At 31.3% G+C, this 57,671-nt stretch carries 53 protein-coding genes and 3 tRNA genes (1 of these 56 running past the window's edge); 27 read left to right on the top strand and 29 right to left on the bottom strand.

The window, feature by feature from the left end:
• A protein-coding gene (locus tag ACQY1Q_RS08255) for a M20/M25/M40 family metallo-hydrolase (RefSeq protein WP_431004827.1) crosses the window boundary here: on the top strand, nt 1-592 show its 3' portion. The gene continues 1,709 nt to the left of window position 1, outside the view; only the last 592 of its 2,301 coding nucleotides appear in the window; its start codon lies beyond the left edge, outside the window; its stop codon occupies nt 590-592.
• A gap of 92 nt (nt 593-684) precedes the next feature.
• Here ACQY1Q_RS08255 and pyk read toward each other — a convergent pair whose 3' ends face one another.
• The 5 genes from pyk to ACQY1Q_RS08230 form a co-directional block, all read right to left on the bottom strand.
• Nucleotides 685-2,112, bottom strand: a complete 1,428-nt coding sequence (gene pyk, locus ACQY1Q_RS08250) for a pyruvate kinase (protein ID WP_431004826.1) — start codon at nt 2,110-2,112, stop codon at nt 685-687.
• A gap of 3 nt (nt 2,113-2,115) precedes the next feature.
• Nucleotides 2,116-2,583: an IPExxxVDY family protein gene (locus ACQY1Q_RS08245; protein ID WP_431004825.1), complete on the bottom strand. Its 468-nt coding sequence runs from the start codon at nt 2,581-2,583 to the stop codon at nt 2,116-2,118.
• Nucleotides 2,584-2,668: 85 nt separating this feature from the next.
• Complete coding sequence (gene rnc, locus ACQY1Q_RS08240; RefSeq protein WP_431004824.1) at nt 2,669-3,406, bottom strand: ribonuclease III; 738 nt, start codon at nt 3,404-3,406, stop codon at nt 2,669-2,671.
• Between the two features lie 6 nt (nt 3,407-3,412).
• Nucleotides 3,413-4,663: a beta-ketoacyl-ACP synthase II gene (gene fabF / locus ACQY1Q_RS08235; protein ID WP_431004823.1), complete on the bottom strand. Its 1,251-nt coding sequence runs from the start codon at nt 4,661-4,663 to the stop codon at nt 3,413-3,415.
• A gap of 7 nt (nt 4,664-4,670) precedes the next feature.
• Nucleotides 4,671-4,907: an acyl carrier protein gene (locus ACQY1Q_RS08230; protein WP_028891431.1), complete on the bottom strand. Its 237-nt coding sequence runs from the start codon at nt 4,905-4,907 to the stop codon at nt 4,671-4,673.
• Nucleotides 4,908-5,087: 180 nt separating this feature from the next.
• On the opposite strand from ACQY1Q_RS08230, the gene ACQY1Q_RS08225 reads away from it, so the two are divergent.
• Nucleotides 5,088-5,657, top strand: coding sequence for a phosphoribosylglycinamide formyltransferase (locus tag ACQY1Q_RS08225; protein WP_431004822.1), 570 nt, complete (start codon nt 5,088-5,090; stop codon nt 5,655-5,657).
• Nucleotides 5,650-6,288 carry a viroplasmin family protein gene (locus ACQY1Q_RS08220; RefSeq protein WP_431004821.1) on the top strand — a complete coding sequence of 213 codons (639 nt, stop codon included), beginning with the start codon at nt 5,650-5,652 and terminating at the stop codon, nt 6,286-6,288. Before ACQY1Q_RS08225 ends, ACQY1Q_RS08220 begins: the two co-directional genes overlap by 8 nt.
• 53 nt (nt 6,289-6,341) lie before the next feature.
• Here the strand turns inward: ACQY1Q_RS08220 and ACQY1Q_RS08215 are convergent, their stop codons facing one another.
• Nucleotides 6,342-6,686 (bottom strand): toxin-antitoxin system YwqK family antitoxin, encoded by a 345-nt coding sequence (locus ACQY1Q_RS08215; RefSeq protein WP_431004820.1) that lies wholly within the window; start codon nt 6,684-6,686, stop codon nt 6,342-6,344.
• Between the two features lie 162 nt (nt 6,687-6,848).
• Here ACQY1Q_RS08215 and ACQY1Q_RS08210 point away from each other — a divergent pair, with 162 nt between their 5' ends.
• The 3 genes from ACQY1Q_RS08210 to ACQY1Q_RS08200 all read left to right on the top strand — a co-directional run bounded on the left by ACQY1Q_RS08210 (nt 6,849) and on the right by ACQY1Q_RS08200 (nt 8,352).
• Complete coding sequence (locus ACQY1Q_RS08210) at nt 6,849-7,049, top strand: dodecin family protein (protein ID WP_431004819.1); 201 nt, start codon at nt 6,849-6,851, stop codon at nt 7,047-7,049.
• Nucleotides 7,050-7,127: 78 nt separating this feature from the next.
• The gene (locus tag ACQY1Q_RS08205) at nt 7,128-7,481 is read left to right on the top strand and encodes a DUF1304 domain-containing protein (RefSeq protein ID WP_431004818.1); all 354 of its coding nucleotides are present in this window, start codon (nt 7,128-7,130) and stop codon (nt 7,479-7,481) included.
• A 64-nt stretch (nt 7,482-7,545) separates the two neighbouring features.
• On the top strand, nt 7,546-8,352 hold the full coding sequence (locus ACQY1Q_RS08200) for a mechanosensitive ion channel family protein (RefSeq protein ID WP_431004817.1): 807 nt from the start codon (nt 7,546-7,548) through the stop codon (nt 8,350-8,352).
• Here the strand turns inward: ACQY1Q_RS08200 and tsaB are convergent.
• The 10 genes from tsaB to cyoE all read right to left on the bottom strand — a co-directional run bounded on the left by tsaB (nt 8,349) and on the right by cyoE (nt 15,673).
• Nucleotides 8,349-9,023, bottom strand: coding sequence for a tRNA (adenosine(37)-N6)-threonylcarbamoyltransferase complex dimerization subunit type 1 TsaB (gene tsaB, locus ACQY1Q_RS08195; protein ID WP_431004816.1), 675 nt, complete (start codon nt 9,021-9,023; stop codon nt 8,349-8,351). The genes ACQY1Q_RS08200 and tsaB overlap by 4 nt on opposite strands.
• Before the next feature lie 110 nt (nt 9,024-9,133).
• Nucleotides 9,134-10,459 carry a TolC family protein gene (locus ACQY1Q_RS08190; protein ID WP_431004815.1) on the bottom strand — a complete coding sequence of 442 codons (1,326 nt, stop codon included), beginning with the start codon at nt 10,457-10,459 and terminating at the stop codon, nt 9,134-9,136.
• 215 nt (nt 10,460-10,674) lie between these two features.
• Complete coding sequence (locus tag ACQY1Q_RS08185) at nt 10,675-10,899, bottom strand: hypothetical protein (RefSeq protein ID WP_431004814.1); 225 nt, start codon at nt 10,897-10,899, stop codon at nt 10,675-10,677.
• Complete coding sequence (locus ACQY1Q_RS08180) at nt 10,892-11,422, bottom strand: DUF420 domain-containing protein (protein ID WP_431004813.1); 531 nt, start codon at nt 11,420-11,422, stop codon at nt 10,892-10,894. The genes ACQY1Q_RS08185 and ACQY1Q_RS08180 overlap by 8 nt, the downstream gene beginning before the upstream one ends.
• A complete protein-coding gene (locus ACQY1Q_RS08175) occupies nt 11,415-12,062 on the bottom strand; it encodes an SCO family protein (RefSeq protein ID WP_431004812.1) in 648 nt (215 codons plus the stop codon). The genes ACQY1Q_RS08180 and ACQY1Q_RS08175 overlap by 8 nt, the downstream gene beginning before the upstream one ends.
• Before the next feature lie 8 nt (nt 12,063-12,070).
• Nucleotides 12,071-12,718, bottom strand: a complete 648-nt coding sequence (locus tag ACQY1Q_RS08170) for a hypothetical protein (RefSeq protein WP_431004811.1) — start codon at nt 12,716-12,718, stop codon at nt 12,071-12,073.
• 61 nt (nt 12,719-12,779) lie between these two features.
• The gene (locus tag ACQY1Q_RS08165; RefSeq protein ID WP_431004810.1) at nt 12,780-13,124 is read right to left on the bottom strand and encodes a cytochrome C oxidase subunit IV family protein; all 345 of its coding nucleotides are present in this window, start codon (nt 13,122-13,124) and stop codon (nt 12,780-12,782) included.
• A gap of 19 nt (nt 13,125-13,143) precedes the next feature.
• Nucleotides 13,144-14,124 carry a cytochrome c oxidase subunit 3 gene (locus ACQY1Q_RS08160; protein WP_431004809.1) on the bottom strand — a complete coding sequence of 327 codons (981 nt, stop codon included), beginning with the start codon at nt 14,122-14,124 and terminating at the stop codon, nt 13,144-13,146.
• 56 nt (nt 14,125-14,180) lie between these two features.
• Nucleotides 14,181-14,771: a cytochrome c oxidase subunit 3 gene (locus tag ACQY1Q_RS08155; RefSeq protein WP_431004808.1), complete on the bottom strand. Its 591-nt coding sequence runs from the start codon at nt 14,769-14,771 to the stop codon at nt 14,181-14,183.
• Entirely contained in the window at nt 14,771-15,673 is a 903-nt protein-coding gene (gene cyoE / locus ACQY1Q_RS08150) for a heme o synthase (protein WP_431004807.1), read from the bottom strand. Before cyoE ends, ACQY1Q_RS08155 begins: the two co-directional genes overlap by 1 nt.
• Nucleotides 15,674-15,841: 168 nt before the next feature.
• Here cyoE and ACQY1Q_RS08145 point away from each other — a divergent pair.
• The 7 genes from ACQY1Q_RS08145 (at nt 15,842) to ACQY1Q_RS08115 (ending at nt 19,065) form a co-directional block, all read left to right on the top strand.
• Nucleotides 15,842-15,913 (top strand) — tRNA-Gly (locus ACQY1Q_RS08145).
• Between the two features lie 24 nt (nt 15,914-15,937).
• Nucleotides 15,938-16,023, top strand: a tRNA-Leu gene (locus tag ACQY1Q_RS08140).
• 55 nt (nt 16,024-16,078) lie between these two features.
• Nucleotides 16,079-16,164, top strand: a tRNA-Leu gene (locus ACQY1Q_RS08135).
• A gap of 106 nt (nt 16,165-16,270) precedes the next feature.
• A complete protein-coding gene (locus ACQY1Q_RS08130; protein ID WP_431004806.1) occupies nt 16,271-16,978 on the top strand; it encodes a DUF547 domain-containing protein in 708 nt (235 codons plus the stop codon).
• Nucleotides 16,979-17,010: 32 nt separating this feature from the next.
• Nucleotides 17,011-17,346, top strand: a complete 336-nt coding sequence (locus tag ACQY1Q_RS08125) for an arsenosugar biosynthesis-associated peroxidase-like protein (protein ID WP_431004805.1) — start codon at nt 17,011-17,013, stop codon at nt 17,344-17,346.
• A gap of 143 nt (nt 17,347-17,489) precedes the next feature.
• Nucleotides 17,490-18,542: an arsenosugar biosynthesis radical SAM (seleno)protein ArsS gene (arsS, locus tag ACQY1Q_RS08120; RefSeq protein WP_431004804.1), complete on the top strand. Its 1,053-nt coding sequence runs from the start codon at nt 17,490-17,492 to the stop codon at nt 18,540-18,542.
• 31 nt (nt 18,543-18,573) lie between these two features.
• Nucleotides 18,574-19,065 (top strand): rhodanese-like domain-containing protein, encoded by a 492-nt coding sequence (locus ACQY1Q_RS08115; protein WP_431004803.1) that lies wholly within the window; start codon nt 18,574-18,576, stop codon nt 19,063-19,065.
• Here the strand turns inward: ACQY1Q_RS08115 and ACQY1Q_RS08110 are convergent.
• Genes ACQY1Q_RS08110 through ACQY1Q_RS08100 form a run of 3 tightly spaced genes read right to left on the bottom strand, consistent with a single transcriptional unit; the run spans nt 19,062 to nt 22,262 of the window.
• A complete protein-coding gene (locus ACQY1Q_RS08110; protein WP_431004802.1) occupies nt 19,062-20,312 on the bottom strand; it encodes a POTRA domain-containing protein in 1,251 nt (416 codons plus the stop codon). The genes ACQY1Q_RS08115 and ACQY1Q_RS08110 overlap by 4 nt on opposite strands.
• A 52-nt stretch (nt 20,313-20,364) precedes the next feature.
• Nucleotides 20,365-21,366 carry a glycoside hydrolase family 113 gene (locus tag ACQY1Q_RS08105; RefSeq protein ID WP_431004801.1) on the bottom strand — a complete coding sequence of 334 codons (1,002 nt, stop codon included), beginning with the start codon at nt 21,364-21,366 and terminating at the stop codon, nt 20,365-20,367.
• 23 nt (nt 21,367-21,389) lie between these two features.
• The gene (locus ACQY1Q_RS08100) at nt 21,390-22,262 is read right to left on the bottom strand and encodes a hypothetical protein (RefSeq protein WP_431004800.1); all 873 of its coding nucleotides are present in this window, start codon (nt 22,260-22,262) and stop codon (nt 21,390-21,392) included.
• 142 nt (nt 22,263-22,404) lie between these two features.
• Between ACQY1Q_RS08100 and ACQY1Q_RS08095 the strand changes: the two genes are divergently transcribed.
• The 7 genes from ACQY1Q_RS08095 to ACQY1Q_RS08065 all read left to right on the top strand — a co-directional run bounded on the left by ACQY1Q_RS08095 (nt 22,405) and on the right by ACQY1Q_RS08065 (nt 30,497).
• Complete coding sequence (locus ACQY1Q_RS08095) at nt 22,405-23,745, top strand: NAD(P)/FAD-dependent oxidoreductase (protein ID WP_431004799.1); 1,341 nt, start codon at nt 22,405-22,407, stop codon at nt 23,743-23,745.
• Between the two features lie 6 nt (nt 23,746-23,751).
• Nucleotides 23,752-25,335, top strand: a complete 1,584-nt coding sequence (locus ACQY1Q_RS08090; RefSeq protein ID WP_431004798.1) for a 4Fe-4S binding protein — start codon at nt 23,752-23,754, stop codon at nt 25,333-25,335.
• A gap of 67 nt (nt 25,336-25,402) precedes the next feature.
• On the top strand, nt 25,403-25,852 hold the full coding sequence (locus tag ACQY1Q_RS08085) for a toxin-antitoxin system YwqK family antitoxin (protein WP_431004797.1): 450 nt from the start codon (nt 25,403-25,405) through the stop codon (nt 25,850-25,852).
• Between the two features lie 3 nt (nt 25,853-25,855).
• Nucleotides 25,856-26,548, top strand: a complete 693-nt coding sequence (locus ACQY1Q_RS08080; RefSeq protein WP_431004796.1) for a glycosyltransferase family 2 protein — start codon at nt 25,856-25,858, stop codon at nt 26,546-26,548.
• Entirely contained in the window at nt 26,548-28,038 is a 1,491-nt protein-coding gene (locus ACQY1Q_RS08075; protein ID WP_431004795.1) for a cellulose synthase family protein, read from the top strand. Before ACQY1Q_RS08080 ends, ACQY1Q_RS08075 begins: the two co-directional genes overlap by 1 nt.
• Before the next feature lie 180 nt (nt 28,039-28,218).
• Nucleotides 28,219-29,391 (top strand): mannosyltransferase, encoded by a 1,173-nt coding sequence (locus ACQY1Q_RS08070; protein ID WP_431004865.1) that lies wholly within the window; start codon nt 28,219-28,221, stop codon nt 29,389-29,391.
• Nucleotides 29,392-29,462: 71 nt separating this feature from the next.
• Nucleotides 29,463-30,497 carry a LacI family DNA-binding transcriptional regulator gene (locus ACQY1Q_RS08065; RefSeq protein WP_431004794.1) on the top strand — a complete coding sequence of 345 codons (1,035 nt, stop codon included), beginning with the start codon at nt 29,463-29,465 and terminating at the stop codon, nt 30,495-30,497.
• 181 nt (nt 30,498-30,678) lie between these two features.
• On the opposite strand, the gene ACQY1Q_RS08060 is transcribed toward ACQY1Q_RS08065, so the two are convergent.
• From ACQY1Q_RS08060 to ACQY1Q_RS08030, 7 genes are all read right to left on the bottom strand, one after another.
• On the bottom strand, nt 30,679-31,254 hold the full coding sequence (locus ACQY1Q_RS08060) for an acyltransferase (RefSeq protein ID WP_431004793.1): 576 nt from the start codon (nt 31,252-31,254) through the stop codon (nt 30,679-30,681).
• A 57-nt stretch (nt 31,255-31,311) separates the two neighbouring features.
• On the bottom strand, nt 31,312-32,067 hold the full coding sequence (locus ACQY1Q_RS08055; protein ID WP_431004792.1) for an energy transducer TonB: 756 nt from the start codon (nt 32,065-32,067) through the stop codon (nt 31,312-31,314).
• 106 nt (nt 32,068-32,173) lie between these two features.
• On the bottom strand, nt 32,174-32,896 hold the full coding sequence (locus ACQY1Q_RS08050; protein ID WP_431004791.1) for an energy transducer TonB: 723 nt from the start codon (nt 32,894-32,896) through the stop codon (nt 32,174-32,176).
• Nucleotides 32,897-33,308: 412 nt separating this feature from the next.
• Complete coding sequence (gcvH, locus tag ACQY1Q_RS08045) at nt 33,309-33,689, bottom strand: glycine cleavage system protein GcvH (protein ID WP_431004790.1); 381 nt, start codon at nt 33,687-33,689, stop codon at nt 33,309-33,311.
• Between the two features lie 34 nt (nt 33,690-33,723).
• Nucleotides 33,724-40,917, bottom strand: coding sequence for a cell surface protein SprA (gene sprA / locus ACQY1Q_RS08040; RefSeq protein WP_431004789.1), 7,194 nt, complete (start codon nt 40,915-40,917; stop codon nt 33,724-33,726).
• A 5-nt stretch (nt 40,918-40,922) separates the two neighbouring features.
• Nucleotides 40,923-41,504, bottom strand: coding sequence for a Holliday junction branch migration protein RuvA (gene ruvA / locus ACQY1Q_RS08035; protein WP_431004788.1), 582 nt, complete (start codon nt 41,502-41,504; stop codon nt 40,923-40,925).
• An 82-nt stretch (nt 41,505-41,586) separates the two neighbouring features.
• Nucleotides 41,587-43,869 carry an NADP-dependent malic enzyme gene (locus tag ACQY1Q_RS08030; protein WP_431004787.1) on the bottom strand — a complete coding sequence of 761 codons (2,283 nt, stop codon included), beginning with the start codon at nt 43,867-43,869 and terminating at the stop codon, nt 41,587-41,589.
• A 139-nt stretch (nt 43,870-44,008) separates the two neighbouring features.
• On the opposite strand from ACQY1Q_RS08030, the gene ACQY1Q_RS08025 reads away from it, so the two are divergent.
• Both ACQY1Q_RS08025 and ACQY1Q_RS08020 read left to right on the top strand, forming a co-directional pair.
• On the top strand, nt 44,009-44,626 hold the full coding sequence (locus ACQY1Q_RS08025) for a PAS domain-containing protein (protein WP_431004786.1): 618 nt from the start codon (nt 44,009-44,011) through the stop codon (nt 44,624-44,626).
• Nucleotides 44,627-44,749: 123 nt separating this feature from the next.
• On the top strand, nt 44,750-45,379 hold the full coding sequence (locus ACQY1Q_RS08020) for a PAS domain-containing protein (RefSeq protein ID WP_431004785.1): 630 nt from the start codon (nt 44,750-44,752) through the stop codon (nt 45,377-45,379).
• A 55-nt stretch (nt 45,380-45,434) separates the two neighbouring features.
• Here ACQY1Q_RS08020 and queG read toward each other — a convergent pair whose 3' ends face one another.
• Nucleotides 45,435-46,364 carry a tRNA epoxyqueuosine(34) reductase QueG gene (gene queG / locus ACQY1Q_RS08015; protein ID WP_431004784.1) on the bottom strand — a complete coding sequence of 310 codons (930 nt, stop codon included), beginning with the start codon at nt 46,362-46,364 and terminating at the stop codon, nt 45,435-45,437.
• Nucleotides 46,365-46,487: 123 nt separating this feature from the next.
• On the opposite strand from queG, the gene ACQY1Q_RS08010 reads away from it, so the two are divergent.
• The gene (locus tag ACQY1Q_RS08010; protein WP_431004783.1) at nt 46,488-49,085 is read left to right on the top strand and encodes an AsmA-like C-terminal region-containing protein; all 2,598 of its coding nucleotides are present in this window, start codon (nt 46,488-46,490) and stop codon (nt 49,083-49,085) included.
• Between the two features lie 133 nt (nt 49,086-49,218).
• Entirely contained in the window at nt 49,219-51,684 is a 2,466-nt protein-coding gene (locus ACQY1Q_RS08005; RefSeq protein WP_431004782.1) for a DUF5686 and carboxypeptidase regulatory-like domain-containing protein, read from the top strand.
• A gap of 82 nt (nt 51,685-51,766) precedes the next feature.
• Here the strand turns inward: ACQY1Q_RS08005 and ACQY1Q_RS08000 are convergent, their stop codons facing one another.
• Both ACQY1Q_RS08000 and ACQY1Q_RS07995 read right to left on the bottom strand, forming a co-directional pair.
• Entirely contained in the window at nt 51,767-52,843 is a 1,077-nt protein-coding gene (locus tag ACQY1Q_RS08000) for a CNNM domain-containing protein (RefSeq protein WP_431004781.1), read from the bottom strand.
• Nucleotides 52,844-52,923: 80 nt separating this feature from the next.
• The gene (locus ACQY1Q_RS07995; protein ID WP_431004780.1) at nt 52,924-53,307 is read right to left on the bottom strand and encodes an ankyrin repeat domain-containing protein; all 384 of its coding nucleotides are present in this window, start codon (nt 53,305-53,307) and stop codon (nt 52,924-52,926) included.
• Between the two features lie 181 nt (nt 53,308-53,488).
• Between ACQY1Q_RS07995 and ACQY1Q_RS07990 the strand changes: the two genes are divergently transcribed.
• The 3 genes from ACQY1Q_RS07990 to ACQY1Q_RS07980 all read left to right on the top strand — a co-directional run bounded on the left by ACQY1Q_RS07990 (nt 53,489) and on the right by ACQY1Q_RS07980 (nt 57,547).
• Nucleotides 53,489-54,418, top strand: coding sequence for an OmpA family protein (locus tag ACQY1Q_RS07990; protein WP_431004779.1), 930 nt, complete (start codon nt 53,489-53,491; stop codon nt 54,416-54,418).
• A 23-nt stretch (nt 54,419-54,441) separates the two neighbouring features.
• Nucleotides 54,442-55,038, top strand: coding sequence for a hypothetical protein (locus ACQY1Q_RS07985; protein WP_431004778.1), 597 nt, complete (start codon nt 54,442-54,444; stop codon nt 55,036-55,038).
• A 187-nt stretch (nt 55,039-55,225) separates the two neighbouring features.
• Complete coding sequence (locus tag ACQY1Q_RS07980) at nt 55,226-57,547, top strand: GH92 family glycosyl hydrolase (RefSeq protein WP_431004777.1); 2,322 nt, start codon at nt 55,226-55,228, stop codon at nt 57,545-57,547.
• Nucleotides 57,548-57,671: the final 124 nt, after the last annotated feature.

The following is a 57,671-nucleotide window of genomic DNA, read 5'->3' as shown; positions in this document are numbered from 1 at the left end:
TTTAGTTTTTATCCAAAACTCAGACACCAATACTTCTTACTGGGCTACTTACAACACTACTCTTGATAGCTATACACAACAAATTTTTAGTGCTAATTATACTGAAGGAAATATTCCTGAAATTTCCGGAAAAAGCAAATATAATACCCGTTATAAATACTATAAACAAACAGCTAACAAAAACATTCCTATTTCAAAAATTCAAGTAAATACTGATACTATAATTAATGATAAGAGAGAAATAAGTTTTACACTTCTACCCAGTAGAAAAATAAATAAGTATGAGTTTTATAACTCAACTTCTTTAACAATTCACGGTTTATGTATAAACGGAGAATTATATGATAACGGGAAAGCTTTTGACGCCACAAAAGGTCCTTTGTTAATTTATCAAATGTCAAATTCTGATTCAGAAGTAACAATCACATTAACGATAAGTAAAGATGAAAAACCTGAATTAATTTTGAATGAAGTTTCGTACGATTTACTATCAAACCCTATATTTAATATACAACCCAGAAGTGAAATTATGATGCCTATGCCTTTTGTTACTAATGATGCTATTATTACTTCTAAAAAGATAAAATTTTAGGTTATTAAAAAACAAACTCCTTAGTTAAAGAATAACTAAGGAGTTTTTATATTATTTATAATTTGTTAAAATTTTATCCTCTATTAATTATTTTAATTAATCTGAGATACTCTTAAAGTGTTTACCATACCTCTTTCCTCAACAGGCATAGAAGATAAATTGATAATGAAATCTCCGGTTTTAACAAACCCTTTTTCTTTAGCTATTTCATTAATATCTTCAACGGTATCGTCAGTGCTTAAGTCTCTGTCATAATAGTATGCTCTAACTCCCCATAAAAGATTTAATTTTCCTAAAATTCTTTTTTCAGAAGAAAAAGCTAAAACATGTGCTTTAGGTCTCCATGCAGAAATTTGAAAAGCCGTATATCCACTATTTGTTAATGTAGATATTGCAGAAGCTTTAATATCATCAGCCATTAAAGCTGCATGATGACATATTGATTTTGTTATAAAACGATTGGTACGTATATGAGGCGGCTCTTGAGGAACTTTAATTAACTCTGAAAACTCAACACTTCCAATAATTTCTGTCATTGTTTTAATAACTTTTATCGGGTGTTTTCCTACTGAAGTTTCTCCGGATAACATTACAGCATCTGCTCCGTCCATAATAGAATTTGCTACATCATTAACTTCAGCCCTCGTTGGTACCGGGTTTTCAATCATAGTTTCCATCATTTGCGTTGCAATAATAACCGGTATTCTGGCAAGTTTTGCTCTACGTACTAAACTTTTTTGAATTAAAGGAACATCCTGCATAGGTATTTCTACTCCTAAATCACCTCTGGCTACCATTAACCCATCGCAATAAGGTATTAAAGCATCAATATTTTCTACTGCTTCCGGTTTTTCTATTTTAGCGATAACCGGAACTCTGTATCGTGATTTTTGCTTAATTAAATCACGTAACATTCGTAAATCTTCCGGAGTTCTTACAAAAGAAAGAGCAACCCAATCTACTTCCTGTTCTAGGGCAAAAACAACATCTTTTTTATCTTTCTCAGTAAGAGCCGGTAAAGATATGCTTGTGTTAGGTAAGTTAACTCCTTTTTTAGACTTTAACGGACCTCCCACTAATACTTTGGTTTCAACATTTTTAGTTTTATCGGTTGAAATTACTTCAAATCTCAGTTTACCATCATCAACTAAAATATGCTCTCCTACTTTTACATCTTTTGGAAAACGTTGATAGGTCATAAAAGCTTTTTCTTTTGTTCCTATACACTCTTCTGTTGTAAAAATAAATGTATCGCCATCTTTTAATTCAACTCCATCTTCCATTACTCCTACACGCAATTTAGGACCTTGTAAGTCTGCTAATATGGCTACATTATAACCTCTTTCTTCATTAATCTTTCTAATCTGAGCTATACGTTCTTTTACAATATCATAATCAGCATGAGAAAAATTTATTCTAAAAACGTTAACTCCTTCAGCAGCCATTTTTTCTAAAATTTCTTTTGTGTTAGTGGCTGGACCTAATGTGGCTACAATTTTCGTTTTCTTATTATGTGGCATACGTTAAAAAATTAAAAAATCTTTAGATTTTAAAGTTTCTACTTCTATTTCATATGATGTTAATACTTGAGGAAGATTTTTAATCTCTGTTATTAATGTTATTAAAAAACCTTCTTCAACATCTCCTTCAATTTTCATGAAATAATCAACTTTTTTCTTTTCCGGAACCAGATAATTGTAGGCTATACTTTCTGTAAATAACCCTATTCCATCTGTTTCTTTTTTATTTTTAAAAACATTACTTATTAAAAAAAAACTGTATTCCGCATTAAAATATTCATAAATAGAAAACGATGCTTTCTCATTATGTTTACTTTTCATGTCTAAATCAAAATCAGCTCTTTTAAACAGGTAATTTAATCGATTATTTAAAAGATAAGCAAGTTTATAATCGCTTAGAGTTGTATGAATGGCTATTAATGCGTACTCGTTAGAAGAAAAATCACTAAAATCCAGCTCATAAACAGGCATAAAACACTACTTAGTTTTTTTGCTAAGTTAATGAATGTATATAATATTTAGTGTGAAATTAACGAAAAGGTTTTCGATGTAAATGTTAAGAGTTTTTCATTTTATCTTGCATTGCATAGTACACTCTTTTAGATGCGATTTCTTCTGCTTTTTTCTTAGAAGTGGCTCTACCTTTAGCAATCATAACTCCATCAATAGTTACTCGAACACTAAAATGTTTTTTATCTTGATTACCGGTGTCTTCGTACGAATCAAAACTATATTTTTTCTTATTTTTCTGACACCATTCAATAATGTACCCTTTATAGCTCGATATTTTACCTTCTAATCTTTCAATATCTACATACGGTAATATTACCTGTTCGTAAATAAATTGATGGCAATAATTGTATCCTCTATCTAAATAGATGGCACCTACCAAAGCTTCAAATATATTTCCGTGAATATTTTCACTTATTTGATTGCTAGCTACATTACTTTTAACAAATTTTAGGAGATCTAAATCTTTCCCTAAAGCATTCAAATGTTCTCTACTTACAACTTTAGACCTCATTTGAGTTAAGTACCCCTCGTCTCCGTCCGGAACTTTTTTATATAGATAGGATGCTATAACTGTTCCTAAAATAGCATCACCGAGAAACTCTAAACGTTCATAGTTTACAGGGTTTCCATTACTATCTACTAACTTTAATGACCTATGAGTAAATGCTTTTTTATAATATTTAAGCTTAATAGGTTTAAAGTTAAGCAGTTCCTTTAATTCGTAGTAAAAGTTTTCATCCTCTTTATTTTGGGGCTTAACTATTCTACGAAGGAAATTCATAAAAGATTAATCAAGTTTTTTGAAAGCAACGCAAGCATTATGTCCACCAAATCCAAAAGTATTACTCATGGCTACTTTTATATCTCTCTTTTGAGCTTTATTTAGTGTTAAATTAAGCTCCGGATTAATATTTTCATCAACTGTTGTGTGGTTAATTGTTGGAGGAACCATACCGTGTTCCATAGCCATTATTGATGCAATTGCCTCAATAGCTCCGGCTGCTCCCAACAAATGACCTGTCATAGATTTTGTTGAATTAATATTGATATTTTTAGCATGCTCTCCGAATACCTCAGATATAGCTTTTAACTCTGCAACATCTCCTAATGGAGTTGAAGTACCGTGTGTGTTAATATGATCAACATCTTCCGGTTGTAAACCTGCATTTTCAAGGCAGTTTTTCATTACTGCTATTACCCCAATTCCTTCTGGATGGGGTGCAGTCATGTGATGTGCATCTGATGACAAACCTCCACCAACAACTTCAGCATAAATTTTTGCACCTCTGGCTTTAGCATGCTCATATTCTTCTAAAACAATGGCTCCTGCTCCTTCTCCTAAAACAAATCCATCACGCTCAGCATCAAAAGGTCTTGAAGCTGTTTCCGGGCTTTCATTTCTGGTAGATAAAGCATGCATTGCATTAAAACCTCCCATACCAGCTATTGTTACTGCTGCTTCACTACCTCCTGTAACAATTATATCACAGTGACCTAGTCTGATGTAGTTTAAAGCATCAATCATAGCATTGGCAGAAGATGCACAGGCAGATACCGTAGTATAGTTTGGCCCCATAAATCCATTTTTAATAGAAATATTTCCTGGAGCAATATCTGCAATCATTTTAGGGATAAAGAAAGGATTAAATTTAGGTGTTCCGTCTCCTTTTGCGTAACTTAACACTTCCTCTTGAAAAGTCTCTAATCCTCCAATTCCTGCTCCCCAAATAACACCAACTCTTAATTTGTTGATTTCATCCAGATTTAATTTTGCATCTGCAATAGCTTCATCAGAAGCTACAATTGCATACTGCGTAAATCTGTCCATTCTACGAGCCTCTTTTCTATCTATAAAGTCGGTCGCATTAAAATTTTTTAATTCACATGCAAAACGAGTCTTGAACTTGGCAGCATCAAAATACGTTATAGGTGCTGCTCCGCTAACTCCGTTAACCAAGCTATTCCAATACTCATCTTTATTGTTTCCTATTGGCGTTAATGCGCCAAGTCCAGTTACTACAACTCGCTTTAATTGCATATAATTCTTATTTTTTTGCGTCTTCTATATAGCTAATCGCTTGACCTACGGTACCAATGTTCTCAGCTTGATCATCTGGAATTTGAATATCAAATTCTTTTTCGAATTCCATAATTAACTCAACAGTATCTAATGAATCTGCTCCTAAATCGTTTGTGAAGCTTGCTTCGTTTGTTACTTCGTTATCGTCTACTCCTAATTTGTCAACGATAATCGCTTTTACTCTTGATGCAATGTCTGACATAATTTTATAAGTTTTAAAATTTAAAATCGGGGCAAAAATACAAATCTTAAGTTTTAATTCTAATTTTTGCGCAAAAATGTGATGTCTAAAATAAAAAAAATACTTGAATCTTTTGTCTCATAGCGCTTCAATCTTAATAATTATTCTTTTTTTTGCAGTAACAACACAACTTAAAAAGTAATGAAACGTATTGTAATTTTTGCTTCAGGCTCAGGTAGTAATGCAGAAAATATTATAAAATATTTCCAAAATTCGGAAGAAATTGTGGTTACTCATGTTCTTTCAAACAATGAACAAGCTAAAGTTTTTGATCGTTGTGAGCGTTTAAATATTGATGCTTCTTTGTTTGATAAAGATAGTTTTATACATGATGATACTGTTTTAAATTTTTTACAAGTTGAAGCTGATGTTATAGTTTTAGCCGGTTTTTTATGGAAAATACCAGCTAAAATTGTGAATGCTTTTCCTAATAAAATAATTAATATTCACCCTGCTCTTCTTCCAAAATATGGTGGAAAAGGTATGTATGGAATGAATGTTCACAAAGCAGTAAAAGAAAATAACGAAGCAGAAACGGGTATTACGATACATTATGTTAATGAGAATTATGATGAAGGTGCTATCATTTTTCAAGCTAAAACTTCGGTTTCTTCAAGTGATACTCCGGAAACCATAGCTCAAAAAGTTCATGAGTTAGAATATGAGCATTTTCCAAAAGTTATTGAAGAGGTAATTTTACAACATGAGTAAAAAGAAAAAATATTATGTAGTTTGGAAAGGAAAAGAAACCGGTATCTTTTCATCTTGGGCTATTTGTAAAAAAATGGTTGAAGGTTTTGAAGGAGCCCAGTATAAATCTTTTGCAGATAAAAATGAAGCCGAAAAAGCCTTTAAAAAAAGCTTTAATGATTATAAGGGTCTTGATACTAAAACTAAAAAACTTTCTGCTGCCGAAAAAGAAAAATATGGCTCTCCTGTTTTAGAAAGCATCTCTGTAGATGCTGCTTGTTCCGGTAACCCTGGAATAATGGAATACAGAGGGGTCTTAACCCATAACAAAAAAGAAATTTTTATAAAAGGACCTTTTAAAAATGGCACGAATAATATTGGCGAGTTTTTAGCTTTAGTGCATGGAATTGCGTTATTAAAAAGTAAAAAAATGGATAATCTGCCTATTTATTCTGATTCTAAAATTGCTATTAATTGGGTAAAACAAAAACAATGTAAAACCAATATTGTTTTTGACTGTTCTAATAAAGATATTTTAGATTTAATAAAAAGGGCTGAAAACTGGCTTAAAAATAATTCTTATAGTAACCCTATATTAAAATGGGAAACAAAAGCTTGGGGAGAAATTCCTGCAGATTTTGGAAGAAAATAAAAAAGTCGAGTAAATTTACTCGACTTTTTTATTTTTAACACGTTAACTGACTGCTATTTAACAGCCATCTTAGTTTCTTCTTTCCAAGTTTGTATACTTGCTATTGTGTTGTCTTTATAATCAACCTCTTTTAATCCATCTTGGTGCCACATAAACCATTTCCCAACTTTCTTACCTGCTTCATAATGGGCAATAGCCGTTTTATTTCCTTTGCTATCAAAAGTAACCCAAGTTCCTTCTAATTTTTTATCTTTAAAAAAGCCTTGTTCTTTAATCTTTCCGTCTTTATAGAAATAGGTAACTTTTACTAAATCTCCAGCTTTTTCATACTTTGGCTCTACTTGAGCTTGCATTGCAGTAAAAGCAAACATACAAGCTAAAACAACTAATTTTTTCATATCTAACACTTTAATCGTTAACACTATCATTACAAATATAAATAAAATTTTACACTTAAACAACATTTACATAACATTAATTTAACATTGAATAAAACCGGCTTCTAATCTCACCAGTTTTTCTTATATTTACTAGGTATTAATCATTTAAAAAAAATTATTATGGCAATAATGAAAGTTATTGAAGTCTTAGCTAATTCTGATAAAAGTTGGGAAGATGCTACTAAAAAAGCAGTAAAACAGGCCTCAAAATCTGTTAAAAATATTAAATCTGCTTTTGTACAATCACAAAGCGTTGTGGTTAATAATGATGAGGTTACCGAATTTAGAGTGAACTTAAAAGTTACTTTCGAAGTAATTTAAAAGCCTACATAAAAACAACTACTATTAATAAATATGCGATTTTGTTTTATTAAAGTCGCATATTTTCTATTTTTGAACATGAATATATTACAAAACAGTTTTGTTATCCTACTAGCTTTAATTCACTTATACATTTTAATTTTAGAAATGTTTTTGTGGACTAAACCTAAAGGAATAAAAGCATTTGGATTAAAAACTAAGAGTTTTGCAGAAGAAACCAAAGTACTAGCAGCAAATCAAGGATTATATAACGGTTTTTTAGCCGCTGGGTTTATCTGGGCTTTCTTACAACAAAAAACAGAGGTTGCCTTATTTTTCTCTTTTTGTGTTTTTATTGCCGGTATTTATGGCTTTTATTCAACTAAAAAAATACAAATCTTTTTTATCCAATCTATTCCCGCACTAATAAGTATTTTATTATTAGTGTTTTAAATTTACTATACAACTACCACTACTACTGAATCTAAAAACTATTTAAAATTATTATTTATTAAACATGGAACAGTACGTTGAAAAATTTAAAGAATTATTAATTAATTATGCTCCTAAAGTTGTAACAGCACTTGCAATTTTAATCATAGGTTTATTTATGATAAAGCTTGTTGTTAAGGCTGCAAAAAAAATAATGCAGAAGCAAAAAATTGATATTACTCTTCAAAAGTTTTTAAGCGACTTATTGAGTTGGACTTTAAAGATTTTATTATTTGTTACTGTAGTTTCTAAACTAGGGGTGGCTACAACATCTTTTGCTGCAATTATTGGAGCTGCCGGTTTGGCTATAGGTTTAGCTTTACAGGGTTCGTTATCAAATTTTGCGGGAGGTACTTTAATTATGATTTTTAAACCTTTTAAAGTAGGTGATTTAATTGAAGCTCAAGGAGTAAAAGGGGTAGTAAAAGAAATTCAAATTTTTACAACCCATGTTAATACTCCTGGAAATAAGTTAGCTATAATTCCTAATGGATCATTATCAAATGGTAATATTATAAACCACACTGCTGAAGGGAAACTTCGTGTTGATTTAACGTTTGGTGTTTCATACGATGCCGACATAAAACAAACCAAGGAAATTTTAATGAGTGTATTAACCTCTAATCCAAAAGTATTAAAAGAGCCTGCACCTACAGTAAATGTAGCTGAATTAGCTGAAAGTTCAGTTAACTATGCAGTCCGTCCTTGGGTTGATGTTGCTGATTACTGGGATGTATACTTTTCTACTACAGAAAATGTTAAGATTGCTCTAGATAAAGCAGGTATTGAAATTCCTTACCCTCATTCTGTTGAGATCCAAAAACAAGGTTAACGCTTTTTTTCAGGGGTTACTACAAAATCCTTAAGATAAAAAGGTTCAAAATAAGCGACATCTTCGATGTCGTTTTTTTTATACTTCTCGTAACTAAGCATGGCCATTTCTTTTGCTGACGGATATTTATTATCAATAAAAATAGCATTATCATTGCAAAGTAGTTCCTTACACTTTTCTGCTCCGTCACCTAAAAAGTAAACTTTATTGCTATCTAACAATTCTTTAAATGAATGTTCATCTATAACCTCTGCTCTTATTTCTCTCTCCTGAATGTACTTTTCATTGTAAACAATCGAATACACTTCCATTCTTCGGGCATCTAACATAGGCACAATATATCCTTCTTTTATATGAACATTCAATGCTAGTGAGTGTAAGGTTTCAATAGAAATTAACGGAACATCATAAGCAAAACATAAGCCTTTTGCTGCAGATACTCCAATTCTAAGCCCTGTATAAGATCCGGGACCTTTACTGACAGCAACAGCATTAATTTGCTGAGATTTTACTGAAGCTTCTTTTAAAACTTCCTGAATAAATGGGTGTAACTTTTCTGCATGTGAATAATTACCATCATTTAGCTCTCTCATTGCTAAAATGTTTCCATTCTCAGCTATATTCACTGAGCAATTTTTTGTTGCTGTTTCTATGTTTAAAATTATGGCCACAAATAACGTTTGTTTTTTGCAAAGATACATTATAAAGAAAAAACCTTACCAACTAAAATTGGTAAGGTTTGTATATAGATTAACTATAATTTATTTCCCCTGTAATTAAATTAATCTACTATAGATTCTCCAAAATAGAATTTCAATACTTTGGTTTTAAATACGTAATCATATTTAGCTCTAATCATAGCTCCTTCAGAGTTTACTAATCGGTTTTTTACCTGATCAAAATCAAACTGAGTCATTGAACCGTAATCATAACTTACCTGTGCGTTTTTAAAAGCCTCTTTTTGAGCTTCTAACGAAATTTGAGCTGCTTCAAAAGCTTTTGCTGCTGCTTTAGCATCTAAAAATGCCTGCTCAATGGTTTGCTGTAATTGTAATTTTTGGTTTTCTAATGACAATTCAGACACTTTTTTGTTTATAACAGACTTTGCAACTCTATTCTTAGTTTGAAAGCGATTAAATATTGGAATATTTAATGAGGCCCCTACGCTATATCTCATCCTATCATTAATTTGTTTAAAAAAGTAATCGTTAGGAAAAATAATGTTATTAAACTGATGAAAATATGAACTTCCGGCTCCAAAATTAAGTGATAATGATGGCAGATAGTTTCCTTTGGCTATTTTAATATCTAAATCCGAATTATCGATAGCTAATTTTGCTTTTTCTATTTCCGGTCTTAACGTTAAGGCTTTATCATAAACCTGTCTTGATGAATTATATAATAATGCAGATGAAGGCGAATCAATCTCTATTTTTTCAACATCAAAATCATCAGCTGATATTTGTAATAATTGCGCTAATTGCAGTAAAGCTAAATTTAAACTATTTTCTTGAGTAACTACATTTTGCAAATCGTTAGCAGCTGTTGATTGTACGTTTAACAAATCTCCTTTAGGAATCGCTCCTGCATCAAATTGTGCTTGAGCTCGGTTTATTTGTTTTTTACTTATTTCTGCTTGAATTTTGGCTACCTCAAGGTTTTCTTTAGCAAAAAGCACATTAAGATATGTATTAATCACTCTAAGAGAAATATCGTTTTGGATTACTTCTAAATCTAACTTGCTTGACTCTACTCCTAATTTTGCTTGTTTAAATGTATTAAGGTTTCGATAACCATTAAAAATAGTAACCCCACTAGATAGGTTAAAACTAGAACTAAAGTTTTGTGTATTTTTTAAAACTCCGCTTCTATCTTGTGATAACCCGGAACTAAAACTTCCATTAGCAGATGCATTTAAATCCGGTAAAAAGTTACCTTTTGCTATATCAACATCTTTTTCTGCAAGTTCAAGACTTAACTGGTTTTGTTTTATAGTTATGTTATTTTTTAGAGCGTAATCAACACATTCTTTTAATGTCCATTTTTTTTGAGAAAAAGTGCTAAGTGTTGATAATAATACTACCAGTAATACAATTTTAGTTTTCAAAACGTATATTTTTTATGTTCAATTAGTTTTTCAATTGCTATTTTATTAAAAAACAAAACATAAACAACTAAAAAAGTCATCTATATTTTATCCTTTTAAAAAAACTAATTAAATTCTATTTTATTAAAACCAAACTTTAATTAGTTTCTAACAATTTTCCAATATATGACGACTAAATTTAAATTATGTTACAATAATATGTTCTTATTATTATCTTAATTTTTAATTTTTTTTCGATGTTGGTATATAAAGTAAAACAATACACCTACAAGTAAGTACGGAAAAACCATTAAATATGTTATTCCGTTATTAACGCCTTCAGCTATTGTTTCATTGCCGCCTTCAACAACAGCTTTACACATGGCACATTGAGCTAATGCTTTATTTGAAAAACAAAAAAAGACTCCTAATAATACAGCTATTGATTTATTCTTAAGCATAATATGGCGATATCATTAAATATACTATAACTCCTGTAATCGCTACATAAAGCCATAACGGAAACGTAATTTTTGCAATTTTCTTGTGCTCAGGAAAGTTACTCAATTTAGCTCTCATAAATGTTATTAATACAAAGGGTATAATAACAATAGAAAGTAGAATATGAGTAATTAAAATAAAAAAGTATATATATCTTATTGTTTCTTCCCCTCCAAACTCAGTAGATTCAGAGGTCATATGATATGCTACATACATTACTAAAAACAATGCAGAACAAATTATTGCTATTGTATTTAATTGTTCATGTAATTTTCTATTTCCTCTTTTAATAGCTACAACAGCTAATACAAGTAAAATAGCTGTTACTCCGTTTATAGTTGCATAAATTGGCGGTAAAAATGATAAGGGTTCTACATTAGGTATTTTTATACCAAATAACGCTGCTACTGCTATAGGAATAACGATAGAAACAATAGTTATAAAGCGTTTGTATTTTTTTTCTTCTGAATTTATATTACTCATTTAACAACAGTTTTATATCTTGTTTTAACTCCTGTATTTGATCTGAAAAACCATGCTCATCTAATGCCCTATAATATACTATCGGGTTTCCTTGTTCATCATACCTTGATCGTATATAACCATCCTTATCAACTAAAGCAAAAAGCCCGGAATGCTCAAACCCTCCATGCGATGCTTCTCCTTTTCCGGCATACATCTTAAAGCCTTCATTAGATAAATTATACACTACATCTTCGGGTTGCCCTGTAAGTAAATGCCAATTCTTATGGTTAATACCATATCTTTCTGCATATGCTTTTAATTGTTGAGGAGTATCAATTTCAGGAGTAATCGAAAAAGATGCTATTCCAAAGTTAGGGTTCCCCATAAACTCATTTTGAATAGTAATCATTTTCGTATTCATTATCGGACAAATAGTAGGACATGTTGTGAAGAAAAATTCAACCACGTACACTTTACCCTCATAATCTTTATTTGTTATGGTATTACCATTCTGATCTATAAATTCAAAATCAGGCACTTTATTAAAAGTATGTAAATCTGCTGTTTTAAAATGTTTTACAATTTTAGGAATAGCATATACTCCAAATAATAAAATTATAAACGAAATTCCAATGTAAGAATAACTCTGTTTTTTCATGTTAGCTTTTAAATTTCTCTATCTGCATTATTTTTCTTTAGAGCCAATCGATATTCAGCAAGTACAACTTTTACGTCATCTTTCATCTTATCATTCAATTCTGCAACAGAAGTCATATCATACCCATATAATATTCCATTTGCAGAATCTTTATCGTCCTTTCTTCCTCGTAAACAAATATCTTTATCTACTATAAATGCCTTTGAGCTGTGTAAATTGACATCTAATGATTGGTTTGTATTAAAACTATCATACATTGCTTTCACAAGTTCTTCTTCCGTAAAAACGAAATTCCATTTTATCATATTTGTAAAAGCTCCTATTTGTTTTTGTAGTTTTTCTACTTCTTTCTCTGTTCCTTTTACAGCTATAACTACCATTTGAAAATCTTTAAAACCATAAAAAGGTTTATATATTTTTTCATTTAAATTGAAATACTCTCCTTTTACAGCCTCTACATCTTTTCCTAGAAAGGTTACTATCGATATTTTTCTGTTAAATTGAGTTTTTTGGCTAACCGAAGCTACATCTGCAACGTGTTCTGTCAACACAGGTAACTTAGCAAAGTTATTAATTCCCATAGACAGAAAAATATAAAATAATAAAGGCACTATAAAAAGCGCAAAAAGCACTATAAACTTTTGTTTCTTACTCATAATCGTATGTTAAAAGCAAAAAAAAGGTGGCTTAAACACCACCTTTTCATTTTTTATGTAATTACCACTTAACTAATGGTGCTAATGTATCAAATAAATATCCTCCTTCTATTAATACTAGAGTTACGAGGTAACATATTAGAAAAACTGCTGTCCAAACCACTGAACGTCTAAACCATGTTTTTTCTCCTTCCATGTGCATGAATGCCCAAGTAATATAATATGCTTTAACAATTGTAAGGATAATGAATAACCAGTTTAATAAACTTGTTCCTAAAACGCTACTTAAATGTAATGCTTCTGGCTTGTAAATACCTAATACAACTTCAACTGCTGTAATTACAGATAAGATTGCTAATACTATCCAAATTCTTTTTGTATTCGATTCGTGCGCGTGTGCTGCCATTTTTACAATATTTTTACAGTTATACTAAGTAGAAGAAAGTAAATACAAATACCCAAACTAAATCTACAAAGTGCCAATATAAACCTACTTTTTCAACCATTTCGTAGCTTCCTCTACGCTCATACGTTCCTAATACTACATTCAAAAAAATGATGAAATTAAAAACAATTCCAGAAAATACGTGAAAACCATGGAAACCTGTTATAAAGAAGAAGAAATCTGCAAAAATCGGATTTCCGTATTCATTCTGAATCAAATTAGCTCCTTCAACTACACCCGTTGCTTTTGCCATTTGAGCTAAACTTTCTTCTCTAGACAAAACTATTTTTTGTTTTGTTTCAGGATTAATTCTTTCCGTTTTTATAAGTAAAGATGGATCATTTTTGAAAGCTTCCTGCACTTGTGCCACTGAATATTGAGAAATAGTTCCTTCTCCTTCAAACCAAAGTCCATTTTTATTAGTATGTTGCTCTCTTACATCCTGTCTGTCACCGTGAACAAAGTCTGCTAAAGCAACTTGATGACCGTCTTTTACAAACTGTAAAATATGATTATCAGAAGTTTTAACCGCTCCGTAAGAACCATTAATAAATGTTTTCCATTCCCAAGCCTGTGATCCAACGAAAATTAAACCAAAAACAATCGTAACAAATAAATAACCTGCTACCTTTTTTTGCTTCATATGATGACCAGCATCTACTGCTAACACCATAGTTACAGAAGACACAATTAAGATGAAGGTCATAAAGGCCACATAAATCATTGGGTAATTACCATGAAAAAACGGTATGTGGGTAAAAACTTCATCGGCAATAGGCCAAGAGTCAATAAATTTAAAACGAGTTAATCCATACGCTGCTAAGAATCCAGAAAAGGTTAGCGCATCTGATAATATGAAAAACCACATCATCATTTTACCATAACTAGCGCCAAATGGCCTAACACCACCTCCGCTCCAGGTCTCTTTTTTGTCAGAATTTACAGCAATATTTGCTTCCATAAATACTTTTTAGTTAATTTTTGTTAAAACAGTGCGCCAAAATTACGCATTTTTAATTATCTAATGAAATAGAAAAAGAAAAATAGATAAATCCATAAAACATCTACGAAATGCCAGAAGATTGCACCAAGTTCAAACCCAAGCATATCGCTAGATGAATACTTCTTTTTAAAATGATTATAAATAACAACTAACAACACAATTATTCCAGCTATTAAGTGCAATACGTGCATAAATGTTATTCCTATTATAAAAGAAGTTGACACTGTACTTTCCGGTCCGGTAAAGTACAACCCTGCTCCTTTTAATTGATTAAATCCAACATATTGATACCAAACAAACCCTATTCCTAATATAAATGTTATTAACAACAAGATAAATGAGTTGGATAAATTATCTTTTTTTAATGCTTTTTGTGATAAAAATAACGTAATACTACTTATCACAATTAATAGGGTACTAATATAAAATGCCTGAGGCAAATCAAAAGTTACCCAATCTTCTCTATTCATACTTACTACATAAGCACTGGTTAATCCTGCAAAGAACATCACCATACTTATCATAGAAACCCACAACATAGGTTTTGCGGATTTTCTTTTTGCAACTTTTAACTCTTCTTTTACTGTTTGTGCTTGCTCACTCATTAGTGTAAAAATTTATCTACTACATATATAATTGGCACTACTGTAATGTAAAATACACTCGCCAACATTAATTTTCTTGCATCTATGTTTTGTTCAGACTGATATAATTTAAAAGCATAGAACAACATTAAAACTCCTAATAAAAAAATAACAATAGCTGTTAACGGATAAATATAAAAGCTACCGGTAACCTTTAATACTGGTGCTATTGACATTAAAATCATAACACAGGTATAAAATATAATTTGTGTAACAGCCCCTTTGTCTTTTTTATCCATAGGCAACATGTGAAGACCTGCTTTATTATATTCTTCATATTGTAACCACCCTATAGCCCAGAAATGCGGGAATTGCCAAAAAAACTGAATCATAAATAAAAACCCTGCTTCAATACCGAATTTTCCTGTAGCGGCAACCCATCCTAACATAAAAGGAATAGCTCCCGGAATAGCTCCTACAAAAACTGCTAAAGGGGTTATTGCTTTCAACGGAGTATAAGCACTTGTATATAGAAAAATTGACACCGCTCCAAAAAGCGCACATTTAGGATTTATAGAGTATAATATAGCAATTCCAGCTACGGTAAAAAAAGTGGCAATTATCATTGCTGTTGTTACAGACATTCTTCCTGAAGGTAAAGGACGATTTTTAGTTCGCTGCATTACCGCATCTATATCTTTTTCTATAACTTGATTAAAAGCATTAGAGGCTCCAACCATAAAATATCCGCCAATTGCTAATAATAGTATTGTTGTAGAATTAATTTCATTAGCTCCTAATAAATATCCGGTAATAGATGTAAACACCACGCTAACAGATAAACCTACTTTGGTAAGCTGTTTAAAATCAGAAACGAGTGTTTTTATAGTTGTCTTATTTTGTATTGTTGAAACAGTACTCACTTTGCTACAAAAAAAATTTCTGCAAAGATATTTCTTTCTTAGATAACCACCATGTTTTTTGAAATTAATTAAAAAAAATAAAAAACTGCTTTGTAATTCAAAAAATGGTGTTATATTTGCACCCGCATTCAGAGTAATGCACGTTCTTTAAAATAACATATTGACTACGCGAAAGTAGCTCAGGGGTAGAGCATCACCTTGCCAAGGTGAGGGTCGCGGGTTCAAATCCCGTCTTTCGCTCTGATCCTTATTTATAAGAGGTATGCTGAAGTGGTGGAATTGGTAGACACGTTGGACTTAAAATCCAATGAGCCGTAATGCTCGTGCGGGTTCAAGTCCCGCCTTCAGTACTAAGCCTCACTGAAAAGTGAGGCTTATTAAAAAAGTAGTCAATAAAATATATACGCAGAAGTGGTGGAATTGGTAGACACGTTGGACTTAAAATCCAATGAGCCGTAATGCTCGTGCGGGTTCAAGTCCCGCCTTCTGTACTAAAAGCCTTAACATGATATGTTGAGGCTTTTTTTGTTTTTACTATAATTTTATGTAATGTTCCTTTTTTAACTTCGTCTAACCCCACAGTTAAAATCGTAAATCATGCAGAAAATCTTATTTATTCTCAGCTTATCTTTCTTATTAAATTCATACGGACAAACTGCTGTTTTTAATTCTTTACTACAAAAACATGTAGATAATAAAGGTTATGTAAATTATAAAGCTTTTAAAAAAGAAGAGGTTAAATTACAAAGTTACTTAGATTACCTTGCTAAAACTTCTCCTCAGAAAAATTGGTCATCAGCTAAAACAAAAGCCTTTTGGGTTAATGCATACAATGCCTACACTATAAAACTCATCTTAGATAATTATCCGGTAAAAAGTATTACCGCTATTAAAAAGAAAGGAAAAGATGCCTGGAATATAGACTTTGCTAAAGTTGGCGGAAAAAATTACACCTTAAACCATATAGAGCATGAAATTTTACGCAAACAATTTAATGATCCTAAAATTCATGTAGCTGTAAATTGTGCTTCTGGTTCATGCCCTCAATTAGGTAATTTTGCTTTTACAGAGGCTAATTATGAAGACAAAACATCTTCATTAATGAAGAATTTTATAAACGATTCAAAAAGAAACAAAATTTCAGAAGACAACGTTTATTTATCAAAGATTTTTGAATGGTTTAAAGGCGATTTTACAAAAAAGAGTTCTTTAATTGACTTTTTAAATCAATATTCAACTGTTAAAATTAATGACAACGCTAAAATTCATTACCTAGAATACGATTGGAGTTTAAACGGAAAGTAGTATTTTTATTTTACAACCATAAAAAATAATGTATGTCGAAAACATATTATGATCCTGCAGATTTGCGAAAATTTGGTAAAATAACTGAATGGAGTGAGGAGCTTGGTAACAAGTTTTTTGATTACTACGGAAAAGTATTTGAAGAAGGAGCTTTAACCGCTCGTGAAAAAAGTTTAATAGCTTTAGCTGTGGCCCATACAGAACAATGCCCTTATTGCATTGATGCTTATACTAAAGACGGCTTACAAAAAGGAATCACTAAAGAAGAAATGATGGAAGCTATTCATGTAGGAGCAGCTATTAAAAGTGGAGCTACTTTGGTTCATGGCGTTCAAATGATGAATAAGGTGAACAAATTAGAAATGTAAAATTATTTTGATTTTTAAAATTGCTTGAATTAACCCAAGAAAAAATTAAAAATAAAACACTTAAGTATTAATAATAAATAACGTTATACTACGATTGGGTACTCTTATTGAAACCTCAATTGTAGTATAACTGACATATAAAAATGACTAAAAAATCTCTTTTAGCACGAAATAACGATTTAGCCAATACCCAACGTCAATTAGAAATTTTATCTAACGGAATTTTTAAAGATGAGTTACCAACTTTTGCAGAAAAAATAAAAGAAACAAATCAGTTTCCTTTACAACCTAAAAAGCTGGAAATTTTACAAATTAATGTTGGGTATATGTGCAATCAAGTATGTGCACATTGCCATGTAGATGCGGGTCCTGACAGAAAAGAAATCATGACTAAAGAAACCATGTTACAATGTTTAGAGGTGATAAAAAACACAGGTGCTCATACATTAGATTTAACCGGTGGAGCTCCTGAAATGAACCCTAATTTCCGTTGGTTTGTTGAAGAAGCAGCAAAAGCAGGAATTAAAGACTTTATAGTTAGATCTAATTTAACCATTATCCGAGCTAATAAAAAGTATCATGACTTACCCGAATTTTTTAAAAAATACAATGTGCATGTAGTTTCTTCTATGCCTCATTGGACACGTGGAAAAACTGATAAACAACGTGGTGATGGAGTTTTTGACAAATCTATTAAAGCTCTTCAAGAATTAAATGCGGTAGGTTATGGTGTTGAAGGAACAGGGCTAAAACTTGATTTGGTTTACAACCCTTCCGGAGCTTTTTTACCGGGAGATCAATGTTCTATGGAAAAAGACTTTAAAAAAGCGTTATTAGATGATTTTGGTATTACATTTAATCATTTATTTGCTATTACAAATTTGCCTATTAGCCGATTTTTAGATTACTTAATTGCTTCTGAAAATTATGAAGATTATATGTATGCATTAGTTGAAGCATACAACCCAATGGCTGTTGAAAATGTAATGTGTACCAATACTTTGTCAGTAAGTTGGGACGGTTATTTATATGATTGTGATTTTAACCAAATGCTTAACTTAAAAGTTGCCAGTAGTGTTAAACATATTTCAGAATATAACGAAGATTTACTACAGAAAAGGCATATAGTTATCAGCCAACATTGTTATGGTTGCACAGCCGGAGCTGGTAGTAGTTGCCAAGGAACTGTAGCCTAGTAGTATCAAAATTATTGATTTACATAAATAGATGAAAAGGTTAGTACATATTCTATTACTTCTAGTAAGCATTGCTACTCATGCACAAGATAATCTGCAAGAATTATTAAAAAAATACAATTCTGAAAGTATTCCTTATATAACAGTAAGTGAATTAGTAAAAGAAAATAATGATTTTATACTGTTAGATGCACGAGAACCTGAAGAATACAAAGTTAGTCATATTAAAAATGCATTTTGTGTGGGTTACGATACTTTTAATATAAAAGAAACTACTTCAAATTTAACAGACAGGAACATTAAAATCATTGTGTATTGCTCTTTAGGAATCCGTTCAGAAGACATTGCTGAACAATTAAAAAATGCCGGCTTTACAAATGTTTACAATCTTTACGGAGGTATTTTTGAATGGAAAAATCAAGGGAATCCTGTAGTAACCGGAAATAATATTCCTACTGAAAAAATTCATGCATTTAATAAAGAATGGGGTAAATGGTTACACAAAGGAAAAAAAGTGTATTAAAAATACTGCCCTATTCCAAATACAAATCCTTTTGATGAATTAGGTGTAATGCCATATCCATAATCTATTCTAAAAACTGCATTGAAAATTTTCTTATTGATAAACCTTAACCCTAAACCTGAATACATTTTTATATTTTCATGTTGTACAAAGTCGCTTAACTTTCCTCCGGGTGAACGCCATGATCCTATATCTGTAAAAATATTTCCTTGCAACACAAACCATTTTCTTTCATACAACGTATATCTATATTCTGTATTCCAAACAATACTACCTGTACCTCTATCAACCAAAATACCAACCCCTCTTAAGTTTATATTATTATCTAAAGCAAAAGGGGCAAAAGGAGTATTGGCGTTTGATGATAATCCTACTCGTAAACGATTAGCCCAATTACCTTTTTCTCCTATTCGTTTAAAATAAAAAACATCATTCCAAGCAATGAAAAAATCATCTTGATACGGGTTTACAGTTGTTACATACTGAGCATATAACTGGTTTTTAAACCCTTCTACATAATGATAGAAATAGTTTAAGTTATCATACGTATAAACAAACTTAAGTAACTTTTTATTTACATCTAATTTTTGAGGTACGTTTGCTGATGTATGACCACTCAAGTAGGTATATTTTTCTTTAAAAAAATTAATCCCTGCTTCTATGCTATTTCTAAAATTAAATTGGTACAACCCTAATACTTCATAAGAAATATTTTGATACTTATAATTTGCTGATTGTCCTTCAAAATATAACGGTTCTTCACTTCCCCAACTCTGATGGTTTAAGGCCAACCCTACATGCTTGGAAAACAAAGTAGGTGCTCTAAAATTTATTCCATACGAATTAAATCCGTTTTGCTGATAAAAACCTCCCAACACCATATTTTTCCCCAGAAAATTATATTCATAAAGACCTAGCTTATACGCTATTCTTCTATGAGTGGTTGTCCAAAAATTAATATTAGGTATTAGTGTAAAATTCTCTTCTACATAAATATGAAGATTGTAAGAGTTTTCTTTTTCCGGAAAAGTTTTAAAATAAGCATAAGAAATAGCCGGCAATCGTTTTAACCGAGCTATATTTTTGGCTATTTCTAAAGAATCTAGTTTTTCTCCCTTTTGTACGCTTAACAATTTTAGAATTGTAGATTCCTTTGTTTTTTTTAATCCTTCAATTTTTATTGTAGCAATTATTTTTTCTTGAGAGATGGAAGGAGTAATTGTTAGATAAACAATTAGTAACAACATCCAAAAACTCCTTTTTTGCATCCTATTCATCTCATAAAAATATTAAAAAGCATTACTTTGTGTAGGCATTCTTTATTGTTTGTTCTGAAGGTTTATTCTGTGGGGTAAATCGGTTATTGTTTTCCCCTCCTACTTTATCATGATTATGAAACCATTTCCAAAGAAAGCCTCCGGCAAACCAAGGCTCTTTCCAAAACTCATTGTAAATTACTTCTAAAGCATTTTTCTGTGCATTTAAATCAACACTCCCTTCTACTCTATTTGAGCTCCAAGGTTCTTTTCCTGTAAAATGCACACTTCTATAACCATACTCCGTAAATAAAACAGGTTTACTAAATCTTTCCCTAATCTTAATTATTTCTTTTTTATGAGCCTCCCAGCCTTTTGTAAGTTCTTCTATAGTAGGTGATTTTTTATCACTTAAAGGAAAGTACGCATCAATTCCTATAAAATCCAACTCATTCCAAAACGATAATCTTTTGTATTCATCCCAATTGGCAGCGTAAGTAATTTTTCCGGAATATACTTTTTTTACTTCGGAAATTAACTTGCTCCAATATTGAGGCCTGTTCAATACAAATTTTTCTAATTCTGTGCCAATACAAAAAATTTCAATGTCCAGTTTTTGTGCTAATTCGGCATAGGTAAGAATAAATTTGGAATATGAATTTTCAAGCTGTTCCCACTTATCTTCCGAATTCATGGTTATCAACCCGGTATACTTTCCATGCCATACCCAAATTTGAGGTTTTAGCATTAATTTAATTTCACTCTTTTTAAATTCATTGGCATACTGCTCAATTCCTTCCTTTGTTTCACCAAACCATTGTCGTGAAGAATTAAATATAATTTTTGGAGAATTAATATCTTCAATAAAACCAAAAGGCATCAATGAAACATAGTTTGCTGATACCTTTTTTACCGGTTGAATATTTTCGTGAGTTATTTTATTTGGCGAGGCCACAAAACTTACTCCATTAATTTTTTTTCCTTGACTTTCACAAGATGAATGGAGAAAAATTGCACTTAATATTAGGAGCCATTTATATTTCATAGCACCAATTTAAACTATTTATATTAAAATAAAGCTCTTAGTCCTAAATTAAAACTTTGTCCTAAACCTGTATCAGTTCCTCTAACAAAATTGCTATATAACACCTCTAAGTTTAGTATTTTAGTTATTTGATATTTTCCTCCTACACCAAGTGCTGTATAATTTTGTGTAAACTCTCCAAAACGTTCAGCGTGTTGAGCAAATACTAATACGGTAGACTTATCAGTTGGAAAATAACTTAAAAAAGCTCCTGGAACCATTAAAAATGTATTATTGGCAAAGCTTTGCTCTTCTCCAAAATTATATTCTGTATTAATTTCTGTAAATATTTGCCATTTACCTCCGCTAAATGTATGATCAAAAAAGAAACGATTTTGTAAAGCCCAAGCTGTTTGATCTAAATACACTCCATTGGCATCAACTTCTTCATCAGCTAACGGAATATGAAGAGCTGTTTGAATTGAAAAATTTCCTACATTTTTAAATGGTTGAAATTTTATAGCTGGTGCAATAGTGGTAATTCCTTTTCTATCTGAATTTGTATCTTTTAAACTAAACACCGATAATGCTTGACGACCTCCTCTTGTATTAGAACGAAACTCTATAATTGCCCCCACATTTATTCTGTTATTTTCTGATATACCTGTAAATGCTTCAACCGTTGAGGTAAAGTAATTTTCTCTGGGTTTATCTGCTGTTACACCATTAAAATTGCCTTTGGTTTCTGTATATAAATTATTAAAAAACTTAATATCCCACTGCCCTTTATTAAGTAGTCTTGAAGGTGTGTATGTTTGAATATTACTTTTCGAATTTTCTGAATCTTCTTCTTGTGCAATAACTTGAACTCCGTATAAAACAAAAGTAAGCAACAAGTATTTTAAACTATTTTTCATGGTTTTGATTTTTAATACTGTTTACGTCGGCAAAAACAAAAACCACTTACAAAAAGTATTTTTATTTAAAATGATTCTAAATTTAGTTGGTCTATTAAGTTCTTAACTTTAACTGCGACCTAATTTGCAAATCAACTTTTTTATGGAACACGTTGTGATTATTGGTAATGGAATTTCTGGAGTAACTGCTGCCAGACATATCAGAAAGTTATCGGATAAAAAAATTACTATTATTTCTAATGAAACAGATTTCTTCTTTTCAAGAACAGCCTTGATGTATGTTTACATGGGGCATATGAAATTTGAACACACTCAACCTTACGAACCCTGGTTTTGGAAAAAGAATAATATCAATTTAAAAAAAGGGTTTGTTTCAAGCATTCATCCATCAAAAAATACTATTGAATTTGATTCAGGAGAAACAATGTCTTATGACAAACTTATTATTGCAACAGGTTCTAAACCAAATAAGTTTGGTTGGCCGGGTCAAGATGCTAAAGGCGTTATGGGTATGTATCATAAACAAGATTTAGAAAGTCTTGAAAAATATGCTCCTGATAATACAACCTGTAAAAGAGCTGTAATTGTTGGAGGGGGCTTAATAGGAATTGAATTAGCTGAAATGCTACATAGCAGAAATATTCCGGTTACTTTTCTAGTTCGAGAAAGTAGTTTTTGGAATGCAGTGCTTCCTGAACAAGAATCGGCTATGATTAATAAAGAAATTACCGATAATCATATAGATTTACGTTTGGGGGTAAATTTACAAGAAATTAAAACCGATAAAAACGGTAACGTTAAATCCGTAATAATTGCAGAAACAGGAGAAGAAATTGCTTGTAATGTAGTAGGGCTTACTGCGGGAGTTTCTCCTAATATTGATTTTATAAAAAACTCTGGAATTGAAACCGGTAGAGGTGTAAAAGTTAACAGATACTTACAGACTAATATTCCATCAATTTTTGCCATTGGTGATTGTGCGGAACAACATGAGGCTATTGATCAACGCAGACCTATTGAAGCTGTTTGGTATACAGGGCGTATGATGGGAGAAACCGTAGCACAAACTATTTGTGACAATAAAACAGCATACAAACCGGGGCATTGGTTTAACTCAGCTAAATTTATTGATATTGAATACCAAACTTACGGATGGGTTTGGGCTACTCCAAAAGAAAACGAAGTTCGCTTTTATTGGGAGCATAGTAGCGGAAAAAAATGTATTCATATAAATTTTGATAAAAACACAAGAGAATTCATTGGTATTAACACATTTGGCATTCGAATGAGACATGAGTTTTTTAACAGAATTCTTGACCAAAAACGCTCAGTTGATTATGTATTAATGTACTTGTCTGAAGCCAACTTTGACCCTGAATTTTATAAGCTTCATGAGCCGGAAATTGTAGCAAAATTTAACAAAGAAAATAATACAAATATTCAATTAAAAAAGAAAAGCTGGTCACGCATTTTTAATCACTAAAAAGATATGAAGACAATACAAAATATAGGTTTAGGTTTATTTATAGTTGGTTTAACCATATTTACTTCTCTTATTTTTTTAGGTAAGTATGAACTAACTCAAGACGTATTTAACGAGTTTATTCAAAATAAAGGAATTAAAAGTGAGATTTTTATTAATGAATTAAAAACATCTACTGTTGGTAAATCATTTTCTAATCCGTTTTCTTTTTCTTCTAACATAACATCTGCTTTAGAAAAAGCCAATAGCGTACATAAACAAAATAATGAATGGGATAAAGTAATATGGGGAAAACCTCATAGTTTTGCCTACGAAATTGCAAAACAATCCGGCACAGGAGCAATTAAAAACAATAAAGGTCTTTTTTGGCTTCTTAGTTTTGGTTTAGGTATTATAGGTTCTCTTCTTTTTATTATTCCTAATGTTATTACATTAGGTCCTCCGGGTATAAAAAACAACGGAGTTTGGTTAAATGCCTCTACAAATAGAGGATGGATAGGTTGGTTTGCTTTTATTTTCTTAGTTACATTTTATATTCTATTATATTTCAGACCGGATTATATTGTAAATTGGACTTATATTGTTGACCCTATCAGTCAAAGTTTAAGTGGTAATTTGGCTAGTCAGTGGTTTTTGTACGGGTTTTTATACTGTGTTGTTATGGTAGTTATGGCCATAAGAATGTATATAAAATATCGTCATAATAAATATCAAGTATTAAGAACCACCTCTGTTTTATTTTTTCAAATTGTATTTGCCTTTTTAATTCCGGAAATCTTAGTTCGTTTTGAAAAACCTTGGTACGATTTTAAAAATGCTTTTCCTCTCGATTATGATTTTTTCTTTAGTTGGAATTTAGACCAATTAATTCATAGCGGAGCTTTTGGATTGTTCATCTTAGTCTGGGGTGTTTTATTAACTTTGGTAATTGTACCTGTTATGGTTTATTTCTTTGGAAAAAGATGGTATTGCTCTTGGGTTTGCGGTTGTGGTGGTTTAGCAGAAACTTTAGGTGATCCATACAGGCAACTGTCAAATAAATCATTAAAAGCATGGAAACTTGAACGCTGGTTAGTACATGGTGTTTTAGCCTTTGCTATTGTAATGACAATTATTACCTTATACTCTTATTTTTCAGGAACACAAAGTGTTTTAGGAATACAAACTCAAAGTATTCAAGATGTTTATGGTTTCTTAATAGGTTCTGTTTTTGCAGGAGTTATAGGAACCGGATTCTATCCAATATTTGGTAACAGAGTTTGGTGTCGTTTTGGCTGTCCTTTAGCTGCATACATGGGTATTGTACAACGTTTTAAATCTCGTTTTAGAATTACAACTAATGGAGGTCAATGTATTTCTTGCGGAAATTGTTCTACTTATTGTGAACAAGGTATAGACGTAAGGGCTTATGCACAAAAAGGTGAAAATATTGTAAGAGCTAGCTGTGTTGGATGCGGTATTTGTTCAGCGGTTTGCCCTAGAGGGGTACTAAAACTAGAAAACGGACCTGAAAAAGGGCGTATCAATCCTACCGATGTTTTACTAGGAAACGATATTGATTTAATGAAATTAGTTAATGAAAAAAAGTAAGCTTGTTTTTACCCTAATTTTCATTAAAAGAAGCACCATCAAAAAAAGATTTTTTATTCTTTTTTTGATGGTAGCTTCTCTCACAATTCAAGCTCAAAAAAAATACCACAAAAACTTTTACAACAATGGCACTGTAAAAGAAGAAGGATGGCTAGATGGAGATACTAAAATTGATTACTGGAAGTTTTATTATAAAAACGGAAACGTAAAAAAAGAAGGTCATTTTAAAAACAATGTTCCTATTAATTATTGGTACTTTTACCGCGAAAATTCTTTGAAAGAAAAAGAAGGTCATTTTATTAATGGTAAGCAAAATAAATGGTGGTTGTTTTATGATAATAACGGACATGTTAATCATAAATGCCAACTTAAAAACAATAAAAAAGATGGGTATTGCTTACTTTATTATAAAGAACAATTAATAAAAGCTGTTAAGTTTAAAGACGGTAAAAAAATAAATGAATGGTCAGATTTTTCCTCTTTTAAAAAGGAAAATAATTTGAAGGATTTAAGATAGAAGATGAGCCAACTGATTAAAGTTATAATTCCTGCTTATAACGAGCAAGATTCCATTGCTAATGTAATTAATGACATTCCTAAAACTGTACACGAAATTATTGTAGTTAGTAATAACTCTACTGATAACACTGAAATAAATGCTGAAAATGCAGGAGCAACAGTTTTGAGAGAAAATAGAAAAGGATATGGATATGCTTGTTTAAAAGGAATGGATTACATAGCCACACAAAAAACAAAACCTGACATTATTGTATTTCTTGATGGTGATTATTCTGATTATCCGGAACAACTTTCAGAAATTATAGCCCCTATTATAAATGATAACATTGATTTTGTAATTGGTGCCAGAGTTAAACGACTACGTGAACATGGATCTATGACTCCTCAACAGGTTTTTGGTAATTGGCTGGCCACTTTTTTAATGAAACTGTTTTTTGGAGCTAAATTTTCAGATCTTGGTCCCTTTAGAGCTATCAAGTATGATAAGCTACTCAATTTAAATATGGAAGATAAAACGTATGGATGGACTGTTGAAATGCAGTTAAAGGCTTTAAAGCAAAAATTATCCTATGTTGAAATTCCTGTAAAATATCGTAATAGAATTGGTGTCTCAAAAGTTTCAGGAACCGTTAAAGGTACTATCTTTGCAGGCGTTAAAATTTTAGGTTGGATATTTAAATACAGTTTTAAGTAATGGTTTTAGAATACACAATAATTACGCTATACACCGTATCATTAGTTCTCATTTTAATGTACGCTTTAGCGCAATTAAACTTGCTTTTTAATTATTTAAAAGCACGTAAACAACAAGATAATTCACCTAAATTTGATTTAAGTAATCCTAATGAGGTTCCTTATGTTACAATACAACTTCCTGTTTTTAATGAGTTGTATGTTATGGAACGCTTGTTAGATAATATTGCTCAAATAAAATATCCGCATGAAAAACTTGAAATTCAGGTTTTAGACGATTCTACAGACGAATCTGTTATTACTACGGCTGAGCATATTAAAAAACTTCAGGAAACAGGTTTAGATATTCAACACATCAGAAGAGAAAATAGAGAAGGTTTTAAAGCTGGTGCCTTAAAAGAAGGTTTAAAAATGGCAAAAGGTGAATTCATTGCTATTTTTGATGCAGATTTTTTACCTAAGCCGTGTTGGCTAGAAAAAACAGTTCCTTTTTTTAAAGACACAACTATTGGTGTAGTACAAACTCGATGGGGACATATCAACCGAGACTATTCTACACTAACTAAAATACAAGCTTTTGCCTTAGACGCTCATTTTACTTTAGAACAAGTAGGGCGAAATAGTCAAGGACATTTTATCAACTTTAACGGTACTGCAGGTATTTGGCGTAAAGAATGTATTTATGATGCCGGAAACTGGGAAGGAGATACTTTAACTGAGGATTTGGACTTAAGTTACAGAGCACAATTAAAAAAATGGAAATTTAAATATTTAGAAAATGTTGAAACTCCGGCTGAACTACCCGTAATTATAAGTGCCGCCAGATCACAACAATTTAGATGGAATAAAGGAGGCGCTGAGAATTTCCAAAAAATGTTAAAAAGGATAATTACCAGTAAAAACATTCCGTTAAAAACTAAAATACACGGTATGCTGCATCTTTTAAACAGCTCTATGTTTACCTGTATTTTTTTAGTGGCTATTTTAAGTATTCCAATGCTATACATTAAAAATGAATATGCTCATTTAAAAATTTACTTTTTAGTGATGAGTTTCTTTGTTGTGAGTACTATTATATTTTTTGTTTGTTATTGGTTTATGTATAAGAGAACTTATGGTGGCGGTTTTTTAAATTTTATAAAATATATAGGTGCTTTCTTTTCATTCTTTTCAATTGCCATGGGCTTCTCATTACACAATACAATTGCTGTTTTAGAGGGGCACTTAGGTAAGAAAAGTGAGTTTGTAAGAACTCCTAAGTTTAATATTAAATCAATAACTGATAGCTGGAAAAACAATAAATACATTAGAAACAAACCATCAACTAATGTAATTATTGAAGGTTTATTAGCTCTCTACTTTGCTTTTGGCATGTATAGTGCATTTATTGTGGGTGATCAAGGAGGTGATTTTGGATTATTCCCTTTCCATTTCATGTTATTTATTGGATTTGGGTATGTGTTTTTTAAATCGATTTTTTCTAAAGCATAAATGATATTTCCTAAAAAATATAGTTTTATACTCATTGGATTTGTTTTTATTCTGTATTTTTTATTTGCTTATTTTTTAGAAAGAACTTCGTTTTACAGTATGCTTGTTTTATGGGGTTTGCTGTTTTTCTCTACATATAGCATCATTACAAATAAGCAATATAATTTTGTTTTTTTGGCTGTGCTAGCTTTACTATTTAGGCTTGTATTTCTATTTGCTTTACCAAATTTATCTCAAGATTTTTATCGCTTTATATGGGATGGAAGAATGCTTTTTGAGGGTTTTAATCCTTACTTATCATTACCTCAAACATTTATAGAAAACAGAGATTATCCTATTAATCAAGCCATTGAACTATATAACGGAATGGGCTCAATGAATGGTAGTCATTACACCAACTACCCTCCTATAAACCAGTTATGTTTTTTTATTGCTGCATTAATTGCTAATAAAAGTATTTTAGGATCTGCTATCGTAATGCGTTTATTAATAATTGCCGCTGATATAGGTATTTTATTTTACGGTAAAAAGTTATTAGAGCAACTACAATTACCTATCCACAATATATTTATATATATTTTAAATCCATTTGTAATTATTGAGCTTACCGGAAATCTTCATTTTGAGCCGGTAATGTTATTTTTCTTTGTTTTTAGTCTTTATAAACTGCATCAAAAAAAATGGTTCATAGCCGGTATTTTATTTGCCTTATCTATATCCGTTAAATTAATTCCATTACTTTTCCTTCCTATATTTTTTCAGTTTTTTGTAAAAAATGAACGTTCATTATATAAAGGAATTAAAAATTTAATTGGTTTTTATAGTATCGTTTTTATCACTTTACTTTTCCTGTTTATTCCATTTCTTTCAGTACAATTCTTTCATAATTACACAAATTCTGTAGGGTTATGGTTTAGAAATTTTGAATTTAATGCCAGTTTTTATTACCTAGCCAGAGAAATTGGTTATTTATTCAGAGGTTATAATGAAATTGCAGTTATAGGAAAAATAATGCCAGTTTTAACAATTGTATTTCTGAGCTATATTACTTTTTTCAAAAAAAATAAAAACATCCAACAAGTAATAGTATCAATGTTACTGGTATTATCATTTTATTATTTTACCACTACTACTATGCATCCTTGGTATATAGCTACTTTACTTATCTTATCTGTTTTTACTACTTATCGTTATCCGTTAGTTTGGAGTTTAGTTGTTATTTTAAGCTATCAGGCATATGCAAACACGCCCTGGAAAGAAAACTTATGGTTTGTTTTTATGGAATATACTATTCTTTATTCTTTTATTTTTATGGAAATGAAAGCGAAAATTAGTTTTTTAAAGCAAAGCTAACTTTTGGTATATCGGTAATCTTGTTGGTTTTTTGTATTATTGTTTTTCACTTTTTTCTTATCACATAACATATGAAAAGGCTTACAATAAAGGACATAGCAAAACATCTTAAAGTTTCAATTTCAACTGTATCAAAAGCATTAAATGATAGTTATGAAATAAGTGAAACCACAAAGAAAAAAATCAGAGATTATGCTAAAGAAAACAACTATCACCCTAATGTTACTGCTGTAAGTTTAAAAAATAAAAAAACCAAAACCATTGGTATTATTATTCCTAACATGCTTAATTATTTTTTAGCTCAGGTTTTTAAGGGAATTGAAAAAGTAGCAAGCCAAAAAGGATATAAAATTATTTCTTGTATTTCAAATGAATCTTATGAAAAAGAAGTGGAAACCATTAGAATGCTTTCAAACGGAAGTATTGATGGTTTTATTTTATCATTAGCTGAAGAAACAATTCTTAAAAAAGAATTTAGTCATTTTCAAGATACTATAGATAGTGGAATTCCTATTGTTATGTTTGACAGAGTTGCTCAAGGAATTAATTGCGATAAAGTTATTACCAACGATTTTGAAGGAACTGTGAATACTGTAAAGTATTTGTATAGATTAGGACATAAAAATATTGCATTCATATCTACCATAAGTAATTTAAAAATAGGGGAACGAAGATATTTAGGATATTTAAAAGGATTGGAAGATTTAAACATTTCTGTAAACAAAAATTTAGTTATTAATATTCATGAAGAGGATTATAAGAAATATGAATCTATTTTAACTCCAATATTTGAAAACAATACTATTGACAGTGTAATTACGACCGATGAATCTTCAGCAGTTGCTGCAATGAAAGTAGCTTCAAGAATGGGATATCAAATTCCTCAGGATTTTTCTGTTATCTCGTTTTCTAACGGAATCCTTGCTCGCCACTCAAGTCCTAAAATGACTACGGTAAGTCAGCATGGTGAAATTATGGGGGCCACTGCTGCTGAAATGCTAATTAACAAGTTAGAGAAAAAAGAGCATAGAAAAAAGTCAGAAACTGTAGTTATTAAAACTGATTTGGTCATCCGAGAGTCAACAAGACCATCATCTTTACACTAAAAAGCAGGTTATAAATTGTTTATAAAAAACAAAACCCACTCAAAAAGACTGAGTGGGAAAAATTGCTATGAAAAAGAAAAAGAAAGTGGTTTATTCAACCACACTACAAATTTAAAAAACTTTTTCTTTTATCCAAATTTTTTTACAAAAAATTTACTTTTTTGTAATCTTATGTATGTATTTATTTTTTTACAGTTATTGTATCTTTGACTTTCAGATATATAACACCTGATTCTTTACATATAGCTTCTCCTTTTTTATCAAACATTAATCGATGCCCGTACTCACTAACCCATCCTATTTGCTTAGAAGGATTTCCTACTACTAGGGCGTAAGCAGGTATATTTTTAGTCACCACTGCTCCTGCTCCAATAAGTGCATATTCTCCAATTGTATTTCCACAGATGATTGTTGCATTAGCTCCAATACTAGCCCCTTTCTTAACTAAGGTTTGCTTAAATTCATTTTTTCTTTGAATAGCACTTCTAGGATTAATTACGTTAGTAAATACCATGGAAGGGCCTAAAAACACATCATCTTCACATATTACACCTGTATAGATAGAAACATTATTTTGCACTTTAACATTATTACCTAAAATTACTTTCGGAGCAATCATTACATTTTGCCCGATATTACAATTGCTTCCTATAATACTATCTGGCATTATATGGCTAAAATGCCAAATTTTGGTTCCTTTCCCTATACTAGAACCTTCATCAATTACTGAAGTTTCATGAGCAAAAAAGCTATTCATTTCATTCATATAGTTACAAATGTAAAAAACTCAACCTAATTGGTTGAGTTTTTAATGTTATTCTACTCTAAATGTAATAGGCAGTGTGTATCTTACTTTAACTGGTTGGTCATTTTTCATTCCCGGAGTAAACGAAGGTATTTTTGTAATTACTTTTTCTACTTCTTTTTTAAGCATTGCATGAGGTGCTCTTATTTTCATATCGGTTATATCTCCATTTTTATCGATTAAAAACTGTGTGTAAATACTATACTTTCCAGATCTCATTCCTAAATCCTGAGCTATCTCTGCATTAAAATAACGCTGCACGTATTGTTTAATTTTATTTTCCAAACATTGTCTGTTTTCAGCTTCATTTAATCCTTCACAACCTTTAAAAACAGGTGCTTTCTGAACACTAAACATGGTTTCGGGTTCATCACTATCTTTTATATTATCTTCTTCAACTACTAAAAGACTATTTATATCAATTTTTGGAGTAACTTCAGTACTAGGTAAATCAATAACGTTTGTTATAGTATATGTATTATTTACCTTTTCAATTTTTGTAAGGTCAACTATAGGTTGTTGACTTCTTTTTACCGGATTAGCTTTCACTTTCGGCACTTCTTTTGTAAAGGCCATTAGCGGTTCATTAATTTTATAAGTCTCCGGTAGTTCATCACCGTAGGAAATAGGAATATTTTCTTTTCTTTCGGTTTCATGCTCAACTGCAATGTATACTACAAAGAGAACAAGGACTAATCCTAGTTGAGTAAAAATGGTTGAAAATTTTTCTAGCTGTTTTCTGGGATGTTTTTTTTGCATTTTCATAGTTATAGTATTTATATATTATTATAATAGATTAACTCAAGAAACATGCCAATAAAAAAAGCAACCCGAAATGGATTGCTTTTATAATTTATATTTTAGAACTATTTTATTCTACATTAAATGTAATTGGTAATGTATACCCTACACGTACTGCTCTTCCTCTTTGTTTTCCTGGTTCCATTTTAGGAAGTTTTTTTGCTATACGAATTGCTTCTTGCTTTAATCTTGGGTGTGGAGCTCTTGCTGTAATATCTTCAATCTCTCCTGTTTTACCAATCTTAAACACTAAGTATATTCTCTTTTTACCTGGTGATAATCCTAACTCATTAGCTAAATCTGCATCAAAATAACGTTGAACGTGTTTGTTCATCATATCATTTAAACAAGCTTTCTTTTGAGCTTTTGTTCCGGTACATCCAGGAAATACTGGTACATCTTCAATAATTGAAAATGGCACATCTTCTACAATATCTTCCTCAACCTCAGCCTCTTGAATTTCTTCAACTTTTACAGCTTCAGATTCATCTGTTTCTGTTGATTCAATTACAGTTTCCTCTACTTCTTTCTCATCTTTTACAACTTCAATTTTTTCCGGAGCCGGAGGTGGTGGTGTATTTTGTGGCGGCTTTGGTGCTTCAGGTTGAATTTCTATAGTTTCTTCTTCAACGTCAGACGCCATGTTAACCATACCTAAATCTCCGTATTCTTTATCGTATGTTTTATTTTCAATGGCTACATACGTTATAAATAAAGCTAAAACCAAACCTAACTGCATAAACAGCTTACTGTAGTTTTCTAAGTTCGATTTTGGATTTTTCTTAATTTCCATCCTTCTATGTTTTTAATAGTTCGCTAATTTAATTAAATTATTTCAACTTTTACAAGCTAAATTTTCAAATAGTAACTTTTTTATAAAAAAAGGTTCTAAACACTGCAAAAGCTATAAACACTCCTAATACGTTTGCTATTGCATCGTAATAGTCTCCGGTTCTGTATACGGTTGCTGACGCTTGTAAAACCTCAATAATTATGCCGTACGTAACACAAAAACCAATTATTAAGTATATATGATATTTTTTTTTGCTAATGCCAGTAGCCAAGATAAAGTAAGAGAGAAGTATGCTATGAAATGTTCTACTTTATCTATATGGTTAAATGATATAGGTTGCTTACCTAGTTTTATTAAACTAAGAATAGCGATACTTATGGTAATAAGCATCGCTATTATAATCTTAATTTTTCTATCCTTGAATAAGGTCTTGATAAGCTTCGGCACTTAATAAATCTTCTAATTGAGATTCGTCAGAAATCTTTACTTTAATCATCCAACCTTTTCCATAAGGATCTGAGTTTACTAATTCAGGCTCATCTTCAAGCTCTTCATTAAACTCAATTACTTCACCAGATAAAGGCATAAATAAGTCTGAAACCGTTTTTACGGCTTCAACTGATCCAAAAACCTCCTCTACTTCTACTGTTTCATCAACAGTGTCTACATCAACGTAAACGATATCACCTAATTCTTTTTGTGCAAAATCAGTAATACCAACTGTAGCGATGTCTCCTTCAACCTTTACCCACTCGTGGTCTTTAGTGTATTTTAATTCTGATGGAATGTTCATTGTATTGTTTGTTTTATTATATTCTTTGTTTATTTTAATTTCCTAAATTATATACTAAATTAATTCCTGCGTTAATAGATTGCCTTGGAAAGGTTGTTGAGATTGCGTAACTAAATGTTTGATGATTATAGTAAAAAGATGCTGTTAAATTTTTACTTAAATTATAATCTGCCAAAAATTTAATACCAAATAATCTTTCTCCTCCGGTTACCTGATTATTACTTTCATCAACACTTCTAATTAACGTTAGGTTATCTCTTAATGAAATATCTGCTCTAAGATTGATATCTCCTTTTAAGGTTTCTTTCTTCCCTGTAAATCGGGTTACAAATTTAACATCTCTGATCTTATATCCAAATCCAAATACATATTCTGTTCCATTTATATCAGTTATTGTATTATTGTTAAAATTTAATGTTAAACTTCTGTCTCTTCTTATCTCTCCTTTAAATGATAAAGAGCTCTTCATTCTAAAGTCAACTTTAATCAACGGCGAAAATTCATCTATCAATGTTGCCGAAGAAACTAATACTTCAGGGTGATAATTACCGGAAGTATTTGTACCTCCTTTAGTGTATTGTAAGTTATTGGTATAGTTTCCTATTGTATAGGAAGATTTATAACCGTGTGATAAGGTAAATGATGAAAAATTCTTTTTAAACCATTTAAATTCCATTAATCCATTATAACGTAAAGTCCAGTTAGGTATAGGAATATTTCTAAAAATACCTGTGCTTACTGAATTAGGATCTTGCCCCGAATATGCTGCTAAAAACGCCGGTAACATTGCTTGTTGACCATTTAATTGATAAGCAGCTCCGGTAGTGTTTGCTAATCCGGTTTCTTCAGATACTCTGGTTGAAATTGTTTGTCTATACGTTCTGAAGTTTTGATAAAGCGTTTCTCCATCTGTAAACATAGTACCTAACATAAAATGACTTATGCTATAGTTTCCTGTTTCAAAAGCTTTGATATTCGGGTTTTGTTCAAATCCTCCACTTCCATTAGCTATAACATCTAACTGTTGTGTTAAGTTACTTGTTTGAATTCTATCTCCTCTAAAGTCAATAGTTAAGCTTTTAAATGGTTTAACTGAAATTGTATAATCTAATTTTTTATTGCTTGTTTTACCATAATTCTTATTGTAATACGTATCATCAGGATCATTCGGGTTTCTGGTTACCAACCATCCGTTGCTAATAGCGTTTCTTAAAATGTCCGTTTGACTTCCGAATACAAATCCAAAGGTTGGCGCTGAACCTCCTTCATAATTATTTCTTCCTAAAAACCCAACAGAAGGTTTGTATCCTTGTAAAAGAGTTCCGTTGTTTTGACTATAGCTAATCTTTGCTCTCTTTACAGAGGTTAATACATCATACAATCCTTTTAATGCTTTTTGACCAAATCCGGCATTTTTTTTCAGTTTTGGTTTGTCCGCTGTTTGCTGATTATCTCCTAATTTTAATGATCCTTTTTTAACAGGAGTTTTCTTTGCCTCTTTAATCAGTAACTTATCTAACTTAAGCGTTTTGTAGAATCTTTCAAAATCTATGGTTGTATTCAAATTATGCGTATTTGCATTTTGAATCATATTCCCAACCTTGTCTCTTACGTTACCTACCTCAGTTTCCTTTCCGTCTATTACTTCATAAATAGGACTTTGAGAAGCTGCCTGCCAATCAAAATCTGCAGTATATCCATAATCAGCAGTTAAGAAACTTAAATAAGGTAGCTTATTAATAGGTACTTTATACGTTGCATTCAGTTTTTGATGATAACTATTTGGCCTTCCTATGTTAAAGAATTTATCATAAATTTCTAAATCTTCATCTTTACCAAAACCATCATAAATAAAATTGTTGGTAGCATTGAAGTTTAATTGTAATGATTTTGTTAAGTCAAATCCAATGGTATAATCCCAATCAAACACAAAATTTCGTTGCTTTAATTCTGGTTGAGGAGATAAACCTTCAATTAAGTTTCTTGACCTTTGAGCGCTATAATTTCTGTTAATTCTCGAGTTAACGGCAATTGTTTTAGGTACCGGATTAATATTCAAATCTTTAATAAATTGTAAATACTTATTACTTAAGAATTGTGTTTTCTTAAATGGCTCTATAACAAAAGGTCTGAAATTAAAGTTATAGCTGGCTCCTGCCATTACATTTTGATTAACATATTTTTCAACGTTATAATCTTTATGAAACTCTTCATTAAATGAATATGAAACCGAGAAGTTTTCTACATCATAGAATTTCTCTTTCTTTTTACTTTCCGGATTTCTGTTCTTTTTCACATTAATAAAGCTAATACTTTTTCTTCGTGTATAATCTTGTGCATTAGCTACATTTTCTTTTGCTTTTTCGTTCCCTGTAGTTTCAGCAGCATCGCGAGCTTGCTGAATAGTTACATCTTGTAGTTGCGGGTCATATTTAGGATCTCTGAACTCTTCCCCGTAACTATAACTCATCGGCACTTGCATGTTCCATTTTTTAGGCATCATTTTTCCTAACTGAACATTGGTTGCCACATTATATTGTTTTACTTCTTCTATACTTCTTTGTTGTACTCTATCTTCTACATTTCCAAATCCAATGGTAGACATTCTTCCTCCTAATGAAACATTCATTACATCTGCTAAATTAGCATCAGCACTCAACACGGCTGCCCATCCACCTTTATTATCAAATCCAACAGCACGCATTTCATTATACCAAATTTCTATAGTTTTAGAAGAAGCTGATGTGTTTTTAACTCCTAACATTACGGTTCGAATCTGAGCCAACGTTGGATTTCCTTTTACAGATATTTTTAATCCATTTGTGCTTAATCCTGAAAACACATTAGAAACGCTTCCGGTTCTTTCTAGTTTTAGATTTGCTAATTCTTCTAAAAGAATATCTAAGTTATTTTCTACCGGCCATACTTTATCTGATACCGGCGTTCCTGAAACACTTGAATATACTAATGGTTTTTCAATTTCGTAGTAGTTTTCATTCAAATCAGTTCCTAAGCGAATAATAGCTACCGTTTCAGTATTTTGCCCTTGACTGGCTACTCTATTAGGATCTTCAGCGTGTAGAAACATTCGTAAGTTTTTATACCTACGCATGTCAATACTAATGTTTTTGTATATAGTTCTTAACGAGTCTGCCGGTAAATCTGTAACTTTTAAGGTAACAGATTGCTCATTTTGACGTTGAATTCTGTTAGTTCCTTGTAAACGTTCTCTCTGAATTCCCGGAGGTAATTGATATTTATCTTTGTTTTGTTCAATATTAACTACTCCTATCTCAAAATTATTTAACTCTGTATCCGGTACATTTTGTGTATATCTTCTCCAATCACTTCTTACCAATTCTAATTCTCCAAAACGTAATACCACCGGAATTCTAAATTGAGTTACAAACATTCTTACAAAACGAATACTGTTAAAATCTGTAATTCCGTTTATAGGAGTTCCTGATTTTACAGGAATTCTAAACTGATACCATCTGGTGGTACGGGTTTCTCCATTGGTTAAGGTAATTGTACTATTTTTTACATCAACTATATGATTAAACCCAATTCCTTTGTTTAACTCAGTTCTACTTAACGGAACTTCATATTCAAAGTAACTGCTCACCGGATTCATTGTTTGATCTTTGTTAATATCTTCTGTATCCGGATATGTAGTTGCTGAAGTTGGATATGTTTCCGGTGATTGTTCCGGTGTTGGTGAGTTTCCTTGGGTATTGTTATAATTTTTATAACGGGTTAAGATAGAAGCATTAATAGCATCTAGGTCACCTCCTCTAAAAAACTGAAAGTTATCTCCAGATGGATCAGCTAATTGTCTGTATTGAGCCGGAAAGGAATTTGTACTGTTAAAATCACTTTTTTCTTCTGCATCACTTAATCCGTCTAACCCCACATCTTGATTAGCTCTGGCACTAGGATCTGAGGCAAAAGCATATAAAATTGACGGATTTATAGGTGTAAACCCCCAAGCTGATTCTCTTACATTACTTCCGTCTGTTTTTACACCATCTTCCGGCAATCCGTTTTCATATTGTTTACTTCCGTCTCGTAAAATATCTTCTGAAATATTCCCTAGGTTAATTAATAATTTTCCATGGTTTGTAGGATCTTTAGGGTTAAATCCAGGTGGTAATCCTTCTTGTTCAGTAATAGAATAATTTTCATACGGATCCATTAACCAAAACTGAATATACTCTACGTTTGCTTGTTCAAAATTATTAGTAGTTAGCGGACGCATAATACCTCCCCAGTTTTCTTCCGGTTTCTTTAACGTAACTTTATTATTTGGGGCATCAATATCAACCTCATCTATATCGGTATTAAAGTTATACGGACCTCTTTCAGAAGGATAATATGCTAAATCTAAAGTTCTTACTAAATTTTGTTGTGTAATATCTAAATCAATATCAAATAATTCTTCATATCGAATTTGACGTACCTCATCTCTGGCAAGTTCGTTTTCGTCAATACTTGAAGGTCTATTAGAATTCCCATAAAAAAGCTGATCTACATTATACCAAGCTATTTTTGCTCTATGGTCATTATATGATAAATCGTTATTTTTTTCTCCATCTGTTTTATATCCTTGAGACTCCGGTGTACTGGCTAAAAACCATTGTTGAGGTGAGTTTAAGTTAATAGGAATTTGCGATGCTTCAAAATCATCTAAATATGAAGTAGCCGTTCCGTTAACATCTATACCGCTTGGTGACCCCGGTAATAAGTACGCCATATCAGCTCTTACCGATACTTTTGAAGGTGCATCTGTTTCTACAAAAGGTAGTTTGTTAGCTAATTTTGTTAAATAAGGAACTTCTGATGAAAAGTCTAAATTTAAACCTAACATCACATTATCAATTGGCTCACCTCCAAAGTTTACTTTTGGTGTAATAGGCTTTTCACTTACATTTAAAAAAGTACCTCCCAATGTTAAATTCTCAGAAAAACGATGTTCTACATCAATCCCTATAAAGGTTTTTCTTTGCTGGTTAAAAAAGGTATTATTTTCTACCGTTGCATTAATTGGCACTCCTGAAGCCTCTAATCCCGGATCTAAAATCTGTACTCTACCCAGCTGATAATCTACTATATAGTCAATCCCTTCAACTAAAGCTCTTCCTCCTGCAGTTACTTTTACCGAACCTCTGGGAATATTAAACGCTCCTAAAGAAATTCCTCTGCTTGATTCCGATTTATAATATCCTTTTAAAAAGAACTTATCTTTATTCTGATATTCATTTTTTGCCTGAATTTTAGTTGTTAAATACAGTTCTTCAAATAGGTATTTATTTTTATCAGCACCTACAAGTCTGGAATCTAAATATGAATTTTCTCCAAAAGGCTCTGGGTCCGGAAAAATAACATATCCTTTTTCAGCATTCACCGTGGCTCCTTCAACAAAATCAAAAAAACCATCACCTCCCGATACTTGATACTGACTTTGATCTAGCCTATCAATATGAAAAATCTGCATTAAAGGCAAATTACCTATGTTAGAAGATGATGCATTTTGTAAGGTGTTTTGTAATGTTCCGGTTTCATCATCTCTATATAATAAATCAAATCGAAAACCTTCTTGACGTAATGGATATGCACCTAAAGCATATACGTTTTTCATCATTAATCGCCACGTTGGAAAAGGTTTAGTTTTATCTGCAGGTCTTACCGTTGTTAAAATTTCACTTCTTAATAATTTTACTACTAAGTTAGCAGGAGCTATAACCCCATCATTTGAAAACTCTCCTACTTTAAAAACAGTTTCACTACTGGGACCTCCACCTTGCGTTGCCCCTACAACGGTATATTCATAAGCTACCGCCAGTACTTCACCATCGTTTAACCTTCTATTTAATGATATAAATCCTAATTGTGGATGTAGTTTATATTCATTCTCCTGTAACTTGCGTGCATTTTGTAAATACGAAAAATCAGTTCCTTGAGTTACCCCTGTAACACCTACATTGGTAAATCCATTTTGGATGGTAGCAACATTTCTGATTTCTCCATTTTGTGTTAATAATTGATCTAATTTATTGACACCGTTATATGGTAAATTAACACCATTGGTTTGTACAGGAACAACTGCCGGATCAACTACGGTATTGTTTACTAAATTATCTGAGGTTGCGTTTGAGTTTGATTCACCTAAATCGGCAATAGCAACAATACTTCTAAAATCATTTACATTTTGCGTTCTATTAGTTACCCAAACTTCTATACGGGTAATGTTAATTGGACTATTAATTAACGGGTATTGTTTAAGTGCCTTTTTATAGTTTTCTCTATGATATTGTGACAAGAAAAAGTGACGATCATTATCATAGTCAGAAGCTCTTAATTCAAAATCTTCAATCGTAGCACCCCCTTCAGCAACTACCGTTTTTGATTGAGAGTTTTGTTGTGAAAAAGCTGCTGTTACTCGGGTTTTTCCAAACTGAAGTTCTGTTTTTACCCCAAAAAGAGCTTGTGCTCCATTAATTAACGAGTTTTTAATAGGCATATTAATATTACCTGCATCAATTCCTTGAATAATATCGTCTTCTGTTGGTGTATATTCAAGTTTAATAAGATTTTGAAAATCAAATGTTGATTGTGTATCGTAGTTAGCTGTAACTTTTAATCGCTTACCTACTTTAGCTTGTAAACTAGCACTTATTTGTTGATCAAAATCAAACGTAAAACTGCTTTGTTGGTCTATAGATATTTGAGGATTTTCATTATTTTGATATATCCCTCCTAACTTAATATTTACCTGCCCTCTGGGAATTACTTCAACTGTATTCCCTCCAAAAACCGATTCGAAAAATTTTGAGTTTACATAGTATTTAGGTAATAAGTTTTTTCTAGCGTCTTTTTTTCCTTTCTTTCTTGAATCAGCAGCATCAACTTTTTCTCTAAAGTAATCTTTAATATCATTCTTTAGTCGGTATTCTTCATACTCTTTAGGTGTCATAAAAATAGGAGTTCCTACATAATAATCACCTATTTTTTCAACAATCACAAACTTGTTTAACGACTCGTCATATGTTACTTGAAACTCTGACGGATTGTTTAAAAAAAGTTTTCCTGTTTGATTAAACTTAAAATTATACTTAAGTGGTACTACAGTATCTTTAACTGAATTATTAGAAACACTTTGTGAAAACGAAACAACACTTACTAATAAAGTAAGTGCTGTAAATAATTTATTCGTAAATGTATTTTTCAACTCTATTATAAGTTTTTTAACGCTTGCTTTATCAACTGTTCTACAGAAGCTTCAGGCGTTTCTTTTAATATATTATTGACTACTTTCTCGGCTTGTTTACGTACAAAACCTAATACCTCTAAAGCAGATAACGCTTCTTCTTTATTTGTATTGTTTTGAGTTACAGAAACTTCATCCAGATCAAACGTCTTTAAAATTTTATCTTTTAAATCAACAATAACTCTTTGTGCTGTTTTAGCTCCAATTCCTTTTACAGATTGAATCAATTTTACATTCTCAGAAGCTATTGCTTGTTGGATTTCATCCGAAGTCATAGAAGAAAGCATTGTTCGAGCAGTACTGGGGCCTACACCTGACACTGAGACTAACAGTCTAAAGACTTCTCTTTCTGTTTTGGTAATAAAACCATATAAAGTATGCGCGTCTTCTCTTATAGATAGATGAGTATATAACACCACATTTTCATCATCAGTTAATGCTGAAAATGTATTTAAAGAAATATGAAGTAAGTAGCCAACACCGTTACAATCAACTACTACGTATGTTGGATTTTTTTCAACAAGTCTTCCCCTAATTTGTGTTATCATCTATTCCTTTTTTTCGCGTTGTCTAAAGTAGAAAAATTATTTGTTTTTAAAAACTCTCGTTTTCAAGGGTTTTTCTGGTTTCTTAATTTGATTTAATTAATGCTTTATTTTGAGCATCTACAACCGCTACAGCAGCCATGTTAACCATTTCATCAACACTTGCTCCTAGTTGTAAAATATGAACCGGCTTACTCATTCCTAACAAAATTGGTCCTACTGATTCTATTCCGTCAACTTGTTTCATTAATTTATACGTAATATTTGCCGCTTCAAGATTAGGGAAAATAAGTACGTTTACTTTTTTTCCGTTTAATTTAGAAAAAGGAAATTCTTTTGCTAATAATTCCGGATTTAAAGCAAAGTCAGCCTGCAATTCTCCGTCAACAACCACATTTGGATAATTTCTGTGGATATAAGATACCGCTTCTCTGATTTTTGCAGAACTTTCAGACTTAGTTGATCCAAAGTTAGAAAACCCTAACATAGCAATATTAGGTTTCATACCAAACATTCTAGCTAATGCAGAAGTTAACTGTGTTATTTTAGCTAAATCTTTAGCTGTTGGATTTATATTAATAGTTGTGTCTGCTAAAAACATGGGACCTTGCTTAGTAAGCATTAAGTTAGTTGCAGCAACCCTGGTTACTCCTTTATCTTTTTCAATCAACTCCAAAATTGGTCTTACAACTGAAGGGTAAGGTCTTGAATATCCTGTTATCAACGCATCTGCTTCACCACTATTAACCATCATTGCGGCAAAATAGTTTCGTTCACGCATCCATTTTTGTGCTTCAAAAAAAGTAACCCCTTTACGTTGACGTGATTTCCAGAAAATTTCTGCATAACGATTTCTTCTATCCTCTTCATCATCCGTTTTCGGATCAATAATAGGTACTTCACCAACAAAACCTAACTCTTCTTTTAGCTCTAAAATAACTTCTTTTCTTCCTAACAGAATAGGTGTTCCTATTTTTTCTTCATATACTCTTTGTGCCGCCTTTAACACATCCAAGTGATCAGCTTCAGCAAATACAATTCTCTTAGGATCTTTCTTTGCTCGGTTATGTAACAATCTGATTTCTTTACTACCTGTTCCAGACCTATCCATCAATTCTTCTCTGTACTTCTCCCAATCTTCAATAGGTTCTTTTGCCACTCCTGAATCCATAGCTGCTTTTGCTATAGCTGGTGGTATTTCGTAAATTAATCTTGGATCGAACGGTTTAGGTATAATATAGTCTTTTCCAAAAGAGAGACTGATTTCATCATATACTATATTTACTTGTTCCGGTACTGATTTTTTAGCTAAATCGGCAAGAGCATGTACGGCAGCCATTTTCATTTCTTCATTAATCTTGCTTGCTCTAACATCTAATGCTCCTCTAAATATAAATGGAAATCCTAGTACATTATTTACTTGGTTAGGATGGTCTGACCTTCCAGTTGCCATAATAATATCTTCTCTGGTTTCAATAGCTAAATCATACGCTATTTCCGGTTCCGGATTGGCCATAGCAAACACTATAGGATTTTTTGCCATAGATAATAGCATCTCAGGAGTTACTACATTTCCTTTTGACAGTCCTATAAATACATCTGCATTGTGCATTGCCTCTTCTAAAGTATTTACATCTTTACTCGATGCAAATTCCTCTTTTTCAGAAGTAAGGTTATTTCTATCTTTTCTAATAACACCCTTACTATCGCACATCACTACATTTTCTCTTTTAGCACCAAGAGCAATGTATAATCGTGTACAAGAAATAGCGGCGGCTCCTGCCCCATTTACTACTATTTGCACTTCGTCAATATTTTTTCCGTTAATTTCTAACGCATTTTTAAGTGCTGCTGCAGAAATAATAGCTGTTCCATGCTGATCATCGTGCATCACCGGAATATCCAACTCCTCTTTCAACCTACGCTCTATTTCAAAAGCTTCCGGCGCTTTAATATCTTCTAAATTTATTCCTCCAAAAGTAGGAGCAATTGCTTTAACTGTTTCAACAAATTTATCTACGTCAGTTGCATCAACTTCAATGTCAAAAACGTCAATATCAGCAAAAATTTTAAAAAGCAACCCTTTTCCTTCCATCACAGGTTTTGATGCTTCAGGTCCTATATCACCTAATCCTAAAACTGCTGTTCCATTTGAAATTACGGCTACTAAATTACTTTTTGAGGTATATTTATAAACGTTATTTTTATCTTTTGCTATTTCTAAACAAGGCTCAGCAACTCCCGGTGAATAGGCCAATGATAAATCGTGCTGAGTTGCATACTTTTTAGTAGGAACTACAGAAATTTTTCCTGGTTTGGGTTTTGCATGATATAATAAAGCTTCTCGTCTTTTTCTAGAATCGCCCATAATAATGTTGTTTGTATGAACTTACAAATATACATTTTGTAATGAAGTAAAATAATTTACAACCTGATAAAAGTCATGTTTCGTCAGCTTTATTTGCCAGACCTTTGCCCTATCATTTAACCTAAAAATCTTTTTAAATATGCAAACGCCCCCGATACCTAGACAAATAATTGATGAAGAAGTAAAATGGGACAAAACAAAAACAATTGTAAGTAAAACAGACCTATACGGTACTATTTTATATGCAAATGATGTGTTTACTCAAGTATGTGAATACAGTGCTATTGAGTTAGTTGGTGAACCTCATAATATTATTCGTCATCCTGATATGCCTAAAGTTGCTTTTAAAGCCTTATGGGATGCTTTAAAAAAAGGTGAAAATTTTCATGCTATTGTAAAAAACTTAACCAGAACCGGTAGATTCTACTGGGTAATTACCGATTTTACTATTGACAAAGACGAAAATGGAGAGCCTTGTGGTTATACTGCCAGAAGAAAATCTGTTCCTGAAGGTGTTGTAACTAAAATTGAACCGTTATACAAAACCTTATTAGAAATTGAAAAACTAAAAGGTGAAAAGGCAAGTGAATTATATTTTGATGCTTACTTAAAAGAAGAAGTAGGAAAAACATATAATGAATTTGTGGTTGATTTATTTGAAGAAGAAAGTCAAAAAGAAAAATATCAAAAAGAAGAAAACAACAAGAGTAATTTTAAAAGAGGACTTAACTGGTTTTTCTTTGGAGATTATGAATAAATAATTGGATATTCTTTAATAATATTAGCACTAAATACTAGGCGAAACCTTTATCTATAAGGGTTTCGCCTATGTTTTTTATTTTAAAAGAACTATTTTTGTACCCAACTTAAACTAAAAACAATGAATACTAACTTGTCCCCCCGTCCTACAAAAATTCTCGATGAAGAAGTTAAGTGGGATAAAACTAAAACTATCATTAGTAAAACCGATTTACACGGAACCATTTTATACATGAATGATGCTTTTGAAGAAGCTTCAGAGTATAATAAAGTTGAACTTATTGGAGAGCCTCATAACATTATACGCCACCCGGATATGCCTAAGGTAGTATTTAAAGTGTTATGGGAAGCTTTAAAAAAGGAAGAAAACTTCCATGCTATTGTAAAAAACCTTTCTAGAACCGGTAGATACTATTGGGTAATTACTGATTTTGAAATAGAAAGAAATGAAAAAGGAGAAGCAACTGGTTATACAGGTCGTAGAAAAGCTATACCTGAATCTATTGTTAAACAAATTGAACCTTTGTACAAAACGTTGTTAGACATTGAACAAGTTAAAGGTGAAAAAGCAAGTGAATTATACTTTGACGCATTTTTAAAAGAAGAAGTGAATAAAAGTTATGATGAGTTTGTAGTTGATTTATTTAACAGTGAAGTAAATACCAACACCCAAAATAGCGAAGAAGAAAAAGAATCGGGAGGTAAATTAAAAAAGAGCCTAAATTGGTTCTTCTTTGGAGATTTTGTATAGAAAATAGGATTATATTATAACAGCTCTAAAACCATCTATGTACACATAGGTGGTTTTATTTTTTATCTAAAAAATTAATATTTCGTTGTAGCCCGGAAAATTTAGTTCTTTTTACAGCTGATTTTTTAAACACTTTACTAAAAGTTTCCTGTGTTAATTCTTGCCAATCTGTTTGGGTCATTCCTAACAAATCTTCGTGAGGAGTAAATAATGGTTCTGCATGAGGTTGTGAAAAACGATTCCAAGGACACACATCCTGACATACATCACAACCAAACATCCAATCTTGCGTTTTATCTTTAAAACCTGTTGGTATGGCATCTTTTAATTCTATAGTTAAGTAAGAAATACACTTACTACCATCCACTGTTTTATTTGGCAAAATAGCCTCTGTAGGACAAGCATCAATGCAACGGGTACACTTACCACAATGATCGGTTGTAAAAGGATGATCGTACGCTAATTCTAAATCAACAATTAATTCAGCTAAAAAGAAAAATGACCCTTGCTGTTTTTGTATTAATAATGAATGTTTTCCATTCCATCCTAAGCCGGACTTTTCTGCCCAAGCTCGTTCCATAACCGGAGCTGAATCAACAAAGCATCGCCCGGACACCTCACCTATTTCATCATGAATCAACTGTAATAATTCTTTTAATTTATCTTTTATAACATGATGATAATCTTGACCATAAGCGTATTTAGAAATCTTATAACTTGAGTTTTCCTGAGTTGATTCCGGAAAGTAATTATACGACAACGATATAACCGATTTTGCCCCTTCTACTAACAACCTAGGATCTAATCGCTTATCAAAATGATTTTCCATGTAATGCATTTTTCCATGAAAGTCATTTTTTAACCACTTTTCTAGACGAGGAGCCTCTTCTTCTAAAAAATCAGCTTTAGCAATTCCACACGCCAAAAACCCCAGTCTTTTTGCCTGGTTTTTTATAAAATCACTGTATTGCTGTTTTTTATTCATTCTATTATTAGTAACCAATGCAAAATTATTAAAACTTTTATTTTTATAGTTTTCTTAGCGATATGTTAACAAATAATTGTTGAACTTTGTACGTTAATAATTATATACCAAATCATTCCCTCTATGAAAAAAGTTTACAAAATAATAATTGGAGTTGTTGTAGCCATCTTTATTCTATTAATAAGTATTCCTTTATTATTCCAAGATAAAATTATTGGTTTGGTAAAAGAAACTATTAACAACAATGTTAACGCTCAAGTTGATTTTTCTGACGGGAGCTTAAGTTTACTTAAAAGTTTTCCTAATGCCTCAGTTCAATTAGCAGATGTTTCTGTAATTAACAAACAACCTTTTGAAGGGGATACGCTTTTGTATGCAAAAGAAATTACCCTAAAATTAAAACTTACTGAATTATTTAAAAATTCATCAGAACAGCTAAACATAAAATCATTTACCGTAGATAATGCCAAAGTAAACGTTTTAACAGATGAAAAGGGTAATGCAAATTACGACATTGCTAAGCCATCAGAAACTCCGGCTTCTGATGATGAAAATAATTCTACTTCTAATTTTGGCTTATCTATTGAAGAATATAGTATTACAAATGCAACTGTAAAGTATGATGATAAAAAAGGAAAAATAAATTTACTTCTTACCGATCTTAATCATAGAGGTAGTGGAGATTTTTCTCAATCAAATTCAGAATTAAACACTCAAACCAGTACTTTAATTTCTTTTGGAATGGATGGTACTTCCTATGCTAAAAATCAAAAGATTTCTTTAGATGCTATTCTGGGAATGGATTTGGTAAATAAGAAATTTTCATTTTTAAAAAATGAAGCTAAACTGAATAATTTACCATTAGTGTTTAATGGCTTTGTAAAAATTAATGAAAACAATCAAGAAGTTTCTATTGATTTCAAAACGCCTTCTTCTGATTTTAAAAACTTTTTAGGACTAATTCCTGAAGTATATGCCAAAAATATTAGTGATGTAAAAACAACGGGAAATTTTAGCGTTTCAGGAAAAGTTGATGGTATTATTGATGAAACTCATATTCCTAAATTAGACATTGCTATTAATGCACAAAATGCCTCTTTTAAATATCCTGATTTACCTAAAAGTGTTCGTAATATTCATATTAATACTCAAATTAAAAACACAACAGGTAAACTTGAAAATACATTTGTTACCATTGATAATTTATCTTTTAAAATAGATGAAGATACCTTTTCCGGAAAAGGAAGTTTATACAACCTAACTACAAATCCGTTGGTAAATGCCACTTTAAACGGAACTTTAAACTTAGCTAACATTAGTAAAGCATACCCTATTAGTTTAGAAAACGAATTAAAAGGTATTTTAAAAGCCAACCTTACAACCAAGTTTGATGTAGAGGCTATTAAGAAAAATAATATAGATCGTATTAAAAATAGCGGAACCATTGAGGTTAACGATTTTGTTTTTGCGTCTAAAGATGTAGTGAATCCTATTGAGATAAAAAGTACCAAAATCAACTTTGACCCCACAGTAATTTCTCTTGCTAAGTTTGATGCTAAAACCGGGAAAAGTGATTTAAATGCTACCGGAAAAATTAATAACTTACTTGGATTCCTTCTATCAAATAAAAAATTACAAGGAACATTTAACGTTGCTTCAACAAACTTTTATGTAAGTGATTTTATGCAAAAAAATGAAGATGCAACTACTGAAACAACTACAAAAAAAGAAGAAACAACCGGTGAAGAGTCTTTAAAAATCCCAGCGTTTTTAGATTGTAAAGTGATTGCTGATGCAAAAACCGTTCATTATGACAATTTAACACTAAACAATGTAAAAGGTATTTTATGGTTAAAAGATGAAAAAGCCACTTTACAGAATATGACTGCCGGTATTTTTAACGGGCAAATTTCTTTAAACGGTGAAGTAAATACGCAAAAGAAACAGCCTACCTTTGCAATGAAATTAGGCATCAATTCTTTTGATATTTCTCAATCATTCACCAGTATGGACTTACTACAATCGTTAAGTCCTATTGCCGGAGCTATGGATGGTAAACTAAATTCAGATATTGACCTATCAGGAAGTTTAAATAATGATTTTACACCTAATTTAACAACCATTACCGGAAATGCATTGGCACAACTTTTATCTGCTAAAATAAATCCTGAAAAAACAAAAGCGTTAAGCTTATTAAATAATAAACTATCATTTATCGACTTGACTAAGCTTGATTTGTCTGATATAAAAACACATCTTTCTTTTGAAGCCGGAAAAGTGGTAGTTGCTCCTTTTAAACTTAACTATAAAGATATAGGAATTAATGTTGGAGGTAGCCATGGTTTTGATAAGAGCATGAATTATAATGTTACTTTTGATGTTCCGGCTAAATATTTAGGAAATGAAGCTGCCGGAATTGTATCTAAACTAAGCGCTAAAGATCAAAATGTAACAGTTCCTATTACAGCTACTATTACAGGAAATATGACTTCACCAAATGTTCAAACCGATTTGTCTTCATCTGTTGCTAAATTAAGTCAAAAACTAATTGACCAACAAAAAAACAATTTAGTAAATAACACATTAGGAAATCTGTTAGGTGGTTCAAAAAAGGATTCAACTCAAACTTCAACAGGTAAAGACGCTACCGTTAAAAAAGTAACCGATGCTTTAGGCGGCTTGTTTGGTAAAAAGAAGAAAAAAGAGGATAAAAAAGAATAGTACAAAAGCAACCTTTTTCAAATAACAGGCGTCTGTAATTTTAAGATTTCTTTGTAACAAACTTAACAAAATTTAGTCATACTACTGATTTTATACCTGTTAAGTTTGTTGCAACTAATTTCAAACTCAAACTATGAAGAAACTTATTACGCTTGTTGTATTCTTTTTTTCCTTTACCATTTTTTCTCAAATACGAGGAAAAGTAACCGATGTTAACGGAGAACCCTTACCCTTGGTAAGTGTATATTTAGAAGGTAGTATAACCGGAACCACTACCAATAATAATGGAGATTATACTCTTGAAATTAAAAACTCCGGAAACTACACTGTTATTTTTCAGTTTTTAGGTTATAAAACAGAAAAAAAGAAAATAACAGTAAATACACTGCCTGAAAAATTAGATGTTATTTTATTAGAAGAACAAATTTCATTAAGTGAAGTTCAGATCAATGCTAAAGAAAATCAGGCTGAGAAAATAATTCGTAACACGATTGCTAATAAAGATAAAAACACTAATAAATTGGCAAAATACACGGCTAATTTTTATTCAAGAGGATTATTTAAAATACAAAATGCTCCTGAAAAGTTTTTAGGTCAGGAAATTGGTGATTTAGGAGGTGGATTAGATTCTACTCGTAGTGGTATTGTATATCTTTCTGAGACTATTTCTAAAATTAAATATCAGAAAAAACCCAAAAAATTTAAAGAACATATTATTGCTTCAAAAGTATCCGGAAAAGATAATGGTATTAGTTTTAATCAGGCCGATGAGGTTAATTTTAACTTTTATGAAAACTCTTTTGATTTAGCAGATGCTCAAATGATCTCTCCAATTTCAAATGAAGCTTTTGCTTATTACACTTACAAACTTGCCGGAACATTTTACGATAAAAATGGTAAACTCATTAGCAAAATTGCCTTAATTCCTAAAAGAAAAAACGATCGTGTTTTTTCAGGGTTTATATACATTGTTGAAGGTGATTGGGCTATTTACGGAACAGATATAAAGGTATCCGGGGCTCAGGTGGGAATTCCTATGATTAAAGAATTACAAATTAAACAAAACTACAATTATGTAGCAAGTATTCAAGGTTGGGCACTAGTAACTCAAACTATTGATTTTAAAGCTGGAATGTTTGGTTTTAATTTTGACGGACGTTTTTCTGCAGCGTATTCAGATTATAATTTTACACCCAATTTTTCCGAATCAACTTTTACTAACGAAGTGCTTTCTTTTGCTGAAAATGCTACTAAAAAAGATACTGTTTACTGGAACACTATTAGGCCTGTACCTTTAACCCAAGAAGAAGTTTCTGATTACAAGTTAAAAGATAGTATTAAAGTAATACGAAAATCTCAAAAGTATTTAGATTCTATAGATCAAAAACAAAACCCATTCAAATTATTAGATGTTCTTTCAGGATACACCTATAAAAACAGTTATAATAAATGGTCTTTATCTTTTTCTTCACCCATTGAAAATTTAAGTTTTAATACTGTTCAAGGATGGAACTCTGCTTTAGAGTTTAATTTTAACAAGAGATTAAACGACAAAGGAAAACGTTTTAATGCAGGAATCACAGCCAATTACGGATTTTCTGATAAAAAGTTAAGACCATCCGGCTACTTTTCATATAAATGGAATAACACTACCTATCCCATACTTTCTTTTTCTGGAGGAGTAACAACAGCTCAATTCAATAGTAAAAATCCTATCTCTCCTTTTTGGAATACAGTAAGCTCTGTTTTTTTTGAAAGAAATTATCTAAAAATTTATGAGAAAACATTTGCCAAAGTTGCTTTTTCTCAAGAAATAACGAATGGAATACGTTTTAATTCAAGTATTGAATATGCTCATAGAAAACCTTTATTTAATACTACTAATTATGTAATGTTTCCTCAGAAAAATGTAAGTTATACCTCTAACAACCCTCAAGAGCCTTATAATTTTTCCACTTCTTTTAATCCTCATACTATATGGACTTTAAATTTAGGGGCTTCTATACATTTTGGTCAAAAATATTTATCATACCCTGATAGTAAAATAAATATAGGGAATCGAAAATACCCTTCTTTATATATTGGGTATCAAAAGAATTTTGGTTCAGGAAACAATCAATGGAATTCAGATGTATTGTATTCACAAGTATACCAAAACATTAACTTAACTAGTTGGGGAGCTTTTAAATACAGAATTAAAGGAGGTTTCTTTTTAGAAAAGAAAAATATTCCTTTTATAGATTATGCTCATTTTAACGGAAATCGTTTGTTACTTGCTCCCAATAGTGATTACTTAACTGGTTTTCTAGCTTTACCATATTACACACTAAGCACCAATGATAAGTATGGAGAAGTACACATGGAGCAGAATTTTAAAGGAGCTATACTCAGTAGAATACCCTTACTAAACCAGTTAAACTTTCATTTAGTAGCCGGAGCTAAAGGTTTATTTACCGCTGATAATAAACCTTATTCTGAATTTTCTTTAGGGTTGGATAATGTAGGTTTTGGAAAGTGGCGTTTATTACGAGTTGATTTTGTTCAATCTAACTTTAACGGACAAAAAGAAAACAGAGTAGTTGTAGGAATTAAGTTTTAAACAATAAAAAACCAGAGAGGCTAGCCTCTCTGGTTTAAAATAATATTTTTTAAATCTGTCAACCTATTTTAGGACTACTCATTTATTCAGTATCTTCTTCCTCGCTAATAATCCCCAGTCGTTTTGCTCTTTGTTCCCAATTCCTTCTCGCAAAGCTTTGTAAATCGGCAACATTATCACTTTCATCCATAATTTCAAAACCAAGTAACGTTTCAATCACATCTTCCTGTGTTACCAATCCGCTAACAGAACCAAATTCATCAACTACTAAAGCTAAGTGCTCTCTTTGTTCAATTAATCTTTCAAATAAATTAGGAATAGACAACTCTCTATCGGCCACTACAATATCTCTTTTAATTGACTTTAAAGGTTCATTTCCTTTTCCATTTACTAAAGACAATAATAACTGATCTTTTAAAAAGTAACCGGTTATATTATCTGAATGGTCTGCATATACAGGTATTCTTGAAAATCGTAAAGGTTGATTTTCGTCAAAAAATGATTGTATGGTTTGATTTTCATCTGCTGATTTTAAAACGGTTCTAGGAGTCATAATATGCTTAGCCTGAACTTTTTTAAAACCTATCATATTTCTAATTACTTTACTTTCATTTTCGTGAAAAACACCTTCCTTTTCGGCAATGTCAGTCATCGCTGAAAAATCTTCTCTACTTAAAACACTTTCACCGTGTCCTCCTTTTCCAAACATTCTGGTAAACAACTGTAATACCCATATAATTCCGGTGTATTTACATACAAAAATTAAAATATGTAACGCTCTCGTTGAAAACCCTGCCAACGATTTCCAATAGGTAGCACCAATAGTTTTAGGAATAATTTCAGAAGCTACAAGAATTAAAATTGTCATTACTGCCGAAACAATAAACACTCCGTTACCTTCATCACCAAAAGCTCTTTTTGCTTCTGATCCTACTAAAATAGCTCCTACAGTATGTGCAATAGTATTAATGGTTAAAATAGCAATTAAAGGTTTATCAACATCTTTTTTCAGAGCTTCCAAATCTTTAGCATAAGCTTTTCCTTCATTTTTTTTAACATTAACAAAAGTAGGTGTTACGCTTAATAAAACTGCTTCTAAAATGGAACATAAAAATGAAAAAACTATAGACAATGTTGCATAAATAAGAAGTAAGGTCATGATGTATCTTTTTGTGACAAAAATAAACAAAAAAGGCTATCTACATAGATAGCCATTCAATCAAATAGTTTAATGTATCATTACTCTTTTTCAAGAGCCGTTTTTAAAATTTCATAAGCTTCATTTGCTTTTGACATTTCAGCGTATTCTAAAGCCGTAAATCCTTTTTCAGATTTTAAATTTAGCTTAGCGCCATTATCAATTAAAAGCTTAAGAACTTTTACTTTATTATATCTGGCAGCATACATTAAAGGCGTTAATCCTAACGATTTTCTGTTAATATCAGTACCATTATTAATAAATGATTTTACACTTTCATAATTACCTGCTCTAACCATTTTACAAAAAGTGCTGATTTCTGCATATTCTATAGATACTTTATTCGGGTTTTTATCTTTATTAGATGCATTCATGGTTGTTACAGTCAATAGAATAACTAACGAGGCTAAAAAAACTTTTTTCATGAGATTTAATTTTAAAGTTATGTTGTTTTCCTATAAGACTCTTTAAAAACAAAAATGTTTCATCTTTAATTAAGCCTTAACAATTATTTAGCATTACTTCTTAATTTTTCTTAAAAAACAAAATTTTAATTTTTAAGTATTTTTTAATATTTTAACAATCAATTATTTAAGCAACTAACTGATGAGCAAAAAAACAACTTATTTATTATGGATTTTGCTAGTTGTAGTTATTGGTACCATACTCCATTGGTATCTATGCTGTAGTGTTTGTTATACGGATAAAAATTGTATTACCACTACAAATAACGAAGCTGTAACTCCTGAAACTAAAAACCCCACTTTACTTCCTTTTAGTATTAAAGACGATAACGGAAGCCTCTCTTTCTCCGTTAATGAAAGTTTTAATTTTAAAAAATCAACGTTTTCTATTCATGACTCTATATCTACTTCTATTAATAACGGAATTGCCATGATTAAAGAATATTTAGATACTAACGGCAATAAACAAATCAATATTACAGGATACTATACTAATGATGAAGTAAATAACTCTGCCTTCCCTAATCTGGGGCATGCGCGTGCAAATGCCGTAAAAAATTATATGACTTTTAAAGGAATTTCTTCAAAACTCATTAATACAAACGGGCAACTATACAATGATTTAATAGCAGATAATAATCATATTTTATACGGACCTCTTTCTTTTGATATGATAACTAAAACACAAGATTCTTCAAAAGATGAAGAGTTATTAAAAACTGCTTGTGATCGTATTAAAGAAGAGCCATTAATGCTATATTTTAAAACAGGTCAGGCAAGTATAAACCTAACGAAACAACAACGTCAAAAATTTGCTGATATTTCTGCATGTGTTGATAAATTGAATGTAAAAGTACATGTAGTAGGACATACGGATAACACCGGAACACCTGAAAATAATTTGAAATTAGGACAAGAACGCGCAGATTTTGTTAAAAACTACTTAATTCATAACGGTATTCTACCTACAAACATAACAACTATTTCTGAAGGTCAAAATAAGCCTATTGCTGATAATAATACTGATGAAGGTAGGGCGAAAAACAGAAGAATTGAAATAACTATTAACTAAAAACAATTATAAAAAGTAAAAAAATGAATGTATTAGCAATCCATTTTCCTTGTTGGCTAATTCCTCTAATTGTTGGACTTTTAGCTGCTTTATTCGGATTCTTATTAGGAAGACTATTTAGCAATAACAACTCAAATGATGAAATAACCGGTAAAATTACTAAGCTAGAAACCGATTTAGCTTCTTGTAACAAAGCTAAAAAAGAGTTACAAGCTGAATTAGAGGTCTGTAAAAAAAATAAATTGGACTTAGAAACAAGTGCTGCCTCCTTAAAAACCAATATACATGCATCACTTTCTAATGAAAGTAGTTTTGAAATTCCTTTTGATGCAGATGCTGCTAAAGCTGCTTTTGGTAAAAAAATAAAACAAAATGATTTGAAAATTGTTGAGGGCATAGGACCAAAAATTGAAAGTTTATTTCATAATTTCAACATTAAAACCTGGAAAGCATTATCTGAAACCTCAATAGAAAAATGTCAGGACGTACTAGACAGCGGAGGTGAAAGATTTAGAATGCACAAACCCGGCACTTGGCCTAAACAAGCAAAACTTGCCTATGAAGGAAAATGGCAAGAATTAGTAAAATGGCAAGATGAATTAGACGGAGGAAAAGCCTAAAAACATATAAACTATAACCACTAAAAAGCCTTAGAAAATCTAAGGCTTCTTTATTTTTTGTTTAAAATAAAACTTTTTACACAAAACTGTTAATTTATTCATTTTTTTAATCTTATACTATTTTTATAGCCATCCTCTATCTTATTTTTACTCTTTTATCACTACAAACCTGCTTTTATTGAAAAATATGAAAAAAACACAATTATTATTACTTCTTTTTACTTCTTGCATTTTCTTATGGAATTGCCATCAAAAAACTAATGAAAATAACACTGAAAAACTAATGGAAAAGGATTTTACCAAATACGTAAACCCTTTAATTGGAACCAGCAAAATGGGACATGTGTTCCCAGGAGCAACAGCTCCTTTTGGAATGGTACAATTAGGTCCGCAAACTAACTTCCAACCAATGTTTAACCAAGATGGAAGTTACAATAAAGAAACCTACGAATATTGTGCTGGTTACCAATATAAAGACAGTACTATTATTGGATTTGCTCACACAAACTTTAGTGGTACCGGACATTCTGATTTAGGCGATTTTTTAGTAATGCCAACTACCGGAAACCTACTATTAGACCCTTTAAAAACTAAAGAGGGCAATAAAGGTTTTTATTCTAAATTTTCACATAAAACCGAACAAGCATCTCCGGGGCATTACGAAGTAAATTTAAACAGCTACAATATTAAAGCAGAATTAACCGCGAGTGAAAGAGTTGGTTTTCATCAATATACTTTTCCAAAATCAGAGGATGCCCATATTATTTTAGACATGGTATATAATGTATATCATCACAACAATAAAAATGTTTGGACTTTTATTCGTGTTGAAAATGATACGTTAGTAACCGGATATAGACAAACTAAAGGTTGGGCAAGAACTAAAAAAGTATTCTTTGCTATGCAGTTTTCTAAACCTTTTAAAAGCTACGGTCATAAAAAATATAATAAAGAAACATACGATGGCTTTTACAGAAGGTTTAAACAAGATGAAAATTTTCCTGAAATGGCAGGAAAAGATATAAGAGCCTATTTTAATTTTGACACTGAAGAAGGCGAAAAAATCAAAATAAAATTTGCTTTATCTCCTGTAAGTACTAACGGAGCACTTAACAATCTTAAAACAGAAATACCTCATTGGGATTTTGATAAAACAAGAGAAGAAACAAAAGCTAAATGGAACAAAGAACTCCATAAAATTGAAGTAGAAACACTTTCTGAAAAAGATAAAATAACGTTTTATACCGCCTTATACCACACCAATCTTTCTCCTATTTTATATGAAGATGTTGATGGTAAATACAGAGGTTTAGATCAAAACATTTATACTTCCGAAGGCTTTACAAACTATACCATATTTTCACTTTGGGATACCTACAGAGCACTACATCCATTGTATAATATTATACAACCGCAACGAAATAACGACATGATTAAATCAATGCTGGCACATCATGATCAAAGTGTTCATAAAATGCTTCCTATTTGGAGCCATTATGCCAATGAAAATTGGTGTATGATAGGATATCATGCAACCTCTGTAATTGCAGATGCCTTAGCTAAAAATGTTGGCGATTTTGATATAAATCATGCCCTTGAAGCTTCTACTAATACTGCAACGGTTCGTTATTTTGACGGATTAGGAGATTATATAGATTATAAATATGTTCCGGATGATAAAAGTCATTCCTCAGTATCTAAGACACTTGAATATGCCTATAACGACTGGTGTATTGCACAAATAGCTAAAAAAGCAGGAAATTCTAACATTGAAAAAGAATATTTAGACAGATCAGAGTATTATAACAACGTGTATGATCCTTCTATAGGATTTATGCGTCCAAAACTTTCTAATGGAAGTTTCAGAGAAAACTTTGATCCAATGGATACTCATGGTCAAGGTTTTATTGAGGGAAATGCCTGGAACTATGGTTTATATGTTCCTCAAAACATTGATCATATGGTTGAAATGATGGGCGGTAAAGAAAAATTCAGTAAGCAGTTAGACGAACTATTTACTATGGAAATTGAAGATAAATACATTGAAAAACATGAAGATATTACACGCGATGGAATTATAGGAAATTATGTTCATGGTAATGAACCCGGGCACCATATTCCTTATTTGTACAACTGGACAGGACATCCGGAAAAAACGCAAGAACGTGTACGTATGATTATGGATACCATGTACGCTCCTACTGTAGAAGGGCTATGTGGAAATGATGATGCAGGTCAAATGAGTGCTTGGTATATTTTTAGTTGCTTAGGTTTTTACCCTGTAACTCCCGGTTCTTCTTATTATGCAATAGGAAGCCCTAATGTTAAAGAAGCTACCATTCATTTAGGTAATGGGAAAACCTTAAAAATTATAGCTAAAAACCAAAGTAAAGAAAATGTTTATGTTAAAAGCGTAACCGTAAACGGAAAAAAAATAAACAACTACCTTTTATCTCATGATGATATAGCTAACGGTGGTGAAATCATTTTTGAAATGAGTAATAAATAACTCAAACAAAAAACCTCGCTAATAGCGAGGTTTTTTGTTTTACTTTTTGTCCCGTCCTGAAATAGCGTTACACTAAAAATTAAGTGTCATGAAAAACAAACATGTAAAACGTACTCAAAAAGAC

It is taken from the genome of Tenacibaculum sp. TC6, assembly GCF_050606265.1.
Lineage (GTDB): Bacteria > Bacteroidota > Bacteroidia > Flavobacteriales > Flavobacteriaceae > Polaribacter.
The sequence above is the reverse complement of the archived record's forward strand: the minus strand, read 5'-3'. Positions and strand labels throughout refer to the sequence as shown.

Excerpts from the sequence above, each read along its gene's own strand:
- pyk (WP_431004826.1), bottom strand. The coding sequence starts at position 2,112 with ATGCCACATAATAAGAAAACGAAAATTGTAGCCACATTAGGTCCAGCC.
- ACQY1Q_RS08245 (WP_431004825.1), bottom strand. The coding sequence starts at position 2,583 with ATGCCTGTTTATGAGCTGGATTTTAGTGATTTTTCTTCTAACGAGTAC.
- rnc (WP_431004824.1), bottom strand. The coding sequence starts at position 3,406 with ATGAATTTCCTTCGTAGAATAGTTAAGCCCCAAAATAAAGAGGATGAA.
- fabF (WP_431004823.1), bottom strand. The coding sequence starts at position 4,663 with ATGCAATTAAAGCGAGTTGTAGTAACTGGACTTGGCGCATTAACGCCA.
- ACQY1Q_RS08230 (WP_028891431.1), bottom strand. The coding sequence starts at position 4,907 with ATGTCAGACATTGCATCAAGAGTAAAAGCGATTATCGTTGACAAATTA.
- ACQY1Q_RS08225 (WP_431004822.1), top strand. The coding sequence starts at position 5,088 with ATGAAACGTATTGTAATTTTTGCTTCAGGCTCAGGTAGTAATGCAGAA.
- ACQY1Q_RS08220 (WP_431004821.1), top strand. The coding sequence starts at position 5,650 with ATGAGTAAAAAGAAAAAATATTATGTAGTTTGGAAAGGAAAAGAAACC.
- ACQY1Q_RS08215 (WP_431004820.1), bottom strand. The coding sequence starts at position 6,686 with ATGAAAAAATTAGTTGTTTTAGCTTGTATGTTTGCTTTTACTGCAATG.
- ACQY1Q_RS08210 (WP_431004819.1), top strand. The coding sequence starts at position 6,849 with ATGGCAATAATGAAAGTTATTGAAGTCTTAGCTAATTCTGATAAAAGT.
- ACQY1Q_RS08205 (WP_431004818.1), top strand. The coding sequence starts at position 7,128 with ATGAATATATTACAAAACAGTTTTGTTATCCTACTAGCTTTAATTCAC.
- ACQY1Q_RS08200 (WP_431004817.1), top strand. The coding sequence starts at position 7,546 with ATGGAACAGTACGTTGAAAAATTTAAAGAATTATTAATTAATTATGCT.
- ACQY1Q_RS08185 (WP_431004814.1), bottom strand. The coding sequence starts at position 10,899 with ATGCTTAAGAATAAATCAATAGCTGTATTATTAGGAGTCTTTTTTTGT.
- ACQY1Q_RS08180 (WP_431004813.1), bottom strand. The coding sequence starts at position 11,422 with ATGAGTAATATAAATTCAGAAGAAAAAAAATACAAACGCTTTATAACT.
- ACQY1Q_RS08175 (WP_431004812.1), bottom strand. The coding sequence starts at position 12,062 with ATGAAAAAACAGAGTTATTCTTACATTGGAATTTCGTTTATAATTTTA.
- ACQY1Q_RS08170 (WP_431004811.1), bottom strand. The coding sequence starts at position 12,718 with ATGAGTAAGAAACAAAAGTTTATAGTGCTTTTTGCGCTTTTTATAGTG.
- ACQY1Q_RS08165 (WP_431004810.1), bottom strand. The coding sequence starts at position 13,124 with ATGGCAGCACACGCGCACGAATCGAATACAAAAAGAATTTGGATAGTA.
- ACQY1Q_RS08160 (WP_431004809.1), bottom strand. The coding sequence starts at position 14,124 with ATGGAAGCAAATATTGCTGTAAATTCTGACAAAAAAGAGACCTGGAGC.
- ACQY1Q_RS08155 (WP_431004808.1), bottom strand. The coding sequence starts at position 14,771 with ATGAGTGAGCAAGCACAAACAGTAAAAGAAGAGTTAAAAGTTGCAAAA.
- ACQY1Q_RS08130 (WP_431004806.1), top strand. The coding sequence starts at position 16,271 with ATGCAGAAAATCTTATTTATTCTCAGCTTATCTTTCTTATTAAATTCA.
- ACQY1Q_RS08125 (WP_431004805.1), top strand. The coding sequence starts at position 17,011 with ATGTCGAAAACATATTATGATCCTGCAGATTTGCGAAAATTTGGTAAA.
- arsS (WP_431004804.1), top strand. The coding sequence starts at position 17,490 with ATGACTAAAAAATCTCTTTTAGCACGAAATAACGATTTAGCCAATACC.
- ACQY1Q_RS08115 (WP_431004803.1), top strand. The coding sequence starts at position 18,574 with ATGAAAAGGTTAGTACATATTCTATTACTTCTAGTAAGCATTGCTACT.
- ACQY1Q_RS08110 (WP_431004802.1), bottom strand. The coding sequence starts at position 20,312 with ATGTTGTTACTAATTGTTTATCTAACAATTACTCCTTCCATCTCTCAA.
- ACQY1Q_RS08105 (WP_431004801.1), bottom strand. The coding sequence starts at position 21,366 with ATGAAATATAAATGGCTCCTAATATTAAGTGCAATTTTTCTCCATTCA.
- ACQY1Q_RS08100 (WP_431004800.1), bottom strand. The coding sequence starts at position 22,262 with ATGAAAAATAGTTTAAAATACTTGTTGCTTACTTTTGTTTTATACGGA.
- ACQY1Q_RS08095 (WP_431004799.1), top strand. The coding sequence starts at position 22,405 with ATGGAACACGTTGTGATTATTGGTAATGGAATTTCTGGAGTAACTGCT.
- ACQY1Q_RS08090 (WP_431004798.1), top strand. The coding sequence starts at position 23,752 with ATGAAGACAATACAAAATATAGGTTTAGGTTTATTTATAGTTGGTTTA.
- ACQY1Q_RS08085 (WP_431004797.1), top strand. The coding sequence starts at position 25,403 with ATGGTAGCTTCTCTCACAATTCAAGCTCAAAAAAAATACCACAAAAAC.
- ACQY1Q_RS08080 (WP_431004796.1), top strand. The coding sequence starts at position 25,856 with ATGAGCCAACTGATTAAAGTTATAATTCCTGCTTATAACGAGCAAGAT.
- ACQY1Q_RS08075 (WP_431004795.1), top strand. The coding sequence starts at position 26,548 with ATGGTTTTAGAATACACAATAATTACGCTATACACCGTATCATTAGTT.
- ACQY1Q_RS08065 (WP_431004794.1), top strand. The coding sequence starts at position 29,463 with ATGAAAAGGCTTACAATAAAGGACATAGCAAAACATCTTAAAGTTTCA.
- ACQY1Q_RS08060 (WP_431004793.1), bottom strand. The coding sequence starts at position 31,254 with ATGAATAGCTTTTTTGCTCATGAAACTTCAGTAATTGATGAAGGTTCT.
- ACQY1Q_RS08055 (WP_431004792.1), bottom strand. The coding sequence starts at position 32,067 with ATGAAAATGCAAAAAAAACATCCCAGAAAACAGCTAGAAAAATTTTCA.
- ACQY1Q_RS08050 (WP_431004791.1), bottom strand. The coding sequence starts at position 32,896 with ATGGAAATTAAGAAAAATCCAAAATCGAACTTAGAAAACTACAGTAAG.
- gcvH (WP_431004790.1), bottom strand. The coding sequence starts at position 33,689 with ATGAACATTCCATCAGAATTAAAATACACTAAAGACCACGAGTGGGTA.
- ruvA (WP_431004788.1), bottom strand. The coding sequence starts at position 41,504 with ATGATAACACAAATTAGGGGAAGACTTGTTGAAAAAAATCCAACATAC.
- ACQY1Q_RS08030 (WP_431004787.1), bottom strand. The coding sequence starts at position 43,869 with ATGGGCGATTCTAGAAAAAGACGAGAAGCTTTATTATATCATGCAAAA.
- ACQY1Q_RS08025 (WP_431004786.1), top strand. The coding sequence starts at position 44,009 with ATGCAAACGCCCCCGATACCTAGACAAATAATTGATGAAGAAGTAAAA.
- ACQY1Q_RS08020 (WP_431004785.1), top strand. The coding sequence starts at position 44,750 with ATGAATACTAACTTGTCCCCCCGTCCTACAAAAATTCTCGATGAAGAA.
- queG (WP_431004784.1), bottom strand. The coding sequence starts at position 46,364 with ATGAATAAAAAACAGCAATACAGTGATTTTATAAAAAACCAGGCAAAA.
- ACQY1Q_RS08010 (WP_431004783.1), top strand. The coding sequence starts at position 46,488 with ATGAAAAAAGTTTACAAAATAATAATTGGAGTTGTTGTAGCCATCTTT.
- ACQY1Q_RS08005 (WP_431004782.1), top strand. The coding sequence starts at position 49,219 with ATGAAGAAACTTATTACGCTTGTTGTATTCTTTTTTTCCTTTACCATT.
- ACQY1Q_RS08000 (WP_431004781.1), bottom strand. The coding sequence starts at position 52,843 with ATGACCTTACTTCTTATTTATGCAACATTGTCTATAGTTTTTTCATTT.
- ACQY1Q_RS07995 (WP_431004780.1), bottom strand. The coding sequence starts at position 53,307 with ATGAAAAAAGTTTTTTTAGCCTCGTTAGTTATTCTATTGACTGTAACA.
- ACQY1Q_RS07990 (WP_431004779.1), top strand. The coding sequence starts at position 53,489 with ATGAGCAAAAAAACAACTTATTTATTATGGATTTTGCTAGTTGTAGTT.
- ACQY1Q_RS07985 (WP_431004778.1), top strand. The coding sequence starts at position 54,442 with ATGAATGTATTAGCAATCCATTTTCCTTGTTGGCTAATTCCTCTAATT.
- ACQY1Q_RS07980 (WP_431004777.1), top strand. The coding sequence starts at position 55,226 with ATGAAAAAAACACAATTATTATTACTTCTTTTTACTTCTTGCATTTTC.